This is a genomic window from Photobacterium angustum (assembly GCF_003026365.1).
In the GTDB taxonomy this organism is placed as follows: domain Bacteria; phylum Pseudomonadota; class Gammaproteobacteria; order Enterobacterales; family Vibrionaceae; genus Photobacterium; species Photobacterium angustum.
This window is the reverse complement of the sequence record NZ_PYOM01000011.1, coordinates 57,672-115,342: the sequence shown is the minus strand read 5'-3', so window position 1 is coordinate 115,342 and position 57,671 is coordinate 57,672. Positions and strand designations below refer to the sequence as shown.

Genomic DNA, 57,671 nt, shown 5'->3' with positions numbered 1-57,671 from the left:
CAGCAACTTGCTAAAATAGGCTTAACCCCTTCATCGATTGAAGCGTCTCCGATTTCTGGATTAAATGAAATCATGACAGAGCGTGGCATTGTTTATGCTTCTGATGATGGTAAGTATTTTGTCGTTGGCCACTTATACGAAAATAATGGTGCGCAGCCTGTTAACTTAACAGAGCAAAAAATGGCAAAAATGAACAAGGATAAAATTGCAGCGATGGAAAAAGACATGATTGTCTATCCTGCAAAGAACGAAAAATATGTCGTTACCGTGTTCACCGATACAAGCTGTGGTTACTGTCGTAAGTTGCATAATGAGATCAAAGGATATAATGACGAAGGCATTACTGTTCGTTATTTAGCTTTCCCTCGTGGTGGTGAGCGTTCTAGCAACTTTAATCAAATGAGTGCGATCTGGGGTGCTAAAGATCGTGCAAAAGCGATGGATGATGCGAAGAGTGGCAACTTTGATACAAGTAAGATCACACCTCGTCCTGATTTAGTGCGTGCACAATACGAGCTTGGTGTCGCAATGGGTGTGAACGGTACGCCTGCTATTGTTCTCGCTGATGGTACGATGATCCCTGGTTATCAGCCGCCTGCGGCATTACGTCAGCTACTTGATAGCCAACCAAAAAGCTAATTTATCGTAGCCGATGATGGAATAATAGAAAGCCTGAGCATTATGTTCAGGCTTTTTTGTTATAGGCTATTTCGTTACTATGAAAAGATAATAATACTGATAAGAAGCCTGATTATGATTGAAATTAAACGTCGCCCTTTAGCAGATACTGAGGGGTTCTCAGATCAAATCCCTCCGATCTTACAACGTATTTATGCTAGCCGTGGGATCAAAAATGATGCTGAGTTAGAGCGTAGTGCCAAGGGGCTACTTAATTACAATCAGCTTCATGGTATGGCTAGTGCAGTTCAGTTGTTAGTGGATGCACTTTCGCAAAACACACGAATTATCATTGTTGGTGATTTTGATGCTGATGGTGCAACAAGTTCAGCATTATCTGTGTTAGCGCTTCGTATGCTCGGCTGTAAAAATGTTGATTATTTAGTGCCTAACCGTTTCGACGATGGATATGGCCTGAGTCCTGAAGTGGTTGAACAAGCCATTGAACGTGGCGCAGAGCTAATTATGACCGTGGATAACGGGGTATCTTCGATTGCTGGCGTTGCGGTAGCGAAAGAAAAAGGCTTGACCGTATTAGTTACCGATCACCATTTGCCAGGTGATTGTTTACCGATCGCTGATGCGATTGTTAATCCAAATTTGAATGAGTGTGGGTTTCCATCTAAAGCGCTATGTGGTGTCGGGGTTGCTTTCTACCTCATGTTGGCACTACGCGCTGAATTGCGTCAGAGAGGCTGGTTTGAACAGCAAGGCATCGCCATGCCTAATTTGGCTGAATTACTCGATTTAGTCGCACTGGGAACTGTAGCTGATGTCGTTGCACTTGATGGCAATAACCGTATTTTAGTACATCAAGGCTTACAACGTATTCGTGCGGGTAAGTGTCGTCCTGGTATTCAAGCGCTAATTGAGGTTGCCAATCGCGATCCAGCACGTTTAGTGACTAGTGACTTAGGGTTTGCTTTAGGGCCTCGTATTAATGCCGCAGGACGATTAGATGATATGTCGTTTGGGGTTGAACTCCTGTTGTGTGACAACATTCAATCAGCGCGTCGTATGGCATCAGAGCTAGATGGCTTAAATCAGACTCGAAAAGAAATAGAGCAGGGCATGAAAGATGAGGCCTTAGCGATTTGTGAGCGTTTGAAGTTTAATCAGCAAGATATGCCTTATGGTTTAGTGCTATTCCAGCGCGATTGGCACCAAGGTGTGATTGGTATTTTAGCCTCACGTATTAAAGATAAATATCATCGCCCAGTGATCGCATTTGCCGATGCGGGTAACGGTGAGATTAAAGGCTCATGTCGCTCAATTCCAGGATTACATATGCGTGATGCGCTAGATCTTGTCGATACTCAAAATCCTGGGATGATTTTGAAATTTGGTGGTCACGCGATGGCAGCTGGGCTTACTATCCCTGAAGATAAACTAGATGCTTTTAGTAAAGCTTTTGATGCGGTGGTACGCAATGTACTTGATGAAGAAGCGCTAAAAGGGGTATTGATGACAGATGGTGAGTTAGGCTGTCATGAATTAAACCTAGATGTCGCTGAAATTCTTCGTGCTGGTGGTCCTTGGGGGCAACAATTCCCTGAGCCAACCTTTGATGGCACTTTTCGATTATTACACCAAAAGTTAGTGGGCGGTAAACACCTTAAAATGATGGTAGAGCCTCTAGGTGGCGGTACTGTGATTGATGCGATTGCCTTTAATGTGGATGTGAAACGTTGGCCTGATGCATCGGTTCAACAAGTTGAATTGGTTTACCGTTTAGATGTTAATGAATACCGAGGTAATCGCAGTGTGCAACTGATGGTTGAAGATTTAATCGCGAAATAAGTATTATTTTCAACTTTTGACGGTCAATACCATAATGGCGAGATGTTCAAGGCAGATAAAGTCTAGAATCTCGCCATTTTATTATTAATTTTCTTATAACCTTTCTCTCCCTCTGTATATTCTATCTACAATTCGATAGAATCTTTCGGTTATGTCCATTTCGACAATGAAGAGTGGCAATGTTCGAGATTAATCCTATTAAAAACCGACTTGAGGATGTGTCAGCACGTACTGATACCCTTAGGGGGTACCTTTGACTACGATGCTAAGAAAGAGCGTCTAGAAGAGGTAAACGCAGAATTAGAGCAACCAGATGTATGGAATGAACCTGATCGAGCGCAAGCGTTAGGTAAAGAGCGTGCATCACTGGAAGCTGTAGTTGAAACCATTGACCTACTAGATCAAGGCGTTGAAGACGTTGAAGGTTTATTAGAGCTGGCGGTGGAAGAAAACGATCAAGAAACATTTGATGAGATTGAACCTGAGTTAGCTGAGCTTGAAGCTAAGTTAGCTAAGTTAGAGTTTCGTCGTATGTTTGCAGGCGATCACGATGCTTCTGATTGTTACCTTGACCTTCAGGCAGGATCTGGTGGTACAGAAGCACAAGATTGGACTTCAATGATGCTACGCATGTATTTGCGTTGGGCTGATGCCAAAGGTTTTAAAACCGAAATCATTGAAATCTCTGATGGTGATGTTGCTGGTCTGAAATCGGTTACCGTTCGAATCAGCGGAGAGTATGCTTATGGCTGGTTACGTACTGAAACAGGCGTTCACCGTTTAGTGCGTAAGTCGCCATTTGATTCAGGTGGTCGTCGTCATACTTCTTTTGCTTCAGCATTCGTTTATCCTGAAATTGATGACAATATCGTGATTGATATTAACCCATCAGATTTACGTATTGACGTATACCGTGCATCAGGCGCGGGTGGTCAGCACGTTAACACCACGGAATCTGCGGTACGTATTACCCACCTTCCAACTAACATTGTGGTGCAGTGTCAGAACGATCGCTCTCAGCATAAAAACAAAGATCAGGCAATGAAGCAGTTAAAAGCGAAATTGTTTGAATATGAAATGCAGAAGCAAAATGCTGAAAAGCAAGCCAGTGAAGATACCAAATCCGACATTGGTTGGGGTAGTCAAATTCGTTCATACGTATTAGATGACTCCCGCATTAAAGATTTACGTACTGGGGTGGAAAATCGTAACACCCAAGCAGTACTGGACGGTGATTTAGACCGTTTTATAGAAGCAAGCCTGAAATCAGGTCTTTAACCGAATTCCGGTAAAAATTTAAGGGTTACCCCATGACTGATCAATTACAAGATGAGAATAAGCTGATTGCTGAGCGTCGCGCTAAATTAGATATGATCCGCGAGAACTGCAAAGCAAATGGCCACCCCAATGATTTCCGTCGCGATAGCTTAGCGGCAGATCTAAATGCAAAATACGGCGAAATGACCAAAGAAGAGCTTGAAGATGCGGGTCATGTATTTGCAATCGCGGGTCGTATTATGGCTAAGCGTGGTCCTTTCTTAGCTATTCAAGATGTATCTGGTCGTATTCAAGCTTACGCATCAAAAGATGTGCAGAAAGAGCTAAAAGAGAAGTATTCAGGCTTAGATATCGGTGACATTATCGGTATTAAAGGTGCCCTTCATAAGTCAGGTAAAGGTGATCTTTACGTGAATATGGATGAGTACGAGCTGCTTACAAAAGCACTGCGTCCTTTACCTGAAAAATTCCATGGCTTAACTGACCAAGAAATGCGTTACCGTCAGCGTTACGTTGATCTTATTGTTAACGACGATTCACGTCATGCATTTGTGGTTCGTTCAAAAGTGGTATCTGCGATTCGTAGCTTCATGGTAACGAAAGGCTTCATGGAAGTTGAAACACCAATGATGCATGTGATCCCTGGTGGTGCAACAGCACGTCCATTTATCACACACCATAACGCACTAGATATCGATATGTACCTACGCGTTGCCCCAGAGCTTTACCTTAAGCGTCTAGTGGTTGGTGGTTTTGAGCGTGTATTCGAAATCAACCGTAACTTCCGTAACGAAGGTCTATCTCCTCGTCATAACCCTGAATTCACTATGATGGAATTCTACATGGCGTACGCAGATTACAACGATCTGATGGATCTGACAGAAGAAATGCTAAGTAGCATCGCGATTGACGTTCTTGGTTCTTCTAAAATGCCATACGGTGAGTTTGAAGTTGAATTTGCAGGTCCATACACACGTATGAGCATGCTAGATGCTATCAAACAGTACAACCCTGAGCACGCAGAGATCCAAGCATTAACTTATGAAGGAGTTGCTGATCGTGAGCTAATGGTGAAGATTGCTAAATCTGTACACGTTGATGTTGAAGATTTCTGGACTTGTGGTCAGCTGCTAGAAGAGATCTTCGGTGAAACTGCTGAACCTCAACTAATGCAACCAACTTTCATTACTGAGTACCCAGCAGATATTTCTCCACTTGCTCGTCGTAATGATGAAAACCCATTCATTACTGACCGTTTTGAATTCTTCATCGGTGGTCGTGAAGTGGCGAATGGTTTCTCTGAGCTTAATGATGCACAAGATCAAGACCAACGCTTTAAAGCGCAGGTTGATGCTAAAGATGCGGGTGATGATGAAGCAATGTACTACGATGCAGATTACATTACTGCGCTAGAGCACGGCTTACCACCAACAGCAGGTCAAGGTATTGGTATCGATCGCCTAGTGATGTTATTTACCAATACACACACTATCCGTGACGTGATCCTATTCCCTGCAATGCGTCCTCAAAGCAACTAATTCTATGCTTTGATATAAAAAACCACCGTTTAGCGGTGGTTTTTTTTGCTAAAAACAAACTTGATTAACAGTTTACTTACATTTAATGGTGCTATTTTTTAATTTGTTGCATTAAAAGTGAATGTGATTTTTAGAATAATTCATTAAGATTGTGATGTATTTCGACAAAATGTAACTTTAAAGATAAAAAATAGATGCATACTTTGAATTTGATAGTAAACATGTTGCGCACTGGTGTGGCGTGCATATAGTATTGTTAAGTATTTGGTGCGGTTACTATTAATACACATTACAACAACAGTCGTGCTACGTAATAACGTTATCAAGGGCGATTAGGGATGGATAAACGAAATAAGATCGGGGCAGCGAATTCAATTGTTGTCTTTGGCGGAGTGAATCAAAAGTGGCTTCCATCAATGGAGGCGGCTGGATGGTCATGTCACCGTTGTTATGATTTACGCGCAGCAGAATCTTTATTGTTAGAAATGGGCCCCTGTGTAGGTGTTGTTGATCTAAGTAATGATGATTTCAGTTTGCATAGCTTAGCTGCACTTGTGAATCGTAATAAGCAAGTACGCTGGATAGCGATTGTGCGTGATGAACAATTAAATAATGAAGCAATAAGCCAATTTATTGTGAATTTTTGCTTAGATTATTTTTCTACTCCTGTTCCTTGTGAGCGACTAAAACAAACTATTGGTCACCAAAGTGGAATGCTAGCATTAGAGCGTCAAGTTTGGCCTCAGTTAGGCCAGTTTGGGCAACAAGGTTTGCAAGGTAATACGCCGGTGATGAAGAAACTTCGTGATCAAGTTAAGCGTGTTGCATTAAGTGACGTACCTGTTTTAATCAATGGTGAAATTGGGACTGGAAAATTAGTAGTAGCAGAAGCATTACATCAAGCTTCGGTTCGAGCCAAAAAGCCGCTAGTACGTGTTAATTGTGAAAATTTACAAGCCGGGTGGATAAATGAGGTTGGACAAAATTCTTATCTCGATTATGCCAATAACGGTGTGTTAGTACTTAATGAGTTTACTTTACTTGCAGATGATCGAAAAAAAGAAGTACTGAAAATACTCAGTGATGGTGTCTATTATCATCCTGATGGCAGTATTTTAACGTTAGATATCCGTTTTATAGCCACCAGTAGCCATAACTTTGAAGATCTATCAGAGTTAGATACATTAACTCGAGATTTGTATTTTAGATTAAATGTAGTGTCACTAACGGTGCCTGCTTTACGTGAAAGAGGCGGTGATATTGTATTACTAGCAGAGTTTTTACTCTTAAAATATGCAAGGCAATATAATAGTGTTGCTAAAACGTTTTCTGAACAAGCTAAAGCGATGTTGCTTCAATATCAATGGCCTGGCAATGTCCGTGAATTAATTAGTCAAATCAAGCGTTCAGTATTACTGGTTGAAACTAAGTGTATAGAAGCGGATCATTTAGATATTCCCCGGGTTACTGAAGATAAGCAAAGTTTAAAGAAAATTCGTGAAGAATCGGAACGAACGGCGCTATTAACCGTATTAGAAAATAATAAAGGTCAAATATCAGCAGCAGCGAGAGAGCTAGGTGTATCTCGCGCCACTATGTATCGATTACTGAATAAGCATGACTTGATCCCACCTCCTCGTTGTTTCCGCCAAGGTTAATATCATTTAGCTTTTATTGATTAATACAACAGCGACCGAAAGGTGGCTGTTTTTGTTTTAGAGCTAAATATCATTCTCTCTACCAATATTATATAAACGTTTATGCTGATATTTAATGAAAATGTTGGTTTTAAATTAGTCTATAGCGAATAAAAATAGAATCTTATAGCATAAAAACATGTAGTTACAGTGATGGCGTAAATTTACTTGTTATGTGTTAACGATTAGTTAATATTGGTTTTAAGCATATCTTACCGATTTGAAAATGTCGGACTCTTTAGCAAAGAAGAATGACATGGTTAGAGTGCGAATCTTAATTTAAAACCAAGGAGAATGTCATTATGCGCCAGTCTGTGTATATCCGATTTGCTATTTTTTAAATCCAACAAGATGTTAAACGAGAAGAGGCGTTATGGCGACATCAGCAACGTCGAGTTAGTGTCTATTTACCTGTTTTTTCTCCTCACTTACTGCGTGATGTGGGTGTTGAGAGTGATGGACGTATTGCATTGAGTCATCTTGTTCATGCCGAGCGTAAAGTTCGTCATCTTAGACGAACATTAAGATTTAGACACAACACGTAAGGAGTAAGGCCAGCAAGTATCTTTACTTGCTGGCCAACCTTTACGTGATATTCAAAACCTAAGGGCAAGGGTTTGAGTATTGAATACCAACTTGCTCTAAATCTGTCATGACTTCTTCAGAAAGCATGAGATCAATACTGTTTATATTGTTTTCTAGTTGCTCCAGTGTAGTGGCACCTATGATATTTGCCGCAACAAAAGGACGTTGGTTAACAAACGCGAGTGCCATTTGGGCGGGATCAAGTCCGTGCTTATTAGCGACATCAATATAAGCTTGTGTAGCTTGAATACCTTGCTGATTAAAATAGCGTGAAAAGCGAGGAAACTCAGTGCATCGCGCCCCTTTAGGCTTGGCATTATTTAAGTATTTACCGCTTAATGCGCCAAAAGCTAATGGGGAATAGGCGAGTAGCTCTACACCTTCATGATGGCTAATTTCAGAAAGTCCCACTTCAAAACTACGGTTAAGTAAATTGTAGGGATTTTGAATAGATACGATTCTTGGTAGATTGTGTTTTTCTGCGAGTTGCAGGTAAGACATAACTCCCCAAGGGGTTTCATTGGAAACGCCGATATATCTAATTTTTCCTGCTGTGACTAACTCACTTAATGCCTCTAGTGTTTCAATTAACGTAACACCAGAATGATCTTCTTCATAATGGTAGTTTAACTTACCAAAACAATTGGTTTGTCGTTGAGGCCAGTGCAGCTGGTAGAGATCGATATAATCGGTTTTTAACCGTATTAAACTATCATTCACTGCATCATGAATATGACGTCGATTAAGCGACATATTGTCACGAATATAGGGAACATTGCGTGGGCCTGCCACTTTGGTTGCAATAACAACTCTATCTCGTAATTGCGTTTTTTCTAGCCAATTACCAATATAACTTTCTGTTAAGCCTTGGGTACTAGCATTCGGTGGAACGGGATACATTTCAGCGGTATCAATAAAATTAATACCGTGCTCGAAAGCCAGATCTAATTGGCTATGGGCTTCATCCTCATTATTTTGTTCACCAAATGTCATGGTACCGAGGCAGATCTTACTGATCTCTAAATTAGAATGCGGGATCGTATGGTATTTCATTCGCTGTCCATGCCATTAATGTCTTTTATTTGACTATAGCTTGAAGCATTTGGACTGAGAAGTGCAATTAAATATAAAATGAATATTATATTACGAACTTGATAGAAGGAGAAAACTGACACATAGTTAATATTAGATCTTTTTTTAGTGTGGATAAACAATGAAGCTATCTCAATTAAAGCCATGGCTTAAAGCGTCGCCAGATAAAATCCCACATTGTGTACTAACCTGTTATGCGGGGTATTCTGATTATCTGATGGAAATTGAATATAAGCATCAGTTACACCCCCTTAAAGATGAGCAAGATAATTTACTGCATTTTAAGACGATTGAGCAGGCGCAAGTATTACTGAAATCTATTGGGATAAGTAATATGACGTTACGTTTAACTGATCCCTATGATGAATTCTTACCAGAAGGGATCACGGCTGCTTGTGAAGAAGATATGGTACTGTATTTTTAGTCCAGTGCTGTAACGCAGCACATAGCTTAAATAAAGTATCGAGCTAAAATTTCTGCGGTGAAGTGTGTTTTTAAATAAAAACCACGAGGTAATGTTTTGATAGGCTGTCCATTTTCGCCGTAAGCTTCTGTGAGTACTTTACTATTTGCCGCTTTTGGTCGTAATTGCAGTACCTCGCCATGGCGTGCTGTGATGTGCTCGACTTGGCCGAGTACGATCATATCCATCAATTCTTCCCAGTCTTGTTTTAACTGCGCATCTTCGTCTATCGATGGACTCCATATTAACGGTGATCCAACATGGCGTTCAGCTATGGGAATATCACGTTCACCTTCGACTGGGATCCATAATACCCGTGAGAGCTTATGACGAATATGGCTCGTTTCCCATCGTAATCCTTGTACCCCAATTAAAGGGGCGACACAGACAAATGTGGTTTCTAATGGTTTACCATTATAGCCAATAGGGATTGTTTTAAGCTCAATACCAAGATCGATAAAGTCAGGAACGGGTTTACTTCCCGCTGTTGCACCTAAATGCCATTCCAACAATTGCCCAACCCATCCTTTGTCTCTTTTTAGATCTGCTGGTGGAATAATGCCAGCAAGATCGGCTAATTCTCCAAGCGTTAATCCTGCTAGTTGTTGGGCACGATTGAGTAGTTCTTGTTCAGTGAGGGGGGCCGATGGTTGCTCAGGTTTTGGCATAGTGCTAGGTGATGATCATGATCTAAAATAAGAAGAGTAAAGATCATAACATAGCTTTTTCCTGTTTGAGTGGGTAAATATAGAGAAAAGGATCATTTAAAAAGATATCCACAGAATATTTTTATGAAATATTTTTTTTGATGTGAACTGTTTAAATAGACAGGCTTAAGTTGCTGTTTTATTCACCTTGGTTATCTTATGCTCGATCCTTTTTTTTGTATGGTGTGGATAAAACCAAAATTGATTGATCTTTAACCGATCGTTTTTTTGAGATGTGAATATTCTATTTATTTAAATTTATTATGAATCTTAAATTCTGTTAAAGTCTTGATTTTTAAGTTTTTTAAATTTTAATTTTTGGTGTTTTATTGCTATTCATTAAATGATAATTATATATAAAATCGAGGTTTTTTTATTTTCTGCACAAATCTATCCACAGAAAGAGTGAATAAATGTGGGGGATGTCTCATTTAGATGTTTATAACCTCTAGTGTGGAGAGGAGTTATCCCAAATTTGAGGTTTAGTTAGGAAAATATCACGATCTGATCGAATCTTTGTTTACCGATCACCTCTACTATGAAAAAATCACTATTAATAGATATTTATACTTGAGGTCGTCCAGTGATTGATGGCGATGGATACCGCCCTAATGTAGGGATCGTTATCTGCAATAGCCATGGCCAGGTATTTTGGGCTCGACGATATGGACAACATTCTTGGCAGTTTCCGCAAGGTGGTATTGATGATGGTGAAACACCAGAGCAAGCCATGTTCCGTGAATTGTACGAAGAAGTAGGATTAACCAAAAAAGATGTCAGGATAATTGCGTCAAGCCGTCATTGGCTTCGTTATAAATTACCTAAACGTTTAGTGCGGTGGGATTCGAAACCTGTTTGTATCGGGCAGAAACAGAAATGGTTTTTGTTGAGCTTGGAGTGCGATGAGTCCAAGGTCAATATGCAGCGAGGTGCTACTCCTGAATTTGATGGGTGGCGATGGGTAAGTTATTGGTATCCAGTTCGACAGGTCGTTTCGTTTAAGCGTGATGTTTACCGTCGCGCACTTAAAGAATTTGCACCTGTAGCCATGCCTTTTAAAGAATGGAAAGAGCGAAAATTCAAGCGTAATAATAAAAAGTAAATAAGGTAATACGGTAATATAGAGGTTATTGGCAATATAGAAGGATAATAAGGCTCGTTATGCTGACACAGCTTAGAGAGATAGTTGACAAGGTTGTCAGCGCCCAGACCTTGATAGAAGCGCTAGATCAATTAGTGATGAGCACTTGTCAGGCAATGAAAACAGATTGTTGTTCGGTCTATATTGCTAATCATGAGCGTCAGCTTTATACATTGATGGCAACGCAAGGGCTGCATAAATCACAGCGGCGTGTAAGTTTACGCTTTAACCAAGGTCTAGTTGGTCTTGTGGGGCGTAGTGCTGAGCTCGTTAATGTTGCTGATGCTCGTGTACACCCTCATTTTAAACATCTCCCAGGGATCGGAGAAGAATCCTTTCGATCGTTCTTTGGCACGCCTATCATTCATCAGCGCCAAGTACTTGGTGTCCTTGTTGTACAGCAACGAGAAAAGCGGGAATTTAATGAAAGTGAAGAATCTTTCTTAGTTACCCTTGCTGCTCAATTATCAGGTATTTTAGCTCACGCGAAAGCACAAGGAATGTGGTTTGATCAAGGTAATAAATTGCACCTTACTGGATCAGCTGCTTCTGCTGGTGTTGCTGTTGCTAAAGCATGGTGGGACGATACCCAACCACTATTAGAACACGTTGCTCCCACGTCTTGTCTTGATGTTAATTTTGAGCAAGAACGTTTAACTATCGCGATAGAAGCGGCCAGTACAGAGTTTCGACGTTTACGTAAACGTTTTGATAGTGAACTGCAAAAAGAAACCCTCGCCATTTTTGATTTATTCAGCCATTTACTCAATGATCCTATGCTGCGCAAAGATCTGAAAGCCCGTATTGCTTGTGGTGATCAGGCTGAATGGGCTGTGCGTCAAGTGGTTGAATCCTATTCCGCTCGTTTTGCGAATATGAAAGATCAATATCTCAAAGAGCGTGCACAAGATATTCGCGAGTTAGGCCAGCGCTTATTGTTCTTTTTACGTGATGAAGAAGTCGATGAGTTGCAGTGGGATGAACCTGTGGTGTTATTAACCCGAGAGTTAACAGCAGCGATGCTTGCAACAGTTCCTTTAGGAAAGTTAGCAGCGGTTGTTGCTCAAGAGGGGGCCGCCAACTCACACGCTGCTATTTTGTCTAGAGCACTCGGTATCCCTGCTATTATGGGGGTCGACTTTGTTCCTCATATGGTACATAACAATTTAGTTATTGTTGATGGTTACCGTGGTGATTTTCTTGTTAACCCTAATCGTCATGTATTAATTGAATATCGCCGTTTATTGCGGGAAGAGCAAGAGCTAGCCAAAACGGTTGAAGGTGATTTAGATAAAGAAGCCTATACCAAAGATAATCAACGGATCATGGTCCACTTAAATGCAGGTTTAAGTGCTGATACCAGTATTGCGGTTAATAAAGGGGTTGACGGGGTTGGCTTATATCGCACCGAAGTGCCTTTTTTACTGCAACGTAGTTTTCCTTCAGAAGATGAACAAATTAATCAATATCGTTCTATTTTACAGACCTATCCCGACCAAACCGTTGTGATGCGAACGCTCGATATTGGAGGCGATAAACCGTTACCGTATTTAACGATAGAGGAAGATAATCCTTTTTTAGGTTGGCGTGGGATCCGTTTTACCTTAGATCATCCCGAGATTTTTTTAATTCAAGTCAGAGCGATGTTACGTGCCAGTATCGGCCTGAATAATATGGATATATTGCTTCCGATGATCTCCGGGATAGCAGAACTTGATGAAGCCAAAATATTAATTGAGCGCGCCTATCAGGAAGTGGCTGCTCAATATGATGGTGAGTTAAGAAAACCACGTTTAGGTATCATGATTGAAGTACCGTCAATGCTTTATCAGCTCCATACGTTAGCCGATAAAGTTGATTTTATTTCAGTCGGTAGTAATGATTTAACTCAATATTTGCTTGCCGTTGATCGTAATAACTCTCGTGTCGCCAATGTTTATGATGCGCTTCATCCTGCTGTTTTAAATGCGTTAAAACATATTATCGATAGTGCAGAGCGTTACCAAATTCCAGTGTGTGTTTGTGGTGAGTTAGCTGGAGATCCGGTTGGTGCAATTTTATTAGTCGGAATGGGGTATCGATCATTGAGTATGAATACCCGTAATGTAGCCAAAATAAAATATATATTACGTCATGTCTCAGCACTTGATATGGCGCAATTGGCGGATGATGTTCTCGCGGTACATTTATCTTGTGAAGTAAGGGATAGAACAACGTTGTTTGTCGAGCAGCATGGTTTAGGTGGATTTATCCGCGCGGGTAAGTAGAACACTTTTTTATATTGGTTACGTATTATGTATGAAACAACACTTTGGCTATTTAGCATGTGTTTGCTATTGGGGTCTGTCGTCGGCCTATTGGCTGGTTTATTAGGCATCGGCGGAGGCTTATTGGTTGTACCTGCTCTAGTTTGGTTATTACCGAAAGCTGGAATTGCATCGCATCTTGTGATGCATATTGCGTTAGCGACCTCACTTGCCAGTATTGTTATGACGTCAATGGCCTCAGCTCGTAACCACTTTAAACTTGGAAATATTGATTTTTCAGTAGTAAAAACATTAGCCCCAGGGATCATTGCTGGTGGATTGGGGGGAAGTGTTGTTGCTGAGATCATCCCTTCACATTATTTACCTAAAATTTTTGCTGTCATCGTATTATGCCTAGCAATTCAGATGTTGCTCTCAATGAAAGTGATAAATAATAAGCCTTTGCCAAACTCACTAGCATGTGTATCAAGTGGTGGCATCATTGGTTTGATTTCAAGTCTCGCTGGCATTGGGGGAGGATCATTAACCGTACCGTATTTAAGTTATTATGGTATTGAGATGCGACGTGCTATCGGTACCGCTTCGCTCGTTGGTTTCTTAATTGCTGTTTCTGGAATGATTGGGTTTATTTACGCAGGTGTTGGCAGTGAATCGTTACCAGCGTTTAGTGCGGGTTATGTATATTTACCTGCTTTATTTGGTATTGCAGCAACATCAATGATCGCAACTCGTTACGGCGCGGCGTTGGTGAGTCGACTACCGACCCCGACACTGAAAAAGCTATTTGCGGTGTTATTGTTAGTGATCAGTATAAAAATGTTTTTAAGTTAACAGCAGGGCCAACAGGCTTCTGATAGAATAACAATTACTAATTTTCGCGCCTAGCTTTTGCTGGGCGTATTCAATTTACGAGTAGGACTATGAAACAATATTTAGCCTTATGCCAACGCATCGTTGATGACGGTGTATGGATTGAAAATGAACGTACAGGTAAGCGTTGTTTAACGGTTATCAATGCTGATCTGACTTATGATGTTGCTAATAATCAGTTTCCGTTGATCACTACTCGTAAAAGTTTCTGGAAAGCGGCAATAGCAGAGCTTCTCGGTTACTTACGTGGCTATGATAATGCAGCGCAATTTCGTGCGATTGGCTGTAACACATGGAATGCTAACGCCAATGATAACCAAGCATGGCTGAACAATCCTCATCGTAAAGGTGAAGATGACATGGGACGTGTTTATGGTGTTCAAGGTCGTCGTTGGCAAAAATCAGACGGTACGCCAATTGATCAATTAAAGAAGATTGTCGATGATTTAACCAAAGGTATTGATGATCGCGGTGAAATATTAACGTTTTATAACCCAGGTGAGTTTGATATGGGGTGTCTGCGTCCTTGCATGCATACACATACATTTTCACTACTGGGTGATACGTTATATTTAACGAGCTATCAACGCTCATGTGATGTACCGTTAGGGTTAAACTTCAACCAAGTACAAGTATTCACCTTACTAGCACTAATGGCGCAAATAACAGGTCATAAAGCGGGTCAGGCTTACCACAAAATTATCAACGCACATATCTATGAAGATCAGTTAGAGCTTATGCGTGATGTACAATTAAAGCGTACTCCATTTGCTTCACCACAACTTAAAATCAACCCGAAGATCAAGTCATTAGAAGATTTAGAAACATGGGTAACGTTAGATGATTTTGAAGTGGTGGGTTATGAGCATCATGATGCGATTCAATACCCATTTTCTGTTTAGATTCATCAATAACATATACTAAAAAGTAAATGTAATCAGAATGGTAAGAAATAAAAAAGCCCAGCATAAGCTGGGCTTTTTCGTAGCGCGGTATTAATTAAGCAGTTAATGCTAAAATTGCACCTGGGATAGCGATGAATACTAAGCCAAGGTAACCTGCGACTGCTACTTTGTTCTTAGTTGCTAAGTCACTTAAGAAGAATGCGCACTTCAACGGAATTTCACGTAAGAATGGAATACCGTAAATCAGTACTGTTGCCATTACATTGAAACATAAGTGTACCAGTGCAATCTGTAATGCAAATACTGCGTTATCACCTGATACTGCTGTTGCTGCTAATAGTGCAGTGATACATGTACCGATGTTTGCACCAAGCGTGAATGGGTATACATCACGTACTTTTAATACACCTGTACCTACTAGCGGTACCATCAAGCTTGTTGTTGTTGATGATGATTGTACTAAAATCGTTACTGCTGTACCTGACGCAATGCCATGCAGTGGACCACGACCAATTGCACTTTTTAGAATATCACGAGCACGACCAACCATTAGGCTACGCATTAGCTTACCCATAACCGTAATCGCGAAGAAGATTAATGCGATACCGATGAAGCTAAGCGCGACACCACCCATAGAACCAAATGCTTCTAGAGGACCTTTTACTAGCTCTACTGCAGGTTTAGTTAATGGCTTCATAAAGTCCATTCCCTTCATGCTCATATCACCCGCACTTAAGAATGGAGACACTAACCAACTAGACATTTTATCTAGCAGACCAAACATCATCTCTAGCGGCAAGAAAATTGCTACAGCTAGTAGGTTGAAGAAATCATGGACGGTTGCACTGGCAAAAGCACGACGGAATTCATCCTTACAACGCGCATGCCCTAAGCTCACTAACGTATTGGTTAGTGTAGTACCAATATTTGCACCCATTACCATTGGGATTGCTGTTTCAACAGGCAAGCCACCGGCAACAAGACCAACAATGATTGACGTTACCGTACTTGAAGACTGAATTAATGCTGTTGCGATTAAACCAATCATAAGCCCTGCTACAGGGTGAGAGGCAAATTCGAATAAGGTTTTAGCTTGTTCGCCAACAGACCATTTAAAACCGCTGCTGATCATAGATACAGCAACAAGTAAAAGATAAAGCATGAACGCTAGATTGGCCCAGCGGACCCAACGCATAGAGCTGAACTTAGATACAGCAGTAGTGGCTTGGGTAGTCATAATCATTTCTCCATGACAATAGTATGTCGTTTTGGTGTCATTTTGTTGAAATCTGTGTGGATAGTAGATTGCTTTTATTTCAGAAATATTACACTGATTGTCACAAACATGATTTGTCGCTTTTTTGTGATAGCAAGCGATTAACTGACACTATTTTATTTTTGTTTTTATATAATTAACTATCTGTTATATATGGATTATTAAGAGAATTTTGATGAAAAAGGAAATTTGATTTTTTTTTAATGTGGTATATAGAAAGGTTGTCTTTTTTTACGATAAGTCGTAAAAATCGGTCAATTATGACAGTTTGCCTATATTTAATAGGGAAGCACATGACAGGGAAATGCGCGCTAATGTCAAACGTTCGTTAGTACAGCACGGTTATTATATTGTTATAGCTCTAATTATTCGGTATTTCCGAGTTATTGCATCTAAACAAACGATTTCACAAGTGCTGAGAATGACGTTTACACTGCATTTAATTGATTAATTCATATTGTTTTATAGGAGTGACGGTCGATGACCGATGCTATTCGTAAGTTTCTTAAATTAGAATCAGCTGGTGGAATTGTGCTGATTATTGCTGCGCTTATTGCGATGATCATTGCTAATTCACCGCTAGCATCAGTGTATACCGATACATTGCACAGTTATGTTGCTGGCTTATCTGTTTCTCATTGGATCAATGATGGTCTAATGGCTGTTTTCTTTTTGCTTATTGGCTTAGAAGTAAAGCGTGAGCTAATTGAAGGAGCGCTAAATACTAAAGAGAAAGCGATTTTCCCTGCTATTGCGGCAGTGGGCGGTATGGTTGCACCAGCATTAATTTATGTTGCGTTTAACTATAACGATCCAATGGCTATTAAAGGCTGGGCAATTCCTGCTGCGACAGATATCGCATTTGCATTAGGTGTGATGGCACTACTGGGTAATCGTGTACCGGTAAGCTTGAAAGTGTTCTTGCTTGCACTTGCGATTATTGATGATTTAGGTGTGATTATCATTATCGCGCTGTTCTATAGCTCTGATCTATCAACGATTGCTCTTGCGGTTGCTTTTGTTGCTACAGCGACCTTGTTCATCATGAATGCGAAGAATGTTACTAAGCTTTCTTGGTACTTAATTGTCGGTGCTATTTTGTGGTTTAGTGTATTGCAATCAGGCGTTCACGCTACATTAGCTGGTGTTATCCTTGGTTTTACTATTCCACTAACGGGCAAAGATGGTCGTTCAGATAAACACTCACCATTGAAGCATTTAGAGCATGTACTACACCCGTATGTTGCTTTCTTGATTCTACCTATCTTTGCTTTCGCTAATGCAGGGATCTCATTAGATGGCGTGTCTTTAGAAAGTTTGTCATCAATGTTACCTGCAGGTATCGCAGCAGGTCTGTTTATTGGTAAACCATTAGGTATCTTTACGGCATGTATTATCGCTGTGAAATGTGGTTTTGCGAAATTACCTGATGATATTAACTTTAAGCATATTTTTGCGGTATCGGTACTGTGTGGTATCGGCTTTACGATGTCGATTTTCATCTCATCATTAGCATTTGTTGGGGCAGGTGAAAGCTTTGCAACATACTCACGATTAGGAATATTGTTAGGCTCAACAGTAGCGGCAGTTGTGGGTTACGTGTTACTGAGTCGTTCTCTTCCAAAGGAAGCACAAAAAGTAGAGGCGTAATATGTATAAATACCTATTAGCTATACTGTTTTCAACTTTCGCAACCTCAAGTGTTGCAGCAATGAACTACCAACATTGTACAACGACTAACAGAACTGAGGTTTGTCAGGCTTATCTGCAAGGTTTAAATGATGGGAAAGAAGAGGTAAAAAAAGTAATCACCTCTAAACCATCTTTCCAAGATCGAGCACTTGAGCAGCGAAGCGGTGAGCTATATCGCAATCTTGAACGATTTAATCGTCAACCTGCGAGTTAATAGGTTTCTATTACGCGCTTATTAGAAATAATAAGATAAAGATTGAAGACCCCAGTGGCACTGCGTAAGCTTTGTCGTTGGGGTTTTTTTATGGGTTCGTAATGGTATGTCTCACTTAAACTATAATCACTTATATTATTTTTGGATGGTGTGTAAACAAGGCTCTGTGACCAAAGCAGCGGATGCTTTATTTCTGGCACCACAGACAGTTACTGGGCAGATCCGTGCTTTAGAAGATCGTTTAAAAGGGCGATTAACTAAACGCGTAGGGCGACAGATTGAGCCAACTGAATTAGGACAAATGGTGTTTAAGTATGCCGATAAAATGTTTGATTTAAGTTATCAAATGCTAGACCGGATCAATTATACCCAGCGAGATAATCAGCTTTTTGAAGTAGGGGTTGCTGATGCGTTGTCTAAACGGTTAGTTAGCCAAGTGTTATTAGAAGGCATGCCTGATGATCAGCGAATTCATTTTAGCTGTTTTGAATCAACCCATGAGATGCTGTTAGAACAATTATCCCAGCATAAGCTTGATATGATCCTTTCTGATTGCCCCGTTGATTCCACTCAAAGCCCTGGTTTATACAGTAAGAAATTAGGGGAATCTGGAATGAGCTTTTTCTGCTCAGATAAACTACCAGAATCGACGTTTCCTGCATGTATTGAAGATTATAAATTATTAGTACCAAGCCGCCGCTCTGCGATGGGGAGAAAACTGCACCAATGGTTTGATCAACAAGGGATCACGCCTAATATTTTAGGTGAATTTGATGATTCAGCTCTAATGAAAGCCTTTTCGTCTTATCAACAATCTATGTTTATTGCTCCCTCTAACTATGCTGATGAGTTAAAGGAATCGTGCCAAGTGCATGAGGTAAAACGAGTGAATGATATTTCAGAAGAGTACTATGTTATTTTTGCGGAGCGGATGATTATGCACCCATCGGTCACACGTATCTGTGAGGCGGATTTTAGTCGGTTATTTGTTTAAGTAGCCTCATACCCATTTATGAGGCTACTAAAGTTGCAGGCTGATGGATAGCGCGCTTATGAGGGGCTTATTTATCAGCTATCAGAAAGTATGTCTGTTTCTTCTTTTGTGTTTTTATCACTCTTTCCCTTGGGTGTAGAGATCCCTGCTGTTAGGTTGTAGCGCATCGCTTCTTCGAAAGACCAATCAACAAGTGTTAAGTCTTCACGCTTAACTAAGGTTGTCACTCCAGCAATTTGATAGCTCAGTGGGAACAATACGGGAACCCAATCTCCCTCTGGGAGTGCATTAGCGAGCGGTTCTGGCATGTCATCAGACATAATAAAACCTATTACATAACTATCATTGGCTTGATGCACTAAAACCGTTTGTTGGCCTTTGTTTTTATTATCGCTACTCATGAGTGATGCAATGTCATTGATGCTGCTGTATACCGTTTTAAAGAACGGAAAACGCATTAATTGGCGAATAATGAAATCATACAGCCAAGCAATAGGGCTAACAGAGAAAAGAAGGCCAGCAATAAACAATAAAGTCAGGATCAATAAAAATCCTGCGCCTTTGAATAACTCGGTGATATGGAATAAACCAAATAAAAAGTTACCGACTTTGTCTAATGACTCAAATAATGACCAAAATAGCCATATGCTCAAGACTAAAGGTAGGACGTTGAGCAAACCTCGTAACAACGTTTTTTTCATGTTTTGCTCTTAATGAAGATAAGAATGAGAAGACAGTGTGCCACAAAGATGGCAGCAGAGAGTCAGAGGAATATAAATTTCAGATATAAAAAAACCGACTCGAGGTCGGTTTTTTTAAATCTAAACTCAATAATTAAAAATTAAAGAGCTTTGATTTTAGCAGCTAGACGAGCTTTATGACGTGCAGCTTTGTTTTTGTGGATCAGGCCTTTAGTAGCCATGCGATCCATAACAGGTTGCATTTCAACGAAAGCTTGTGTTGCAGCTTCTTTATTACCAGCTTCAATAGCGATAATTACTTTCTTGAAGAAAGTGCGCATCATAGAACGACGGCTAGCGTTGTGCTGGCGACGTTTTTCTGAAGTTAGTGCACGTTTCTTAGCAGATTTGATATTTGCCAAGGGTGTAACTCCCAAATCTTGGTACGGTGACAATTTAAGGCCGAGGACTATGCCTTGGTTCTTTGTAATTGTCAAATGATTTGTGCGAATAACCGCCAGACCAATCAAGTTGGCACTTGCGGATTAACACGGTTAATATGGCGGCAGATTTTACCAGCATTTGGAATCAGAAGTCACCTTTCTGAGCCATCTTTTATGAGGTTTTTTTGTGAGTAAGCGTCTTTTACGCTCTGGAATGATAGTTAGCGCCATGACTTTGGTCTCTCGCGTACTCGGTTTAGTCCGAGATGTGGTGGTTGCTAACCTTATGGGAGCAGGGGCTGCGGCCGATGTTTTTTTCTTTGCAAATAAAATTCCCAACTTTCTGCGTCGTCTTTTTGCCGAAGGGGCTTTTTCGCAAGCATTTGTACCTGTATTGACTGAATACCATGCAGCAGGTGATGTTGATCGAACACGAGAGTTGATTGCAAAAGCGGCAGGTACGCTAGGCGGCATTGTGACGCTCGTTACATTGTTTGGGGTGTTAGGCTCCGGCGCTGTGACGGCGTTATTCGGTTTTGGTTGGTTCTGGGATTGGCTTCACGGTGGGGCTGATGCAGAAAAATTTGAACTTGCAAGCTTGTTACTAAAAATCACTTTCCCATATTTGTGGTTTATCACCTTTGTTGCTTTATCTGGCGCGATATTAAATACGTTAGGTAAATTTGCGATATCGTCGTTTACCCCGGTTTTTTTAAACATATCTATTATTGGTTGTGCGTGGTTTGTTTCTCCACATCTTGCTCAACCTGAGATTGGTTTAGCTATCGGTGTTTTCGTTGGTGGCTTAGTGCAGTTTGGCTTTCAATTGCCATTTTTGTATCGTGAAGGATATTTAGTTCGCCCTAAATGGGGCTGGAATGATCCGGGTGTGACAAAAATTCGCAAACTGATGTTACCTGCGCTATTTGGTGTGTCTGTTACCCAAATTAACTTATTGCTTGATACCTTCATTGCTAGTTTCTTAATGACGGGTTCTATCAGTTGGCTGTATTACTCTGATCGTTTATTAGAGTTTCCTCTTGGTTTATTTGGTATTGCTATTGCAACGGTGATATTACCTGCGCTTTCACGTAAACACGTTGATAAATCGCCAGAACAATTCGCCCAAACGATGGACTGGGGAGTTAGAATGGTGCTACTGCTTGGCATTCCCGCCATGCTTGGCATGATCACATTGGCGAAACCTATGTTGATGGTAATGTTTATGCGCGGCGAATTTAGCGTTTACGATGTGAATCAAACTGCAGCATCATTATGGGTTGTATCAGCTGGTCTATTAAATTACATGCTGATTAAAGTCTTTGCGCCCGGCTATTACGCACGTCAAGATACTAAAACACCTGTAAAAATTGGTATTATTGCGATGGTGAGTAATATGGTGTTTAACGGTATGTTTGCACCATTTTACGGTTATGTGGGTTTATCTATTGCCAGTGTTTTATCGGCATTGTTAAACGCTACGCTATTGTACCGAGGCTTGCATGTAGGCAATATTTATCGCATTAGCCGTCAAACATTATTTTTTGTTCTGCGACTTGCTGTGGCTGGCGTTTTAATGGTGGCAAGCTTGTTATGGTTAAGCCCAACAATGGAACAGTGGTTAGGTTTTCATTTGCTTGAACGTGTCGGCTGGTTGTTTGGTTTAATTGCAATAGGCAGTGGTGTTTATCTAATAATTGCGATGATTTTAGGCATTCGCCCACGACATCTGCGTACAGATAGCTGATTGCAAGCGTTGAGTAGTATATAATCCGCCAGCTTTACTGTAGAAAGGCAACATTTTCCGCAATAATAGCGGCGGAGTTTTTAGCTTTAAAGACGGATTTTGATTGTTTGCATCTTTTAGCGTGTGAATATTGATGAGTGGTAAGTAACAGAGCGCATGGAATTAATTCGAGGTATACATAATATTCAACCCCAGCATCATGGCTGTGTGTTGACTATCGGCAACTTTGATGGTGTTCATTTAGGGCATCAAGCATTGCTACGTCAAGTGGTAGCTAAAGCCCATGCGATGCAACTTACCGCAACGGTAATGACATTTGAGCCTCAGCCGTTAGAATTGTTCGCAGGTGATAAAGCGCCAGCACGCTTAACCCGTTTTAGAGATAAATATTTACAGCTAAAAAAGGTCGGTATTGATCGTTTATTATGTGTGAATTTTAATCATCATTTTGCCACCATGAGTGCTGAAGATTTCGTCGAGTGCTTGTTGGTTAAGCAATTGGGTGTTAAGTTTCTTGTTATTGGCGATGATTTTCGCTTTGGACAAGGCCGTAATGGTGATTTTTCCATGCTAGTGGAAGCGGGACGAAAACATGGCTTTGAGGTAGTAAGCACCCAAAGTTTTTGTGTTTCAGAGCAGCGAGTAAGCAGCACTGCCATTCGTCAAGCACTAGCAAATAACGAACTTGAACAAGCTGAAATGATGCTCGGTCGACCTTACAGTATTCGCGGACGTGTCTCTCATGGACGAAAGCTAGGTCGAACGATTGGTTTTCCTACTGCCAATATACCTTTAAAACGACGTGTAACGCCGGTAGCTGGTGTTTATGCTGTTGAAGTGTATGGTGCAGATAGTCGCCCTGTGATGGGGGTGGCTAATGTTGGTCATCGACCAACCGTAAAAGGTGTACGTCAACAACTGGAAGTACACTTATTTGATTTTCACGCTGATCTCTACGGACATCAGCTAGAAGTCGTGTTGCGCCATAAATTGCGTGACGAAAAGAAATTTGAATCCTTCGATGCGCTTAAACGCCAAATCGAGCGAGATGCTCAAACAGCACGGGTGTGGCTGTCTGAGCGTAATAATGTCCAACTTCGCCCAAGTAACGGAATCTAGAATCAATGAGCGACTATAAAGATACCCTGAACCTGCCTGAAACAGGGTTTCCGATGCGAGGCAACCTAGCTCAGCGTGAGCCTGCAATGCTTAAGCGTTGGTATGATGAAGATCTTTACGGTGAAATCCGTAAAGCAAAGAAAGGTAAAAAATCTTTCGTATTACACGATGGCCCTCCATACGCTAACGGTGATATTCACATTGGTCACGCACTAAACAAGATTCTTAAAGACATTATTATTAAGTCAAAGACTCTGTCTGGTTTTGACTCACCGTATATCCCTGGTTGGGACTGCCATGGTCTACCTATCGAATTGATGGTAGAGAAAAAAGTTGGTAAGCCAGGTCAAAAAGTGACAGCAGCTGAATTCCGTGAAAAGTGTCGTGAATATGCTGCGGGTCAAGTTAACGGTCAAAAAGAAAGTTTCATTCGTCTAGGTGTACTAGGTGAATGGGACAAGCCTTACCGCACAATGGACTTCGATACCGAAGCCAACATTATTCGTGCGTTAGGTAAAATCGCTGATAACGATCACTTGTTGAAGGGTTTTAAACCTGTTCACTGGTGTACTGACTGTGGTTCAGCACTGGCTGAAGCTGAAGTTGAATACCAAGATAAAGTATCTCTATCTATCGATGTGAAATTTAAAGCGGTAGATGAAGCGGCGGTATTAGCTAAATTTGGTTGTGTGGCTGATCAAGGTCAAGGCGATGTGTCTATTGTTATTTGGACAACAACGCCTTGGACAATGCCTGCTAACCGCGCAGTAGCTGTAAGTGCTGATCTTGAGTACGCATTAGTACAAACACCAGTTACAGAAGCACATCCTCAGCCTCAACGTTTAATCGTAGCGGCAGAGCTTGTAAAAGATGTAATGGGTCGTGTTGGTTTTGAAGAATCAGAAATCCTTGGTTTCTGTAAAGGTGAAGAGCTTGAGCTACTTCGCTTTAACCACCCATTCTACAGCTTTGATGTGCCTGTTATCTTAGGTGAGCACGTAACGACTGAATCAGGTACCGGTTGTGTACATACCGCTCCTGGTCACGGTCAAGAAGACTTCGTGGTAGGCCAAAAATACAATCTTGAAATTGCAAACCCTGTGGGCAGCAATGGTGTTTACCTACCAGATACTGAGATCTTTGCAGGTCAACACGTATTTAAAGCAAATGAAGCGGTTGTTGAAGTACTACGTGAGCACGGCTCACTGCTGAATTTCTCAAAAATCACGCACAGCTACCCACACTGCTGGCGTCATAAAACGCCAATTATCTTCCGTGCTACGCCGCAATGGTTCATCTCTATGGACAAAGCAGGTCTACGTACGAAAGCATTGGGTGAAATCAAAAATGTTCAATGGATGCCTGAGTGGGGTCAAAGCCGTATTGAAGGTATGATCGAAGGTCGTCCTGAGTGGTGTATCTCGCGTCAGCGTACGTGGGGCGTGCCAATTGCACTATTCATCCATAAAGAAACGCAAGAGCTTCACCCTCAAACGTCTGAGCTAATTGAAAAAGTAGCACAGCTTGTTGAGCAAAAAGGCATTCAAGCTTGGTGGGATCTAGAACTAGCAGATGTGATGAGCGCAGAAGATGCTGCAAATTACGAAAAAGTACTAGATACACTAGACGTATGGTTTGACTCTGGTGTTACGCACTTCTCAGTGGTTGATAGCCGTCCAGAATTTAACGGTCACTCAGCGGATCTTTACCTTGAAGGTTCAGACCAACACCGCGGTTGGTTCCAGTCTTCATTGATTTCATCGGTAGCGATGAAAGATAAAGCACCGTACAAGCAAGTGTTAACACACGGCTTCGTTGTTGATGGTCAAGGCCGTAAGATGTCTAAATCTATCGGTAACGTCGTTGCACCAAAAGATGTAACGAATAAGCTTGGTGCTGATATTTTACGTCTATGGGTTGCTTCGACTGATTACACTGGCGAAGTTGCTGTATCTGATGAGATCTTAAAGCGTTCAGCCGATGCTTACCGTCGTATTCGTAACACGGCACGTTTCTTCTTAGCTAACTTAAGCGGTTTCAACCCTGAAACTGACTGTGTTCCAGCTGAAGAAATGGTCGCACTTGATCGTTGGGCTGTTGGTCGTGCAATGGCAGCTCAAGAAGAAATCATCAAAGATTACGAAGATTACAACCTACACGCAGTAACACAGCGCTTAATGCAGTTCTGTTCTATTGAAATGGGTTCATTCTACTTAGATGTAATCAAAGATCGTCAATACACAGCAAAACGTGGAAGCCATGCTCAACGTAGCTGTCAGACTGCGCTTTACTACATTGTAGAGGCATTAGTTCGTTGGATGGCACCTATCATGTCATTCACAGCTGATGAAATTTGGAACGAAATGCCAGGTCAACGTGACAAGTTCGTGTTTACTGGTGAGTGGTTCGATGGTCTATTTGGTCTTGCTGATAACGAAGAGCTAAGCAATGAGTTTTGGGCTGAAATCCAACAAGTTCGTGGCGCGGTGAACAAGTTACTTGAAACGGCGCGTAGCGAAAAAGTGATCGGTGGCTCACTACAGGCTGAGGTTATTCTTTCTGCTAATGCCGAATTGGCTGAGAAGCTGAATAAGTTAGAAGACGAACTACGTTTTGTTCTATTAACATCTAAAGCTCAAGTTGTTGTTGCTGATAGCAAACCTGAAAATGCGCAAGAAACCGATATTGAAGGTTTATTCGTAACGGTTAAAGCATCTGAAGCAGCGAAGTGTGAGCGTTGTTGGCACCATGTTGCGGATGTTGGCACAATTGCAGGTCATGAAGAAATTTGTGGTCGCTGTGCAACTAACATCGATGGCGAAGGCGAAAAGAGAAAGTTTGCATAATGACAAGTACAGCACTGAAGCAATCGCTAACAGTTAAACAATCTGGCATCCGCTGGCTATGGTTAGCGGTTCTGGTATTTATCATCGATAACGGTACCAAACTGTTAGTGATGGACATGATGGGCTATGGCTGGCCAAACCGGATCGAAGTACTGCCGTTTTTTAATTTACTTTATGTGCACAATACTGGTGCAGCGTTTAGTTTTTTAAGTGACGCAAGTGGTTGGCAGCGTTGGTTATTTGCAGCTATTGCCTTTGGTGTTTGTGGCTTATTAATGTATTGGATGCGTCGTACACCAGCGACAAATAAAATCGCTAATATTGCTTATGCATTAATTATTGGTGGCGCATTAGGTAACTTATTTGATCGTATGTATCATGGTTTTGTGGTTGATTTTCTAGACCTTTACTATGGTAGCTACCATTGGCCTGCATTTAATATTGCTGATAGTGCAATATGTGTTGGTGCGGTTTTGCTGATACTTGATGGTTTTAAGTCAGATAAGCAAGCGAAATCGTAATTAGTTACTTTTATCGGAATTAATAACACGTCAATATTAAACGCAGCTCATTTTATGAGCTGCGTTTTTTTATCTGTGCGTGTTAACGTCTTATTCTTAATTTAACAAATCGAGTGGTACAAATGTAAAACCTTAGTGCCTGTCCGTTGATACGCACGATGGTTTATTGTTAAATGGGAACATTAAAATAAAGTGATCGACTTGTTGTTAGAACAATAAGACGATCATACAAAAGGATGTGCTATGTCGGTGATTAAAGATAACAGCGAAGTGCTGATGCATTTTGCCATTAAACTTGATGATGGATCGGTTGCGGAATCTACTTATGCCGCAGGTAAGCCTGCAATGTTTCGCATGGGAGATGGCAGTTTAACTGACAATTTTGAAAAGTGTTTATTAGGGTTAACTATTGGTGAAAAAGGTACATTTGAACTATCACCAGAAGATGCATTTGGTTTACCTAACCCCGATAATATCCACCATCTTGATTTAGCTAAATTTGGTGCTGATGCTCCTGCTGAAGTGGGTAACATTATCGCCTTTGCTGGTCCCGATGGGCACGATATTCCCGGAATAATTACAGCCGTTGTGGGTGATTCTGTTACTGTTGATTTCAATCATCCACTTGCAGGGCAAGCTGTCACCTTTGAGGTGGAGGTTGTCTCCATTGAAAGTTAAGAGCAATTGTTGATGAAAATCTTACTCGCAAACCCACGTGGTTTTTGTGCTGGTGTTGATCGTGCGATCAGCATTGTAGAGCGTGCGTTGGAAATGTACCAACCGCCTATTTATGTTCGTCACGAAGTCGTACATAACCGTTTTGTTGTTGAAGGGCTAAAGCAGCGAGGTGCGATTTTTGTTGAGGAACTCAGTGAAGTACCTGACGACAATATCGTTATTTTTTCCGCTCATGGTGTTTCACAAGCGGTGCGTAATGAATCTAAACAACGTCAATTAACCGTGTTTGATGCAACGTGTCCATTGGTGACAAAAGTACATATGGAAGTGGCTCGTGCTAGTCGAAAAGCGATGGAAGTAGTACTGATTGGGCACGCAGGGCATCCCGAAGTTGAAGGCACAATGGGGCAATATGCTAATCAAGATGGTGGTATGTACCTTGTTGAAACACCGGATGATGTTGATAAGTTAAAAACAATTGTTAAAGATCCAAGCAATTTACACTATGTCAGTCAAACAACCCTGTCAGTTGATGAAACAGCAGATGTGATTGATCGCTTGCGTATCGTGTTCCCTGAGATCCAAGGGCCGCGTAAAGATGATATTTGTTACGCAACTCAGAACCGCCAAGATGCTGTGCGTGAAATGGCTGAAACGGTTGATGTAATGATTGTTGTTGGCTCAAAAAATTCCTCCAACTCTAACCGTTTGCGAGAGTTGTCGGAAAAGTTAGGAACACCTGGCTATCTGACCGATTGTGTTGAAGATATAGAAGCAAGCTGGTTTGAAAATAAAACCAAGGTTGGAGTCACCGCTGGTGCATCTGCGCCTGAAGAGCTTGTGAATCAAATTATTCAACAAATTCAGACAATCACAGGTTCTGATGTTGAAGAGTTATCAGGTCGTGAAGAAAACATGTTCTTTGAAGTACCAAAAGAGTTACAAGTTAAGAATATCTAATAGCATATTGATTTGTGCAGAATAAGCCTCAGTGAAAGCTGGGGCTTTTTTATCGTCTGTAAAACCGCTACAGTATTGAGATAATTATATATTCATCAAGGGAGAAGCACGCAATGGTAAGAATTGCGATAGCCGGAGCTGCTGGCCGAATGGGGCGTCAGCTATTAAAAGCAACACAATTATCAGAGAAAGCAGAATTAGGTGCCGCGACTGAGCGTGCAGGCTCTACATTAGTAGGTGCTGATGCTGGTGAGTTAGCAGGAACGGGTATTGCCAATGTGATCATTGTTGATGATCTTAACAAGGCTCTTGATGATTTTGATGTGTTAATTGACTTTACTGCACCTGTAGCAACATTGGCAAATATTGAGTTTTGTCAGCAACATAATAAAAAAATTGTAATTGGTACAACCGGGTTTACAGAGCAAGAGCGAGAGTTAATTGATCTTGCTGCACGTGATATTTCTATTGTGATGGCACCAAATTACAGTGTGGGTGTAAACCTAGTATTTAAGTTGCTAGAAAAAGCAGCCAAAGTGATGGGCGATTACTCTGATATTGAAATTATCGAAGCGCACCATCGTCATAAAGTGGATGCCCCATCAGGCACTGCAATTGGTATGGGCGAAGCGATTGCGGGCGCAATGGGCAATAAACTCAGTGATGTTGCAGTCTATGCTCGAGAGGGAATCACGGGTGAGCGTACTCGTGATGAGATTGGTTTTGCGACAATTCGTGCTGGTGACATAGTAGGTGAACACACAGCCATGTTTGCTGATATCGGTGAGCGTGTAGAGATCACGCATAAAGCAACAGACAGAATGACATTTGCTAATGGTGCGGTGAGAGCGGCGGTATGGCTTAACGATAAATCGCCAGGTTTCTACACCATGGAAGATGTCTTAGGGCTTGATTCATTATAAGCGAGAGAAAAACCTGCTGATTAGCAGGTTTTTTTATACCTGAATAAAGTGCGAATAAATATTGTAAATACAAATAGAGATAAATTTATCTGTGTTTTATGGGAATATTTTAACGCTGGTTAAATAACGCTCTGAGTTTGAGGTTTTTGTTGTGTAAAACGTGGCTTTGGGTGTTTTTTTTTAATGAGTTGATTGTTTTTGTTTGCTTTGTTGGTTTTTTGCGCCTTTTTTTTGATTGTTTAGGTTTGTTAATGGTTTGGTTTTAATTGCAAACGGTTGCGCTTTGGATCGATTTGATGTTGATACTGAAAAATACAACTAAACATGTTATTTTCGCATTTTGGATGCTTAATTGCATTGAAATAGTTATTTTTTGATTTTATTTTTGGTCTTATGTTGACAGGTTGCTAACAGATCAATAGAATTTGCGCAATTTGTCAAAAATCAGTAAGACGTGGTTTTTGATATGAAAAAGAATGGGTAATTGCAAGTTTATCTGTTTTAATTGCATTTTTATTTTATTGGAGGTTGTCTTGAGCAAATCTGCGCTATTAGTCCTTGAAGATGGGACTGTGTTCCGCGGCGTGTCCATTGGAGCAGATGGTTCGGCCGTTGGTGAAGTCGTTTTTAATACTTCGATGACGGGGTATCAGGAAATTCTCACTGACCCTTCCTACTCACAACAGATCGTTACCCTAACTTATCCCCACATTGGCAATACCGGTACTAATACCGAAGACGAAGAATCCACGGCAATTCATGCACAAGGTTTGGTTATTCGTGATCTCCCTCTTATCGCTTCAAACTTCCGCTCTGAACAATCTCTTTCTGACTATCTAAAATCACAAAACATCGTTGGTATCGCTGATATCGATACTCGTAAGCTAACCCGTATTCTGCGAGAAAAGGGCGCGCAAAACGGTTGTATCATCGCAGGCAACAACATCGATGAAGGTTTTGCTCTTGAGCAAGCGAAAGCGTTTCCAGGTCTGAAAGGCATGGATTTAGCGAAAGAAGTAACGACGAGCGAAACTTACAGCTGGAAGCAAGGTTCTTGGACACTAGAAAATGGTTTACCAGAAGCAAAAGAAGATAAAGAGCTGCCTTACCATGTCGTGGCTTATGACTTTGGTGCAAAACGTAACATCTTACGTATGCTGGTTGACCGTGGTTGCCGTTTAACAGTTGTTCCTGCACAAACGTCATCAGAAGACGTGCTTGCGTTAAATCCCGATGGCGTATTTTTATCAAATGGCCCTGGCGACCCAGAGCCATGTACTTACGCTATTGAAGCAACCAAAACATTCCTCGATAAAAATATTCCAATCTTTGGTATTTGTTTAGGTCACCAAATTCTTGCCTTAGCAAGTGGTGCAAAAACAGTAAAAATGAAGTTTGGTCACCACGGTGCTAACCACCCAGTTAAAGATTTAGATCGTGAAGTTGTAATGATCACCAGCCAGAACCACGGTTTTGCTGCAGACGAAACAACGTTACCTGAAAATTTACGTGCGACACACAAATCCCTGTTTGATGGCTCGCTACAAGGTATCCATCGTACCGACAAGCCTGCATTCAGTTTCCAAGGCCACCCAGAAGCGAGCCCTGGTCCACATGATGCAGCACCATTATTTGATCACTTTATCGAATTAATTAAGAAACACAGCGCCTAAGCCGGGAGTAGTAAGAAATGCCAAAACGTACTGACATAAAAAGTGTACTAATTCTAGGTGCTGGACCGATCGTTATCGGTCAGGCCTGTGAGTTCGATTACTCTGGTGCACAAGCTTGTAAAGCACTTCGTGAAGAGGGTTACCGCGTTATTCTGGTAAACTCTAACCCTGCCACTATCATGACTGATCCAGACATGGCTGATGCAACATACATCGAGCCAATTCACTGGGAAGTGGTACGTAATATCATTGCTAAAGAGCGCCCTGATGCGGTACTACCAACCATGGGTGGTCAAACAGCACTAAACTGTGCACTTGATCTTGAGCGTCATGGTGTACTAGAAGAGTTCGGTGTTGAGATGATCGGTGCAACAGCCGATGCAATCGATAAAGCAGAAGACCGCTCTCGCTTTGATAAAGCAATGAAATCTATTGGCTTAGAGTGTCCTCGCGCCGATACTGCTAAAACTATGGAAGAAGCTTACAAAGTTCTCGATATGGTTGGCTTCCCATGTATCATTCGCCCATCCTTTACTATGGGTGGTACGGGTGGCGGTATTGCTTACAATAAAGAAGAATTCGAAGAGATCTGTTCTCGCGGTCTTGATCTTTCACCAACTAATGAACTCCTTATTGATGAGTCATTAATTGGTTGGAAAGAATATGAGATGGAAGTGGTTCGTGATAAGAACGACAACTGTATCATTGTGTGTGCGATTGAAAACTTTGACCCAATGGGTATCCATACCGGTGACTCAATTACAGTTGCACCTGCGCAAACGCTAACAGATAAAGAATATCAATTAATGCGTAATGCATCGCTTGCAGTACTACGTGAAATTGGTGTTGAAACAGGTGGTTCAAACGTCCAGTTTGGTATTAATCCGAAAGATGGCCGTATGGTTATCATCGAGATGAACCCGCGTGTATCTCGCTCATCAGCACTTGCATCAAAAGCAACAGGCTTCCCGATTGCAAAAATCGCGGCAAAACTAGCGATTGGTTTCACCCTTGATGAACTAATGAATGACATCACGGGTGGTGCAACACCAGCATCATTCGAACCAACTATCGATTACGTAGTCACGAAAATCCCTCGCTTTAACTTCGAGAAATTTGCTGGCGCTAACGATCGTCTAACGACACAGATGAAGTCGGTAGGTGAGGTTATGGCGATTGGCCGTAACCAACAAGAATCATTACATAAAGCACTACGTGGCCTAGAAGTTGGCGCAAACGGCTTTGATGAAATGGTTGATCTTGATGATCCAAATGCGATGAGCAAGATCCGACATGAACTGAAAGAAGCCGGTGCTGAGCGTATTTGGTACATCGGTGATGCTTTCCGTGCTGGTATGTCGGTTGACGGTATCTTCAACCTAACTAACATTGACCGTTGGTTCTTGGTTCAAATCGAAGAAATCATCAAACTTGAAGAGCAAGTTAAAGCGGCAGGTTTTGCAGGTCTAAATGCTGAAGTATTACGCAAGCTTAAGCGTAAAGGTTTTGCTGATGCGCGTCTTGCTAAGTTATTGGGTGTTAGCGAAAGTGAAATTCGTAAACTACGTGATCAGTTTGACATTCATCCTGTCTACAAGCGTGTAGATACGTGTGCGGCTGAATTCTCATCAGATACGGCTTACATGTACTCATCGTACGATGAAGAGTGTGAAGCAAACCCAACAGACAAAGACAAAATCATGGTACTGGGCGGTGGTCCAAACCGTATTGGTCAAGGTATTGAATTCGACTACTGTTGTGTTCATGCATCACTGGCGCTGCGTGAAGATGGTTATGAAACTATCATGGTTAACTGTAACCCAGAGACAGTATCAACTGACTATGACACATCAGATCGTCTGTACTTCGAGCCTGTAACACTTGAAGATGTACTGGCTATCGCACGTGTTGAAAAGCCAAAAGGTGTGATTGTTCAGTACGGTGGTCAAACACCACTGAAACTCGCTCGTGCACTTGAAGCGGCAGGTGTGCCAATTATCGGTACAAGCCCAGATGCGATTGACCGCGCAGAAGATCGTGAGCGTTTCCAACAAGCGGTTGACCGTTTAGGTTTACTGCAACCAGAAAATGCAACAGTAACCACCATGGAGCAAGCGATTGAGAAGTCGCGTGACATTGGTTATCCATTAGTGGTGCGTCCATCTTACGTTCTTGGCGGTCGAGCAATGGAAATTGTTTACGACGAGCAAGATCTACGTCGCTACTTCAATGAAGCGGTAAGCGTTTCAAATGAATCACCAGTACTACTCGATCGTTTCTTAGATGATGCGGTGGAAGTAGACGTTGATGCAATTTGCGACGGTGAGCTAGTTGTGATTGGCGGTATCATGGAGCATATCGAGCAAGCGGGTGTTCACTCAGGTGACTCTGCATGTTCACTGCCTGCTTATACTCTAAGCAAAGAAATCCAAGATGTGATGCGTGAGCAGGTGAAAAACCTAGCGTTTGAATTAGGTGTTCGCGGATTGATGAATACCCAGTTCGCCGTAAAAGATAACGAAGTGTACCTTATCGAGGTTAACCCTCGTGCAGCACGTACCGTACCGTTCGTATCTAAAGCAACAGGTGCACCGCTGGCGAAAATTGCTGCGCGTGTAATGGCTGGTCAATCACTTGAGTCACAAGGTTTTACCAAGGAAATTATTCCACCGTATTACTCAGTGAAAGAAGTAGTACTACCGTTTAACAAGTTCCCTGGCGTTGATCCATTGTTAGGCCCTGAAATGCGCTCAACAGGTGAAGTTATGGGTATCGGTAATACGTTTGCCGAAGCATTCGCTAAAGCTGAATTAGGTTGTGGTAAAGAATACCCTGAAGGTGGTCGTGCGCTATTATCTGTTCGTGAAGGTGATAAGCAACGCGTGGTTGATTTAGCGTCTAAGCTAATTAAGCTTGGCTACCAATTAGATGCAACACACGGTACAGCAGTTATTCTTGGTGAAGCTGGCATTAACCCACGTCTAGTGAACAAAGTACATGAAGGTCGTCCTCATATTCTTGACCGTATCAAGAATAATGAATACACCTACATTGTAAATACTGCATCGGGTCGTCAAGCGATTGAAGATTCAAAAGTACTTCGTCGTGGTGCGCTAGCTGAAAAAGTTAACTACACTACAACCCTAAATGCGGGATTTGCAACTTGTATGGGACATACTGCGGATGACCGTAATACAGTGTCTTCAGTTCAAGAGCTTCACGCACGTATTAAATAAGTAATACTAGCGACTAAATGAAAAGCCGAACATTAACGTTCGGCTTTTTTTATTGTTAAAAACATAATCACATATAACTCATGGGAATTTTATATCATAAGTCTAATCAGTTGCTGTTCAGATTTATTAACGTAAGATACTGGCGTCGCAGTAAGCGATGCATTCTTCTTGGATATTTTAATGAACAATACCGACCATCCCCCCAGTATGAAGCTGGAAAATTAGCCTAGGTAACGGTATTAAATAGTATATTCCGTGCTGCCAGGCTCGGAGTCATGTCTCGTAACCCTCTTTTTGAAATTATTCATCTTTGACACATCTCCTGTAATTTTCCTCCTATTACTTATCCATAATATATGCTGTAAATCCACGTTGCGCATGATGGCGCGGTTGTATCGTTATGTGGTGCGCTAGGATTTATTGTAAATGTTAATGTGGTGGTCGTTACCTTTTCTCTATAGAGAAACAGCTAGTCGGGAGATTCGCCATGGCGGTAATGAACTATGCAGCTTATGCTGCAACAATCCATATTGCTCAAAAAGAGGCGTTAGCAGTACGTAATGCTTTTTTGAAATATGATCTAGATGAACAAGCGCAATTATTGGCAAAAATGCCAGTCGCAGATGCTTTAGCTATGTTGCATGAATGTCCATTGCGGCATGTGCAAATTTTATTAGATCGTTTAGATGAATTAAAAGAAGACATACGAGCACGTCAGTTAGCCAGTGGTTTAGGGTTGATTTGCTCAGAGGTTGAACCGACTGGGCATTATTTAGAAAATAGTGTCTTAAACCATGTCAAAGAACGTATTGGTTGGGTTGTAGGGCTGGCTTTAATGGGCATTGTCTCAGGCTTAATTATCTCTCACTATGAAGATACCTTGAGTCAATTAGTCCTACTTGCGATTTATATGCCGGTGATTGCAGCAGCAGGAGGGAATACTGGCTCGCAGGCTGCAACACTGGTTGTGCGAGCATTGGCAATGGAAGAAATACGCTCAAAAGATTGGCTATTAGTTCTTTGGAAAGAATTTAGAGTTGCGATTATTATCGCGCTGAGTCTTGCAGCAGTGATCATTGGCCGGGTGATTTTCTTTAGCGGGGATGTGGTGTTACCTGCAGGAATGACACTAGACTCGATCGCATTTGCTATTGGGATCGCCATTGCTATTCAGGTGGTTATTTCTACTAGCGTTGGTGGGATTTTACCTATGCTAGCGCGATCATTAAATCTCGATCCTGCGGTATTAGTCAGCCCTGTATTAGCTTCCATGGTCGATATCACAGGGATGGTGATTTACTTCAAGACAGTCAATTGGATGCTAGGTTTCGGTTAGTAAGACTGCTTGGATTAAAAAAGCCGCTATTTCTCGAATCTTTCAAGTTGAAAGTATTTAATAGCGGCTTTTATCTATCTAGTCTCTTATTTAGTAGTTTTTATAGAGTGAGTTATAAAGCTGCTTTTCAAATTGGTAAATCGGCGGTAGTGCTGCTTTTTTGCCATCATGCATATGTGGATAGTAATTTGTCACTAACTGCACAAATAATAGCGGTTTGCCGTTGTGGGTCTTAATCACACCTGCAAGGTTATAGGTTCCGAATAAAGAGCCACTTTTAGCAATAATCTTTCCTTTTAACGGAACATCATGAAGACTGCGACGGTACTGTAACGTGCCACTTTTACCTGATACTGGTAGATCGTTCATCAACCCAAGCTGTGGATGACGGTAAATGTAAGTCACCACTTTCATTAAATCATTTGCCGTTAAACGGTTATTACGCGATAAGCCTGAACCATCCACCATCACAGTATCAGAAAGATCGATACCGGCTTTATCTTTTAGTATCGCTTTAATCGCTTCAATGCCATTGGTGTAACTACCTGCTTGGTTGTAGTACTTTGCACCAATGGTTTTGGCAATGTTATCGGCAAATAAGTTATCAGAGCGCTTCAGCATAATATCAAGAAGCGTTGATAGTGGAGCTGAGCGATGCGTTGCGATGATTTTACCGCTGATTTTATCGTTACGAAGTACCTTACCGTTTAATTTTATCCCTGCACGCTTAAGCTCTTGTTGAATAACTGCGGTTGAATACAAAGTGGTGTTCTGTACTGCAAATTTAAGTGGTAGAGGATCTCTACGAGGTTGGATACAGCCACTAATTTGATACATATTACGATCATTAGATGTCATTGAAAGCTGACAGTGCTGCTCTTTCTGCTGTGCTTTCGAGACCACAATCGCAGATGTTTTGGCTTGAATTGGCTGGTGGCTAGGCACATTTACACGTGTAACATCGCCAAAAGATTTATTGCTGTATAGCGCACCTTGAACACAGTTGTGCTCTAAGCTGATACTACTTGATGGTGCACTATAGCAAGAGCCTAAAATATCCCAAGGCCAACCAATAGCACGCTCGTAACCAGTAAAGTGACTCCCGTTTAGATATAGGTTGCCTTTAATTATGCTACCCCCTCGCTGTTTTAGTTGGCGAAGTAAATTGGCAATATCACTGCGTTTCAGTGTTGGATCGCCATTAAATTTCAAAATGATATCATTACCTTTCGTTTCAAGGTAAGTATCAAAGCGGAAGTTATTACCAAGATATAGTTTTGCAGCAAGGGCGGTGATCGTTTTTTGGGTACTTGCTGGGGCTTGCAATTCATCTGCGCGTTTATCGTATATAACTTTGTTAGTGGCTGGGTTAACAATAAGAAGTGCGACATCACTCCCTTTTGGGAGGTGTTCGATAGCTTGCTGAGGTGAGAACGCAGCGAAAGAATAGAAGCTGGTAGTAATTAATGCGGAGCAAAGCAGTTTTTTAAACATATCAAGGCATAATCTTGGTTAAAAGGTAGGCCTTAATCATAACGTTTATATGGGGTAGGGTAAAAAGAGAGAGGAAATAAATACTAAAAATGACACAAAACTAATAAAAAAAGCGCCGACCTAAGTCGACGCTTCATCTGTTCTACTTTAATCACAAGGATTAGAAGTCGTAACGAGCACCTAGAACGAATTGGTCAGATGCTGCAACTTTACCTACTTTGTCCTTATCAAGCATGTTGAATGTGTAAGAAGCGTAAGTGCGGAAGTTGCTGTTGAAGTAGTAAGTAGCATCAACTGCAGCTGCATTTTGTAGCTCATCGTATACGTTGTGAGCGTTTTCATCTTTCATGAAGCCGTAAGTAGTCGTGAATACAGTTTTACCCATAGTGTAAGCTGCTGCTACTTCGTAACCTTGAGTATCAGTTAGTTTATTATCGTTGCTAAGAGCATCACGACGACCTGACTTGTAAAGACCACCGAAGTATAGGTCGCCCATTGTGTAAGATGCTACAGCGAAAGTTTGTTCTGAACGAGCGCTGTGTGAATCAGAAATAACTACACCTTTGGCATCTTTGATTTGACCACGTTGTTCGCCGTAACCAGCACCTAGAGCAAGACCAGTATCACCTACGTTATATACCGCACCTGTTGAGAAACCGTGAGCATCATTAACGTCTTGGCCGCCTTGGTCAATCGCGCCGCCAAATACGTAGTTTGCTTTGAATGTTAGATCACCAAAGTTACCTGTGTATGCTAAGTTGTTAGATGTACGGTCAGCTACTGCTAGCTTAGTACCACCAACTACAGAACCTGCGTATGCCATGATATCAGTGAAATCAGTTAGCATACCTAGAGAGCCGTCAGCCTTACCGTAAACGATTTGGCCGTATTGGTCGCTGTTTACACCAGCGTAAACGTAGCGAGTTTCGTTCTGTTGAGCGTCACCCTTAGTGCTTTTAATTTCTTCTTCTAGAAAACCAATACCTTGTACGCCATCTGCAATTTGTGTTTTCGCATCGATGTTTACACGTGCACGTGATTGATCAGTAACTTCGTCAGATACTTTACCGTTTGAGTCTGCTTGATCAGAAAGAAGAGCACGCGCTTCTACACGGCCGCCGATAGCAAGAGAAGATGTGTCGTCTGAGTAAACTTGTGCTGCTGATGCTGCGCCAGATAGAGTTGCTGCTGTTACTGCTAGAGCAATAAGATGCTTGTTCATTACCGAATCCTTTTAAATTTTTTATGTGTTGCATTTCTATGCCAAATGCATGCTGTTCTTTTTACTTGTGTCTACTGATTTATGTTAGTAAAAAAAACTGAAAAATACCTCACGAGCATTCATTTTTTGTTTTTTTTAGCTTTTATCTTTAATTTAATCAGTGTGTTATACCAATCAATAAAAGTTCTAAATTAATTTTGTTTTTTAGTTGTATTTAGGTAATCAGCGAAAAATATCTGAGTGAATATTTGTATAAATATTGTTGAAGTGTGAGGTTATAACTTTTCTCAATGAAAAAAAGGTGGTACATGAAATGGTTATTCTTGTGGTAAATATTTTAACTATTGATTTGTTACTATGAATTATTGATATAGTATTTTTAGCATATTCATTGTTTTTGACTGTTATTAAAACGAAAAACAGATTAATGACGCAACGAGGATGATCTCTTGTTCATCTTTGTTTAAAATGATAAACATCGTGACATATACCCTGTTAGCCTAATCACTATTGGGCTAGCTTTTTTATTACCTGAAATTGGCGTGCGCTATCAGGTTATTGAGGTAATTTATTTATGGAAAAAGTGCCAATGACTGTACGTGGCGAACAAAAGCTACGTAGTGAACTTGAAGTATTGTTGAAGCGTCGCCCTCTTATTTCTCAGGCGATCGCAGAAGCACGTGAGCTTGGCGACTTAAAAGAAAATGCGGAATATCATGCGGCTCGTGAAGAGCAAGGTATTTGTGAAGCGCAAATTCGTGATATTGAGTACAAGTTATCTGTAGCTCAAATTATCGATGTAAAAACAATGCCAAATACAGGCAAAGTGATTTTTGGTACAACAATCACGTTATTAGATTTAGATACTGATAATGAAGTGACTTACTGTATTGTTGGTGATGATGAAGCGAACATTAAGGAAAACTTAATTTCAGTGAACTCGCCTATTGCGCGTGGTTTGATTGGTAAGATGGAAGGTGATGAAGTTGCGATTACCACACCAGGTGGCCAAAAAGAGTTTGAAATTGTAGAAGTGAAATATATCTAGTAATTTCAACGATAATTATCTTCATCAGAAAATATAATTATTTAAATAGGCAATATCGATTAGCGGTTAATGCGCGATTGTGTATTAATAGTTGATATAAAAAAGGCCGCTAGGCGGCCTTTTTTATTTGCGAGGAAGCTCGATTTTACGATCTTCACTCTGGCGGTAAAGAACCAATGTTTTACCGATAACCTGCACTTTTTCAGCTTTAGTTTCGCGAACAATAGCGTCGACGATTAAAACTTTAGTTTCACGATCTTCAGTAGCAACTTTAACTTTGATCAATTCATGATGGTTAAGTGCAATTTCAATTTCAGCTAATACTGCTTCTGTTAGGCCGTTTGCACCCATAAGTACAACTGGTTTTAGATTGTGAGCAAGACCTTTTAGGAATTGCTTTTGTTTGGTGCTTAGATTCATGATGACTCTATTTTTTTAGTTATTAGGGTTGAAAACGTGACATTCTACCGCCATCTAGACTAGAAGACTAATTTGTTTGCGTTATGGCAGCATGAAAATTTGTAGTGTTTGAGTTGTACTGCACATTTTGATCGTACATTTTAATGAATTAGATGCGATAAAGCCTTTGGCAGACGTATACTTAACAAGTATCTCAACTCATTAGGTTAGACATGAGTAGAAAAAAACAATCCGGCAGTTCTGGCCGTTGGCTAAAAGAGCATTTCGACGATAAATACGTTCAGGAAGCACAGAAGCGTGGTTATCGTTCACGTGCTTTCTTTAAAATTGAAGAAATTCAGAACAAAGATAAGTTATTAAAACCGGGCATGACAGTGGTTGACCTTGGTGCTGCACCAGGTGGTTGGTCACAATATGCGGCAGAAATTGTAGGCAGTGAAGGGCAAGTCATTGCTTGTGATATTTTGCCAATGGATTCCCTTCCAGGCGTTAGTTTCCTGCAAGGTGATTTCCGAGAAGAGGCAGTGTTAGATGCACTATTGGACCGCATTCAACCAGATATGGTTGACGTGGTGATGTCTGATATGGCACCTAATATGAGTGGTAATCTTGCATCCGACCAACCGAGAGCGATGTATCTTGTTGAGCTTGCACTAGATATGTGTCGACAAGTACTTGCACCGAATGGCAGTTTTACGGTAAAAGTTTTCCAAGGCGAAGGTTTTGACCAATATCTAGCTGAGATTCGTAGTATGTTCAAAGTGGTTAAAATTCGTAAACCAGATTCCTCGCGAGATCGCTCGCGTGAAGTCTATATTGTGGCTACAGGTTACAAACTGTAGTAATCTACATTCATCTTTTAGTTATCGCGAGGTTAACACCTTGAGTGACATGGCAAAAAACTTGATTTTATGGTTAGTCATTGCTGTTGTTCTTATGTCTGTATTCCAAAGTTTTGGAACTAACAGTAGTAAAGCAAGTGGTCAAGTAGACTATACAACATTTGTCCGTCAAATCGGTCAGGATCAGATAAAGGAAGTGCGATTCAATGATCGTGAAATCACTGTAACCAAACGTGATAATGCGAGCTATGTAACATACTTACCTGTCGCGAATGATCCTAAGCTGTTAGACGATTTAATTAACGCTAACGTAGCTGTTGCAGGTACACCACCTGAAGAGCCTAGCCTATTGGCTTCAATCTTCATTTCGTGGTTCCCAATGCTTCTATTAATTGGTGTTTGGATATTCTTTATGCGTCAGATGCAGGGCGGCGGTGGCAAAGGTGCCATGTCGTTCGGTAAATCTAAAGCGCGTATGATGAGCGAAGACCAAATCAAAACAACGTTCGCCGATGTGGCTGGTTGTGATGAAGCGAAAGAAGACGTTAAAGAACTGGTTGATTACTTACGTGATCCAAGCCGTTTCCAAAAGCTAGGTGGTAAAATCCCAACAGGTGTGTTGATGGTTGGTCCTCCTGGTACTGGTAAAACCTTACTTGCAAAAGCGATTGCAGGTGAAGCGAAAGTACCGTTCTTTACTATTTCTGGTTCTGACTTTGTTGAAATGTTTGTTGGTGTTGGTGCATCTCGTGTGCGTGACATGTTCGAACAAGCAAAAAAGGCTGCGCCTTGTATCATCTTTATCGATGAAATCGATGCGGTAGGTCGTCAACGTGGTGCTGGTGTAGGTGGTGGTCATGATGAGCGTGAGCAAACACTTAACCAGATGCTAGTTGAGATGGATGGCTTTGAAGGCAATGAGGGTATTATCGTTATTGCTGCAACAAACCGTCCTGACGTACTAGACCCTGCGTTACTTCGTCCCGGTCGTTTTGACCGTCAAGTAGTAGTAGGTCTTCCTGATGTACGCGGTCGTGAGCAGATCCTTAAAGTTCATATGCGTAAAGTACCACTAGATGGTGATGTAAATCCGTCATTGATTGCTCGTGGTACACCAGGTTTCTCTGGTGCTGATTTAGCAAACCTTGTTAACGAAGCGGCATTATTTGCAGCTCGTGGTAACAAGCGTACTGTTTCGATGGTTGAGTTCGAATTAGCGAAAGATAAGATCATGATGGGCGCAGAGCGTAAATCAATGGTTATGTCTGAAGAGCAAAAAGAATCAACTGCGTATCACGAAGCAGGTCACGCAATTATTGGTCGTTTAGTGCCGGATCATGATCCTGTATATAAAGTATCGATTATTCCACGTGGTCGTGCGCTAGGTGTAACTATGTACTTACCTGAGCAAGATCGTGTAAGTCACTCTCGTGAGTTCTTGGAGTCAATGATTTCAAGTCTTTACGGTGGTCGTTTAGCTGAAGAATTGATTTACGGCGTAGATAAAGTATCAACAGGTGCATCAAATGACATCGAACGCGCAACTGATATTGCACGTAAGATGGTGACTCAGTGGGGCTTCTCTGAGAAGTTAGGTCCATTACTTTATGCTGAAGATGAAGGTGAAGTATTCCTTGGTCGTTCAGTTACACAAAGTAAGCATATGTCTGATGACACTGCAAAACTGATTGATACTGAAGTTCGTACCTTAATTGATCGTAACTATCAACGTGCTCGTCAAATTCTAGTTGATAATATGGATATCATGCATGCAATGAAAGATGCATTGATGAAATATGAAACTATTGACGCAGGTCAGATTGATGACTTGATGGAACGTAAAGCAGAAATCCGTGCACCGAAAGGTTGGGTGGATGATGAAGATACGATGAAACCATCAGGTAAAGAAGCACCTGAAACTGAATTAGCACCTGATGAGCCAATTGGCGATGGTATTGATGCGTTGACGAAAGAAGACGATACCGATACAAAACCTCAGGCTTAATTTAGCGTTGAATAAAAACCCTGGCCTTGGTCAGGGTTTTTTTTATCTTAATTAAATGGAATAGTAGATGCAGTTAACCAGTCGTAATAAAAATTTAGATCTATCTACCCCACAGGTCATGGGTATTTTAAATGTTACGCCAGATTCATTTTCAGATGGTGGGAAGTTTAATCGTCTTGATTATGCGCTAAATCATGTGGAAAGCATGCTGCAAGCTGGCACATCCATTATTGATATCGGTGGTGAGTCAACCCGACCAGGTGCTAAAGAGGTGGCACTTAATGAAGAGTTAGATCGCGTGGTACCGATTATTGAAGCTATCCGTCAACGTTTTGATTGTTGGATTTCAATTGATACCAGTAAAGCTCAGGTCATGAAAGAGGCGGTAAATGCAGGGGCTGATTTGATTAATGATGTACGTGCGTTGCAAGAGCCTAATGCATTAGAGGTTGCCGCAAAAGCCAATGTACCGATTTGCTTGATGCATATGCAAGGCCAACCTCGTACAATGCAGCACCAACCGAATTATAATCATCTTATTCAAGATGTTTCCGATTTTCTGAGTGAGCGAATTTCAGCGTGTGAAAATGTTGGTATTTCACGTCAGCAGTTAATCCTAGATCCTGGTTTTGGGTTTGGTAAAACGCTTGAACATAATTATCAAATGTTGGCCAAATTTGAACAATTTCATCAATTTGGTTTACCTGTATTAGCCGGGATGTCGCGTAAATCAATGATATTCAATTTATTAGGTAAGCCAGCGGCTGAATGTCTCGCAGGAAGTTTAGCTTGTGCTACCATTGCAGCAATGAAAGGTGCGCATATTATTCGTGTTCATGATGCTAGAGAAACAGCAGAAGTCGTGAAAATTTATAATATGGTACTGCAACAATCGAAATAAAAGTGAATTGTGATGTGTCATTAATTTGTGCGTCACTGAAGTATTCAATATAGCTAGGAGCAAAACATGTCTGAACGTAAGTTCTTTGGTACTGATGGTATTCGTGGTTTAGTCGGTGAAGCACCAATTACACCTGACTTTGTAATGAAGTTAGGTTGGGCTGCTGGCCGCGTATTATCACAAACGGGGACAAAAAAAGTCTTAATTGGTAAAGATACCCGTATTTCTGGCTATATGTTGGAGTCGGCTTTAGAAGCTGGCTTAGCTGCTGCAGGTTTAAAAGCCGCATTCACTGGACCAATGCCAACACCAGCAGTTGCTTACCTCACTCGTACGTTCCGAGCAGAAGCTGGTATTGTTATTTCCGCTTCTCACAATCCTTATTATGATAATGGTATTAAATTCTTTTCAGCTCAAGGTACTAAATTACCTGATGATATTGAACTTGCAATTGAAGCTGAAATGGAAAAACCATTAACCTGTGTTGAATCAGCATTGCTTGGTAAAGCTTATCGTATCGATGATGCAGCTGGACGTTACATTGAATTTTGTAAAGGTACTTTTCCAACACATTTAAGCCTTGAAGGTTTTAAGATTGTTGTTGATTGTGCTCATGGCGCAACTTATCACATTGCGCCCAAAGTATTTTCAGAGTTAGGGGCCGAAGTGATTGCTATCGGTTGTGAGCCTAATGGCGTGAACATTAACGACAAAGTAGGAGCAACTGATGTTGCTGCGCTTCAGGCTAAGGTATTAGAAGAAAAAGCTGACTTTGGTATTGCACTGGATGGTGATGGCGATCGTGTGATCATGGTTGATGAGCTAGGTAATAAAGTTGATGGTGACCAAATTGCCTACATTATTGCTCGTGATGCATTACGTCGTGGCGAGCTAAAAGGTGGTGTTGTTGGTACATTAATGACAAATATGGGCATGGAAGTTGCTCTTAAGAACTTAGGTATTCCATTTGTTCGCGCCAAAGTAGGCGATCGTTATGTAATGGAAGAGCTGCAGAAGCATGATTGGTTGATTGGTGCAGAGAACTCTGGTCATGTCATTTTGCTTGATAAAGTGACAACCGGCGATGGTATTGTAGCTGGTCTTCAAGTAATGGCATCAATCGTTGCAAGTAAGATGAGCTTAAAAGAACTTTGTGATGGTATGGTTATGTTCCCTCAAGTACTTGAAAATGTACGTTTCAAAGGGACATCTGATCCACTAAAGTCTGATGCAGTTATTATTGCAACTAAATTAGTTGAAGAAAAGTTAGGTGATAATGGTCGCGTATTGCTACGTAAGTCGGGCACTGAGCCATTAATTCGTGTTATGGTTGAAGGCCAAGATGCGGCTGATGTTCAGCAATATGCTCTTGATATTGCAAAAGCAGTAAAAGAAAACTGTTAATTTGCATTCAGCGATAAATTTCAACTAAGAATTTTATCGAATAAAGAAGAAGGCAGGGTAGCGGATACTCTGCCTATATTTTTATGTCGACTTCGTTTTGGCTAAATGTTGTGCAAGTGGTGTGGTGTAAAGCATTTTTCATCAAATATTACTTGTCACTACGATAGGGTTTCGCTAGTATTCAGTCGCTCCTTGGAAGATGGAGTGCGCTGGCCCTGCCTAGAGCAAAGCTGGCATAGCAATTTAACCATAGGTGGAAGCCATGTACGAAATTCTACTTGTGATTTATCTTGTCGCCGCGCTTGGTGTAATTGGCCTGGTTTTGGTACAGCAAGGTAAAGGCGCAGATATGGGAGCCTCATTTGGGGCTGGGGCATCAGGCACATTGTTTGGCTCTAGCGGTTCCGGTAACTTTTTAACCCGAATGACAACAGTTTTGGCTGCAATTTTCTTTGTTATCAGCCTTGTTCTTGGCAACATGAGCGCAAAACAAGCAACAGAGGGAAGTGGTTGGGATAACCTAACTGCACCAGCAACAACACAACCTGTTGTTGAAAAAACAAAAACTGAGAAGGCTCCATCAACAGATGAGATCCCTCAGTAATTAAAGATTTAGCCGAGATGGTGAAATTGGTAGACACGCTAGCATGAGGTGCTAGTGCCGCAAGGTGTAGGGGTTCAAGTCCCCTTCTCGGCACCATTATACTGGTTACTTGAAAAAGTAACGCCCGAACGATATAATCGTTGAATTCGGACGCGGGGTGGAGCAGCTTGGTAGCTCGTCGGGCTCATAACCCGAAGGTCGTTGGTTCAAATCCAGCCCCCGCAACCACTTTCCTGAAAATAGACTATTCTTAAATGCGAATGTTTGTTTTCTTACTGAGGCAAATTTATAGAGCCTCGGTAATCAGGGTCCAGTAATAAAAAACCCCGTAATTCGGGGTTTTTTATTATCTGAAACATGACCATTCAGGTATCTACTGGGCTTTATGCCCTTTTTTTGTTTCCAGGGGGGTTGTTTTGACAGCTTTAGAGACACAATTAACCGAAATGCTTGAGCCATCAGTATTAGCTTTAGGCTATGAACTGGTAGGTTTAGAGTTCATTCGTGCTGGTGAGCACTCCACACTTCGCGTATTTATTGACCATGAAAATGGTATCAATGTTGATGATTGCGCTGAAGTTAGTCGCCAAATTAGTGCAGTAATGGACGTTGAAGATCCAATTACTGTTGCTTATAACTTGGAAGTATCTTCCCCTGGATTGGAAAGACCACTATTCAAAGCAGCACATTATCAACAGTTTGTTGGCCACGAAGCTAACATAGTGTTAAAAATGGCGATGGGTAACCGTCGTAAGTGGAAAGGTGACATTGTCGCAGTTGAAGGCGAATTGATCACACTTAAAGTAGATGGCAATGAAGAGTCCTTTGCACTGAGCAATATCTCTAAGGCCAACCTGGTTCCAAAATTCTAACCGCTAAATTGGGGCATTAGAAATGAACAAAGAAATTTTGGCTGTCGTAGAAGCGGTATCCAACGAAAAAGCTGTTCCTCGTGAGCGTATTTTTGAAGCATTAGAAATCGCACTTGCAACAGCAACTAAAAAGAAACATGAAGCAGAAATTGATGTACGTGTTGCAATTGATCGTAAAACGGGTGAGTTTGAAACTTTCCGTCGCTGGAAAGCGGTAGAAGAAGTAACTCAACCAACGCTTGAGATCACTCTTGAAGCGGCACAGTTTGAAGATTCGACAATTGTTGCTGGCGATTACGTTGAAGATGATATTGAATCTGTAACGTTTGACCGTATTACGACACAAACTGCAAAACAAGTTATCGTACAAAAAGTACGTGAAGCTGAACGTGCTCAAATTGTTGAGCAATTTATCGATAATGAAGGTGAGTTAATCACTGGTATCGTTAAAAAAGTAAACCGTGATGCGGTTATTATCGATCTAGGTAATAATGCTGAAGCTGTTATCCAACGTGATGATCAGCTTCCACGTGAAAACTTCCGTCCGGGTGACCGTGTACGTGGTCTGCTATACAAAGTTGCGCCAGAAGCGCGCGGCTTCCAGTTATTCATGACACGTTCTAAGCCAGAAATGCTTTCTGAGCTATTCCGTATTGAAGTGCCAGAAATGGGCGAAGAGCTTATTGAACTAATGGGCGCTGCACGCGATCCTGGTTCTCGTGCAAAAATCGCAGTAAAAACTAACGATAAGCGTATTGACCCTGTGGGTGCGTGTGTTGGTATGCGTGGTGCACGTGTTCAAGCGGTTTCTGGTGAGCTTGGCGGCGAGCGTATTGATATCGTGCTTTGGGATGAGAATCCAGCGCAATACGTGATCAATGCTATGGCTCCTGCTGAAGTTGATTCAATTATTGTTGATGAAGATAACCATACGATGGATATCGCAGTGCAGAAAGATAATCTAGCACAAGCGATTGGTCGCAGTGGTCAGAACGTACGTCTAGCCTCTCAACTTACTGGTTGGGAACTAAACGTAATGACGGTTGAAGATCTTCAGAAGAAACACCAAGAAGAAGCGAAAGAGTCAATTGAAGTGTTTACTAAGCACCTAGATATTGATGAAGAGTTCGCAACGGTATTGGTTGAAGAAGGTTTCACTACATTAGAAGAAATTGCTTACGTTCCAGTAAGTGAGCTAATGGATGTTGATGGTCTTGATGAAGAGACTATCGATCAACTACGTAGTCGTGCAAAAGCTGCATTAACTACGCTTGCGCTTGCTAAAGAAGAAACGCTTGACGGTGCTGAGCCAGCTGAAGACTTACTAGGTCTTGAAGGTTTAGAGCGTGAATTGGCGTTCAAATTTGCAGCGAAAGGTATTTGTACGCTTGAAGATCTTGCTGATCAGGGAACTGATGACTTGACCGACATTGAAGGCGTGGACGATGCAAAAGCGGGTGAGCTAATTATGGCTGCGCGTAATATTTGCTGGTTCAGTGACGAAGCGTAATAAAAAATAAAGCAAGGGAGGAGCATTATGTCAGAGGTTACCGTTAAAACATTGGCGGAAGAAATTGGTACGCCAATTGACCGTTTACTTCAACAGCTCTCAGAGGCAGGTATTGCTAAGAAAGCTGATGAAAATGTAAGCCAAACCGAAAAGCAGGCGTTACTTAACCATCTCCAAAAAGAGCATGGAGGTAACAGCAATACTGACGGCGCTCCAAATCGTCTTACTTTGCAACGCAAGACACGCAGTACGCTTAGTGTGTCTGGTAGCGGCGGCAAGAACAAAAATGTTCAAGTAGAAGTGCGTAAAAAACGTACTTACGTAAAACGTTCAGCTTTGGAAGAGGAACAACGCGCAGCGGAAGAAGCTGTGAAGCGTGAAGCCGAAGAAGCCGCAAAACGTGAAGCGGATGCTATTGCCAAAAAAGCAGCTGAAGAAGCTGCAAAACGTGAAGCTGAAGAAGCAGCTAAGCGTGCCAAAGAAGAGCAGAGTAAAGCAGAAGAATCTGCAAAACGAGAAGCGGAAGAAAAAGCAAAGCGAGACGCAGAGGAAAAGGCGAATCGTACCAAACAGGATAAGCGTAAAGCTGAAGAGAAAGCTTTACGCGCTGTTGCTGACAAACAGGCTAAACTAGATGCTGAGGCACTACAGCGTCGTCTGGAAGAGGAAGCCAAGCGAAAAGCCGAAGAAGAAAGTCAGCGCCAGCTAGAAGAGGCTCGCAAGATGGCAGAACAGAATGAAAAGAACGGGGTAAAACCTGATCAAAACGTAAGTATGGAAAAATCTGATTACCATACAACGACATCAACTTACGCACGTGCTGCGGAAGATGAACAAGACCGCAAAGAAGAAACTTCTCGCCGTCGTAAGAAGAAAAAGCCAGCTGCTAAGCAAGATGAGCGCGGTGGCCGTGGTGGCCGTAACCAACGTGGTCGCGGTAAACCTCAAATGAACAAGCCAAGCTCAATGCAACATGGCTTCGACAAAACAGCGCAAGTTGCTAAGCAAGACGTTGTTATTGGCGAAACAATTGTTGTTTCTGAACTTGCTAACAAGATGTCTGTAAAAGGCGTTGAAGTTATCAAGGTGATGATGAAGATGGGCGCTATGGCGACTATCAACCAAGTTATCGACCAAGAAACAGCAGCACTTGTTGCTGAAGAAATGGGTCACAAAGTTGTTCTGCGTAAAGAAAACGAGCTAGAAGAGTCAGTGCTTTCTGATCGTAACGCGGATGACCTAGCAAAAGTTTCTCGTGCTCCTGTTGTAACTATCATGGGTCACGTTGACCACGGTAAAACATCAACACTTGACTACATCCGTAAAGCGCACGTAGCTTCTGGCGAAGCGGGTGGTATTACTCAGCACATCGGTGCATACCACGTTGAAACTGACAACGGCATGATTACTTTCCTTGATACTCCCGGACACGCAGCGTTTACTGCTATGCGTGCTCGTGGTGCTCAAGCGACAGATATCGTTGTACTTGTGGTAGCAGCTGACGATGGTGTGATGCCTCAAACAATCGAAGCAATCCAGCACGCGAAAGCAGCAGGTGTGCCTTTGATCGTCGCGGTAAACAAGATCGATAAAGAAGATGCTAACCCAGATAACGTTAAAAACGAGCTTGCTCAATATGACGTTATTCCTGAGGAGTGGGGCGGTGAGAACATGTTTGTTCACATCTCTGCGAAACAGGGTACTAATATCGATGGCTTACTAGAAGCTATTCTACTTCAGTCAGAAGTACTTGAACTAACAGCAGCTTCTGAAGGTATGGCTAAAGGTGTGGTTGTAGAATCACGTCTAGATAAAGGTCGTGGTCCTGTAGCGACTATCCTTGTTCAAGAAGGTACGCTTCGTAAGGGCGATATTGTTCTTTGTGGTCTAGAGTACGGTCGTGTTCGTGCGATGCGTAACGAACTGGGTCAAGAAATCGAAGAAGCGGGTCCATCTATCCCTGTAGAGATCTTAGGTCTTTCAGGCGTACCAGCATCTGGTGATGAAGCGACAGTTGTACGTGACGAGCGTAAAGCACGTGAAGTTGCACTTTACCGTCAAGGTAAATTCCGTGATGTTAAACTAGCTCGCCAGCAGAAAGCGAAACTTGAGAACATGTTCTCTAACATGGCTGCAGGTGAAGTTGCAGAGCTTAACGTTGTACTTAAGGCTGACGTTCAAGGTTCTGTAGAAGCTATCGCAGATTCTCTACGTAAACTTTCAACTGATGAAGTTAAAGTGAACATCGTCGGTTCTGGTGTTGGTGGTATTACTGAAACTGATGCAGTACTTGCAGCAGCTTCTAACGCTATCATGCTTGGCTTCAATGTTCGTGCTGATGCGTCTGCGCGCCGTACTATCGAAAATGAAAACCTAGACTTACGTTACTACTCAATCATTTATCAGTTAATTGACGAAGTTAAAGCGGCAATGGGCGGTATGCTTGCTCCAGAATTTAAGCAAGAGATCATTGGTCTTGCTGAAGTTCGTGACGTATTTAAGTCACCTAAGATCGGCGCAATCGCTGGTTGTTTGGTAACTGAAGGTACTATCAAGCGTAATAATCCTATCCGTGTTCTACGTGATAACGTAGTAATCTACGAAGGTGAGCTTGAGTCGCTACGTCGCTTTAAAGATGACGTTAATGAAGTTAAGAACGGCTACGAATGTGGTATCGGCGTTAAGAACTACAATGATGTTCGCGTTGGTGACCAGATCGAAGTTTACGAAATTGTTGAAATTCAGCGTACTCTTGATTAATTATCAACGTCGCTAACTGATTCAATAATATGATTATGGGGAGCTTCGGCTCCCCATTCTTTCAAGAGCCCTATTCTTAGAGAGAGCAACAAAATGGCAAAAGAATTTAGCCGTACCCAACGTGTAGCACAGCAGCTACAAAAAGAATTAGCATTAATCCTACAGCGCGAATTAAAAGAGCCTCGTCTAGCAATGACTACTATCTCTAGCGTAGACGTATCTCGTGACATGGGTTACGCAAAGGTATACATCACGTTCCTAACGATTGGTGATCAAACGGAAGAAGAAAGCCTAGCTATTCTTCGTGAAAAAGCACCATACATTCGTTCCCTATTGGGTAAGCAAATTCGCCTGCGTGTAACCCCTGAGCTGAACTTTATTTTTGATCAGTCTCTAACAGAAGGTATGCGTATTTCAAACCTAGTATCGAAAGCGGTACGTGACGATGAAGATCGTCGTGGTGATGAAGACGAAGAGAAAGGCGAGGAGTAAGCATGGCACGTCGTCGTAAAGGTCGCCCAATTAATGGTGTCATTTTAGTTGATAAGCCTACGGGAATTAGTTCAAACGATACCTTACAGAAAGTAAAACGTATCTTTTTTGCTCAAAAAGCGGGCCATACTGGTGCGCTTGATCCTTTGGCGACGGGTATGCTGCCCATCTGTTTTGGTGAAGCAACAAAGTTCTCTCAGTTCTTGTTAGATTCTGATAAACGCTATCGTGTGATCGCAAAGCTGGGCGAACGTACAGATACTTCTGATTCTGATGGTGAAGTGGTAGAAACACGTGATGTAAACGTTAATCGTGAGCAACTTGAAGCGTGTATTGATAAGTTCCGCGGTACAACTGATCAGATCCCATCGATGTATTCTGCGCTGAAGTACAAAGGGCGTAAATTATACGAATATGCACGTGAAGGCGTCGAGGTTCCTCGTGAATCGCGAAAAATCACTGTTTATTCTGTTGATTTACTGCGTTTTGATAATAATGAAGTTGAAATGGAGCTTCATGTATCAAAAGGCACTTATATTCGTACTATTGTTGATGATCTTGGCGAAATGCTAGGTTGTGGTGCTCACGTTATCATGTTACGTCGTACAGGGGTTTCTAACTTCCCGTATGAGCGAATGGTTACTATTGAGCAGTTACAAGCGATGCTTGATGATGCAAAAGCCAATGAGATAGAGACAGGCTCTGTGCTGGATGCGTTATTGTTACCAACCGACACCGCAGTGCAAGATTTGCCTGAAGTGAATATCAGTGCTGAGGTTGCGGTGCATGTGCTTAATGGTAATCCAGTACATGCTGACAATGTTCCTGCAAAAGGGACATTAGTACGTATTTCTGTCGGCTCTGAGCGTGAGTTTATTGGTGTGGGCACTATCGATCTTAAAGGTATGCTAGCGCCAAAACGCGTTATGGCGAATGAACATCAGCAAGATTAATCGACAATTGTAGAATTATTCACTGCTTTGTTTTTAATGAATGCAATGAAGATTTCTATTTATTGTTTATTATTGTCGTGGTTACTAATTATTCGCTTGTAGTTATCTATATCGATCAGTATAATCCGCGGCTTGGGTGCCGGCTGAATCAGAGATTGGCGGCACAAATTAAAACATCTTTGTATTAGGAATGAGTTATGTCTCTGAATGCAGAAACTAAAGCAGCAATCGTTGCAGAATACGCACAATGTGAAAATGATACTGGTTCTCCTGAAGTTCAGGTTGCACTTTTAACAGCGCAAATCAACCACCTTCAAGGTCACTTTGCTAACCACAAACACGACCACCACAGCCGTCGCGGTCTGCTACGTATGGTTTCTCGTCGTCGTAAACTTCTAGATTACCTAAAAGGTAAGAACCTAGATCGTTACCAAGACCTAATCAAGCGTCTAGGCCTACGTCGCTAAGATTGCTTTTAGAAAGGAGCCTCATGGCTCCTTTCTTTTTGTTTTAAAAAAGATAATACATACCGCAGTTTATATTTTTCCTTCTGTTATTTTCCTCAATTTCGTCTACTATCTGTACCGAAGTTAATCTTATGTTTGTTGTATGCATGCTAAGGCAGGAATATGATGGATAAAAAGAGATGCTGTAGTTAATCCCATTTTTATGTATCACGAGTCGTTTTCGTCGACCTTTAGGTCGCGGCTAATAAAATACCTCATCATGATGAGATATTTCCTTAGTCGCGATACGTGAAATTACATGAAAGTGAATATCATCACATGACGCTGTTGTTTGTCTTAGTTATAATTAGCAGGCAAATAGAAAGCGGAATATATTTAAGGAAATTCACGTGAATCCTATCGTAAAGACTTTCCAGTACGGTAACCACACGGTTACTCTAGAAACTGGTGTTATGGCACGTCAAGCGACTGCTGCAGTAATGATTAGCATGGACGACACTTCTGTGTTCGTTTCTGTTGTTGGTAAAAAAACAGCAGTAGAAGGTCAAGACTTCTTCCCACTAACAGTGAACTACCAAGAGCGTACTTACGCTGCAGGTAAAATCCCTGGTGGTTTCTTCAAGCGCGAAGGTCGCCCTTCTGAAGGAGAAACTCTAACTGCACGTCTAATTGACCGTCCAATCCGCCCACTATTCCCTGACGATTTCAAAAACGAAGTTCAAGTTATCGCTACTGTGGTTTCTGTTAACCCTGCAGTAAGCCCTGACATTGTAACTATGATCGGTACATCTGCAGCACTGGCTATTTCTGGTATTCCATTTAATGGTCCTATCGGTGCAGCACGTGTTGGTTACATCAACGATCAATTCGTACTTAACCCAAGCAATGTTGAGCTAGAAGAAAGCCGTCTAGATCTTGTTGTTGCTGGTACGAAAGATGCTGTACTAATGGTTGAGTCAGAAGCTGACCGTCTATCTGAAGAGCAAATGCTACAAGCGGTTGTATTTGGCCATGACCAACAACAAGTTGCTATCAATGCAATCAACGAGTTTGCTGCTGAAGTAGCAACGCCAGCTTGGGATTGGGTTGCTCCTCAAGAGAATACTGCACTTAAAAATAAGATCGCAGAACTTGCCGAAGCTAAGCTTGTTGATGCTTACCAAATCACTGAGAAAATGGCTCGTTACGACCGCATTCATGAGATTGCTGGTGAAGTTAACGACGCAATTCTTGCTGAAGATGCAGAAGCAAATACAAAAGAAATCCACACTATCTTCCACGATCTAGAGAAGACAGTTGTACGTGGTCGCATCATTGCGGGGAACCCACGTATCGATGGTCGTGAAAAAGACATGGTTCGTGCGTTAGACGTACGTACTGGTGTGCTTCCACGTACTCACGGTTCTTCACTATTTACTCGTGGTGAAACTCAGGCACTTGTTACTGCAACACTGGGTACACAACGTGACGCACAGATCATTGATGGTCTAACAGGTGAGACGAAAGATCACTTCCTTCTACACTACAACTTCCCTCCATACTGTGTTGGTGAGACGGGTTTTGTAGGTTCGCCTAAGCGTCGTGAAATTGGTCACGGTAAACTGGCTAAGCGTGGTATTGCTGCTGTAATGCCATCTGTAGATGAATTCCCATACACAGTACGTGTAGTATCAGAAATCACTGAATCTAACGGTTCATCTTCAATGGCTTCTGTATGTGGTACGTCTCTTGCTCTTATGGACGCTGGTGTGCCAATTAAAGCGTCTGTTGCGGGTATCGCAATGGGTCTTGTTAAAGAAGGCGACGATTTCGTTGTTCTTTCTGACATCCTTGGTGATGAAGATCACCTAGGTGATATGGACTTTAAAGTAGCAGGTACTGATGACGGTATTACTGCACTTCAAATGGATATCAAGATCGAAGGTATCACTAAAGAGATCATGCAGATTGCTCTTAACCAAGCTAAAGGCGCGCGTAAGCACATCCTTAGCGTAATGGATAACGCAATCAATACTCCACGTGAAGATATCTCTGAGTTCGCTCCTCGTATCCACACAATGAAGATCAACCCAGAGAAGATCAAAGATGTTATCGGTAAAGGTGGTGCTGTTATTCGTGCACTTACTGAAGAAACTGGTACTACAATCGAGATCGAAGACGATGGTACAGTGAAGATTGCTGCGACTGAAGGTACTGCCGCGAAAGAAGCAATCCGTCGTATCGAAGAAATCACAGCTGACGTTGAAGTAGGTCGTATCTACACAGGTAAAGTAATGCGTATCGTTGATTTCGGTGCGTTTGTATCTGTGATTGGTACTAAAGAAGGTCTAGTACACATTTCTCAAATCTCACAAGATCGTGTAGAGAAAGTGTCTGATTACCTACAAATGGGTCAAGAAGTTCAAGTTAAAGTGCTAGAAATCGACCGTCAAGGCCGTATCCGTCTAAGCATGAAAGAAGCTGTTGAAACACCAGCAGCTGAAGCGCCAGCTCAAAACGAACAGCCTCAAGGCTAAGTTTTTTGCTAAAAGCATGATATAAAGGGGCTATCTAGCCCCTTTTTGTTATCTAAAAAACATCATGCAGTGTTCTATGATGTAGAGTAATACAATAGGACCGTGATTATTAAGCCTTAGGGAGAAGTGCTTTGATAGCAACTCGCTTTACATTTGCCGTTATGACTGTAGCGATGATGCTAACAGGCTGTTCGGCTATGCCAACCAAGTGGACCCATCCACCGATGGCTATTCCATTCCAACCAACGTTACAGCAGCAAATTCAATTAGCTCGCATTGATCAAATTTTGCAGCGAGACGATATTCCACAGGCAACATTAGCGAAAATATATTACGAGCGTGGGCTAGTTAATGACAGCTTAGGACTGCGTGATTTAGCGCGATTAGATTTTAATAAATCCCTCACTTTAGAACCAAATCAACCCGATTTATATAATGTTTTAGGGGTCTATTTTACCCAAATGGCACATTTTGATGCGGCTTATGAAGCGTTTGATTCTACCTTAGAGTTAGCACCTAACCATCTTTATGCTCAACGTAATCGCGGTATTGCCTTGTATTACGGTGAGCGCTATGAATTAGCGAATCAAGATCTATTACCTCATTACGAACAAGATCATAATGATCCGTATCGCGTGATCTGGCTATACCTAAATGATGTTGAATTAACCCCAGATAAGGCTCAAGCTCAATTAAAACAGCGTTATGATGCCAGTGATAAAAAAGCGTGGGGATGGCAGTTGGTACGTTTGTTTTTAGGACAAATTACAGAGCGGCAGTTACTCAGTGATATTGCAGAGCAGAGCGAAAATAACGATCAACTTGCAGAGCATTTAACAGAAGCGTATTTTTATCTAGGTAAGCTACATCAAAACAATCAGGATTATTCTACCGCGGTAATGCTCTATAAATTGGCGTTAGCAGGTAATGTGTATGAGTTTATTGAACACCGATTGTCGCTCCTTGAGCTCAGTCGATTATACTCTGCGTATCAAGATCAATCCCCTGATACACAAAATGAAGAAACCGTCCCAGTAGTCCCTGGGGGATAAAAGAAAAGCCGCATTAGCGGCTTTTTTTGTATTTAAGCAATTATTCGCTGATGTTCAATCCAGCCAAGCTATGCCAATAACCATTACATTGATGACTATTCTCTAGGTGATGACGAGTTGCACTTTGTTCATTAGCACGGAAATCATCAACCAAAGATAATGTATCAAGGCCAAGTGGGCTCAAACGCACGACATCAACAATATCTGCCATACCTTTAAGATCGTTTATCAGGTTATAGCAGTAGCCTGATTGGGTCTGAATACCATTTAGAGTAAAGACTTTTTGATTTTCTTGGCTATTTACCGTGATCCCTTGTGGGTACTTAATACAGCAGGTTTCACAGTCATCTTTGGCGCGATTCTCTGCGCGAGCAGTAAAGCAACGGGCAGAATACGCTAACGGTAGATAGCCATAGCTAAACACTTCCGTTTCAAATTTATTCCGAATGCCAAGTTTTTCACACTCGATTAAGGTGTTATTTAACCATTCACGCGATAACTCAACTGGCATACACCAACGGGTCATACCTTGTTTTAAAAACAGGTTTAATGTTTGGGCGTTATAACAGTTAACTGCAGGGCCAACGACAAAAGGGATTTTTGCTTCAGAGGCTAATTGAATCGCAGAAACGTCGTTAGCTTCAATGATAAAATCACCGTTATCGATGTATTTTTTCATGATGTTCACTTCGCTTGGCGCTTCGAGTAGAGCCATGGTCGATAACACCACTTGTTTTCCACTATCGGCAATATCTTTTGCGATATCTAACCATTGTGCAGGCTTTAGCTCACGACGCTTTGAACACACACTTTCGCCTAAATAAATGATATCAACATTACTGCTTTTTGCTTGTTGGTAAAACGCTTCAACATCATTTTTAGGCCAGAAGTAAAGTAATGGGCCAAGAGAATATTTCATGGTTTGGCTCCTATTGCCATTTACGGTGATAAGCACCGAGAGTCGTTTGTTTACCTTCTGATACATTACCAAGACATGCATTCCAAGCCGGATTTACTTGATAGCCTTCTGGATTAGCTAAATAGTGATCAATCGCTGCACGCCATGTGCGGGTGACCTGTTCAACATAAGCAGGGCTACGCTGACGACCTTCAATTTTTACTGAGGCGATATTGGCCTTAAATAGCTCAGGAAGAATCTCAAGGGTGTTTAGGCTCGTTGGCTCTTCAAGGGCATGATAGCGTTTGTTTTCACCATCGATGTTGATATCAAAGCGACCTTTACACAATGTAGGGTAGCCAGCGTTTTCACCATGGCCATAGCGATCAATGAGTACTTCGTTTAGGCGAGACTCCAAGCCTTGTGGCGTTTCTTGCCAACGGACAAATTTGGCCGGTGAACAAGCGCCTACAGTATTAGGGGATTCACCTGTCATATAAGACGATAAGTAGCAACGTCCTTCTGACATAATACATAGGCTACCAAAAGCAAAGACTTCTAGCTCCATATCCGTATTACGTGCCAGTTGTTTTACTTGGTGGATAGATAAAACGCGTGGTAATACAACGCGTTTTATATTGAAATTTTGTTTATAAAAATCAATCGCCGCAGTGTTAGTTGCTGAAGCTTGTACTGATAGGTGAAGTTCTAAGTCAGGGTACGTTGTTGCGGCATATTCTAGTACTGCAATATCAGCGACAATCAGCGCATCAACCCCCATAGCGGCTGCATTATCTACCGCTTTTGTCCAGCGGTTGAAACCATCGGGATGGGCAAAGGTGTTGAGTGCAA

47 protein-coding genes and 2 tRNA genes (2 of these 49 cut by a window edge) are annotated in these 57,671 nt (G+C 41.7%); 39 read left to right on the top strand and 10 right to left on the bottom strand.

The window, feature by feature from the left end:
- The 5 genes from dsbC to CTN01_RS12925 all read left to right on the top strand — a co-directional run.
- Positions 1 to 639, top strand: partial view of a bifunctional protein-disulfide isomerase/oxidoreductase DsbC gene (dsbC, locus tag CTN01_RS12945; RefSeq protein WP_045083731.1) — the 3' portion only. 90 nt of this gene lie to the left of the window's left edge; 639 of the gene's 729 nt are visible here — the last part of the coding sequence; the start codon falls outside the window, past its left edge; it ends in the stop codon at positions 637 to 639.
- Positions 640 to 753: 114 nt separating this feature from the next.
- Positions 754 to 2,478, top strand: coding sequence for a single-stranded-DNA-specific exonuclease RecJ (gene recJ, locus CTN01_RS12940; RefSeq protein ID WP_045149135.1), 1,725 nt, complete (start codon positions 754 to 756; stop codon positions 2,476 to 2,478).
- Positions 2,479 to 2,657: 179 nt separating this feature from the next.
- A protein-coding gene (gene prfB / locus CTN01_RS12935; RefSeq protein ID WP_105059510.1) for a peptide chain release factor 2 occupies positions 2,658 to 3,756 on the top strand; the annotation gives its coding sequence in 2 pieces (ribosomal slippage) (positions 2,658 to 2,732 and positions 2,734 to 3,756; 1,098 coding nt in all).
- A gap of 32 nt (positions 3,757 to 3,788) precedes the next feature.
- Positions 3,789 to 5,294 carry a lysine--tRNA ligase gene (lysS, locus tag CTN01_RS12930; protein ID WP_045128360.1) on the top strand — a complete coding sequence of 502 codons (1,506 nt, stop codon included), beginning with the start codon at positions 3,789 to 3,791 and terminating at the stop codon, positions 5,292 to 5,294.
- A gap of 338 nt (positions 5,295 to 5,632) precedes the next feature.
- Positions 5,633 to 6,952 carry a sigma-54-dependent transcriptional regulator gene (locus tag CTN01_RS12925; RefSeq protein WP_045149136.1) on the top strand — a complete coding sequence of 440 codons (1,320 nt, stop codon included), beginning with the start codon at positions 5,633 to 5,635 and terminating at the stop codon, positions 6,950 to 6,952.
- A 642-nt stretch (positions 6,953 to 7,594) separates the two neighbouring features.
- Here CTN01_RS12925 and CTN01_RS12915 read toward each other — a convergent pair.
- Positions 7,595 to 8,629 carry an NADP(H)-dependent aldo-keto reductase gene (locus tag CTN01_RS12915; protein WP_045149137.1) on the bottom strand — a complete coding sequence of 345 codons (1,035 nt, stop codon included), beginning with the start codon at positions 8,627 to 8,629 and terminating at the stop codon, positions 7,595 to 7,597.
- A gap of 160 nt (positions 8,630 to 8,789) precedes the next feature.
- On the opposite strand from CTN01_RS12915, the gene CTN01_RS12910 reads away from it, so the two are divergent.
- Positions 8,790 to 9,092 carry a DUF6482 family protein gene (locus CTN01_RS12910; protein ID WP_005369652.1) on the top strand — a complete coding sequence of 101 codons (303 nt, stop codon included), beginning with the start codon at positions 8,790 to 8,792 and terminating at the stop codon, positions 9,090 to 9,092.
- Positions 9,093 to 9,118: 26 nt separating this feature from the next.
- On the opposite strand, the gene mutH is transcribed toward CTN01_RS12910, so the two are convergent.
- Positions 9,119 to 9,799, bottom strand: a complete 681-nt coding sequence (gene mutH / locus CTN01_RS12905) for a DNA mismatch repair endonuclease MutH (protein ID WP_045149138.1) — start codon at positions 9,797 to 9,799, stop codon at positions 9,119 to 9,121.
- Positions 9,800 to 10,421: 622 nt separating this feature from the next.
- Here mutH and rppH point away from each other — a divergent pair.
- The 4 genes from rppH (at position 10,422) to CTN01_RS12885 (ending at position 15,018) form a co-directional block, all read left to right on the top strand.
- Entirely contained in the window at positions 10,422 to 10,940 is a 519-nt protein-coding gene (rppH, locus tag CTN01_RS12900; RefSeq protein ID WP_005369648.1) for an RNA pyrophosphohydrolase, read from the top strand.
- 59 nt (positions 10,941 to 10,999) lie between these two features.
- Positions 11,000 to 13,246 carry a phosphoenolpyruvate--protein phosphotransferase gene (ptsP, locus tag CTN01_RS12895; RefSeq protein WP_107188456.1) on the top strand — a complete coding sequence of 749 codons (2,247 nt, stop codon included), beginning with the start codon at positions 11,000 to 11,002 and terminating at the stop codon, positions 13,244 to 13,246.
- A gap of 27 nt (positions 13,247 to 13,273) precedes the next feature.
- A complete protein-coding gene (locus CTN01_RS12890) occupies positions 13,274 to 14,077 on the top strand; it encodes a sulfite exporter TauE/SafE family protein (RefSeq protein WP_045083737.1) in 804 nt (267 codons plus the stop codon).
- Positions 14,078 to 14,166: 89 nt separating this feature from the next.
- Positions 14,167 to 15,018 carry a thymidylate synthase gene (locus tag CTN01_RS12885; RefSeq protein ID WP_045130285.1) on the top strand — a complete coding sequence of 284 codons (852 nt, stop codon included), beginning with the start codon at positions 14,167 to 14,169 and terminating at the stop codon, positions 15,016 to 15,018.
- Between the two features lie 97 nt (positions 15,019 to 15,115).
- On the opposite strand, the gene CTN01_RS12880 is transcribed toward CTN01_RS12885, so the two are convergent.
- Entirely contained in the window at positions 15,116 to 16,258 is a 1,143-nt protein-coding gene (locus CTN01_RS12880) for a Na/Pi symporter (RefSeq protein ID WP_005369590.1), read from the bottom strand.
- A gap of 519 nt (positions 16,259 to 16,777) precedes the next feature.
- Between CTN01_RS12880 and nhaA the strand changes: the two genes are divergently transcribed.
- The 3 genes from nhaA (at position 16,778) to nhaR (ending at position 19,197) form a co-directional block, all read left to right on the top strand.
- Complete coding sequence (gene nhaA, locus CTN01_RS12875) at positions 16,778 to 17,947, top strand: Na+/H+ antiporter NhaA (protein WP_045149139.1); 1,170 nt, start codon at positions 16,778 to 16,780, stop codon at positions 17,945 to 17,947.
- A 1-nt stretch (position 17,948) separates the two neighbouring features.
- Positions 17,949 to 18,203 carry a hypothetical protein gene (locus tag CTN01_RS12870; RefSeq protein ID WP_045149141.1) on the top strand — a complete coding sequence of 85 codons (255 nt, stop codon included), beginning with the start codon at positions 17,949 to 17,951 and terminating at the stop codon, positions 18,201 to 18,203.
- Between the two features lie 106 nt (positions 18,204 to 18,309).
- Complete coding sequence (gene nhaR, locus CTN01_RS12865; RefSeq protein ID WP_005369585.1) at positions 18,310 to 19,197, top strand: transcriptional activator NhaR; 888 nt, start codon at positions 18,310 to 18,312, stop codon at positions 19,195 to 19,197.
- Positions 19,198 to 19,271: 74 nt separating this feature from the next.
- On the opposite strand, the gene CTN01_RS12860 is transcribed toward nhaR, so the two are convergent.
- Both CTN01_RS12860 and rpsT read right to left on the bottom strand, forming a co-directional pair.
- Positions 19,272 to 19,898 (bottom strand): DUF502 domain-containing protein, encoded by a 627-nt coding sequence (locus CTN01_RS12860; protein ID WP_045128366.1) that lies wholly within the window; start codon positions 19,896 to 19,898, stop codon positions 19,272 to 19,274.
- Between the two features lie 140 nt (positions 19,899 to 20,038).
- On the bottom strand, positions 20,039 to 20,299 hold the full coding sequence (gene rpsT, locus CTN01_RS12855) for a 30S ribosomal protein S20 (RefSeq protein ID WP_005369583.1): 261 nt from the start codon (positions 20,297 to 20,299) through the stop codon (positions 20,039 to 20,041).
- A 208-nt stretch (positions 20,300 to 20,507) separates the two neighbouring features.
- Between rpsT and murJ the strand changes: the two genes are divergently transcribed.
- From murJ to CTN01_RS12805, 10 genes are all read left to right on the top strand, one after another.
- Positions 20,508 to 22,067 (top strand): murein biosynthesis integral membrane protein MurJ, encoded by a 1,560-nt coding sequence (murJ, locus tag CTN01_RS12850; protein WP_045149142.1) that lies wholly within the window; start codon positions 20,508 to 20,510, stop codon positions 22,065 to 22,067.
- A gap of 156 nt (positions 22,068 to 22,223) precedes the next feature.
- Positions 22,224 to 23,186 carry a bifunctional riboflavin kinase/FAD synthetase gene (gene ribF, locus CTN01_RS12845; protein WP_045130287.1) on the top strand — a complete coding sequence of 321 codons (963 nt, stop codon included), beginning with the start codon at positions 22,224 to 22,226 and terminating at the stop codon, positions 23,184 to 23,186.
- A 5-nt stretch (positions 23,187 to 23,191) separates the two neighbouring features.
- Positions 23,192 to 26,032, top strand: coding sequence for an isoleucine--tRNA ligase (gene ileS, locus CTN01_RS12840; RefSeq protein ID WP_045149143.1), 2,841 nt, complete (start codon positions 23,192 to 23,194; stop codon positions 26,030 to 26,032).
- Positions 26,032 to 26,553 carry a signal peptidase II gene (gene lspA, locus CTN01_RS12835; RefSeq protein ID WP_045149144.1) on the top strand — a complete coding sequence of 174 codons (522 nt, stop codon included), beginning with the start codon at positions 26,032 to 26,034 and terminating at the stop codon, positions 26,551 to 26,553. The genes ileS and lspA overlap by 1 nt, the downstream gene beginning before the upstream one ends.
- Before the next feature lie 243 nt (positions 26,554 to 26,796).
- On the top strand, positions 26,797 to 27,231 hold the full coding sequence (gene fkpB, locus CTN01_RS12830) for an FKBP-type peptidyl-prolyl cis-trans isomerase (protein ID WP_045083744.1): 435 nt from the start codon (positions 26,797 to 26,799) through the stop codon (positions 27,229 to 27,231).
- Between the two features lie 12 nt (positions 27,232 to 27,243).
- On the top strand, positions 27,244 to 28,191 hold the full coding sequence (ispH, locus tag CTN01_RS12825; RefSeq protein ID WP_045128370.1) for a 4-hydroxy-3-methylbut-2-enyl diphosphate reductase: 948 nt from the start codon (positions 27,244 to 27,246) through the stop codon (positions 28,189 to 28,191).
- Positions 28,192 to 28,304: 113 nt separating this feature from the next.
- Complete coding sequence (dapB, locus tag CTN01_RS12820) at positions 28,305 to 29,114, top strand: 4-hydroxy-tetrahydrodipicolinate reductase (RefSeq protein WP_045149145.1); 810 nt, start codon at positions 28,305 to 28,307, stop codon at positions 29,112 to 29,114.
- A 533-nt stretch (positions 29,115 to 29,647) separates the two neighbouring features.
- Entirely contained in the window at positions 29,648 to 30,787 is a 1,140-nt protein-coding gene (carA, locus tag CTN01_RS12815; protein WP_107188457.1) for a glutamine-hydrolyzing carbamoyl-phosphate synthase small subunit, read from the top strand.
- 17 nt (positions 30,788 to 30,804) lie between these two features.
- Positions 30,805 to 34,023, top strand: a complete 3,219-nt coding sequence (gene carB / locus CTN01_RS12810) for a carbamoyl-phosphate synthase large subunit (protein WP_045149147.1) — start codon at positions 30,805 to 30,807, stop codon at positions 34,021 to 34,023.
- Between the two features lie 487 nt (positions 34,024 to 34,510).
- Positions 34,511 to 35,359, top strand: coding sequence for a magnesium transporter (locus CTN01_RS12805; protein WP_107188458.1), 849 nt, complete (start codon positions 34,511 to 34,513; stop codon positions 35,357 to 35,359).
- Positions 35,360 to 35,449: 90 nt separating this feature from the next.
- On the opposite strand, the gene dacB is transcribed toward CTN01_RS12805, so the two are convergent.
- Entirely contained in the window at positions 35,450 to 36,853 is a 1,404-nt protein-coding gene (gene dacB, locus CTN01_RS12800; RefSeq protein ID WP_045149148.1) for a serine-type D-Ala-D-Ala carboxypeptidase, read from the bottom strand.
- Positions 36,854 to 37,013: 160 nt separating this feature from the next.
- Entirely contained in the window at positions 37,014 to 38,075 is a 1,062-nt protein-coding gene (locus CTN01_RS12795; protein WP_045149149.1) for a porin, read from the bottom strand.
- 574 nt (positions 38,076 to 38,649) lie between these two features.
- On the opposite strand from CTN01_RS12795, the gene greA reads away from it, so the two are divergent.
- Positions 38,650 to 39,123 carry a transcription elongation factor GreA gene (greA, locus tag CTN01_RS12790; RefSeq protein WP_005369564.1) on the top strand — a complete coding sequence of 158 codons (474 nt, stop codon included), beginning with the start codon at positions 38,650 to 38,652 and terminating at the stop codon, positions 39,121 to 39,123.
- Between the two features lie 123 nt (positions 39,124 to 39,246).
- Here greA and yhbY read toward each other — a convergent pair whose 3' ends face one another.
- Positions 39,247 to 39,543: a ribosome assembly RNA-binding protein YhbY gene (gene yhbY / locus CTN01_RS12785; protein ID WP_045128373.1), complete on the bottom strand. Its 297-nt coding sequence runs from the start codon at positions 39,541 to 39,543 to the stop codon at positions 39,247 to 39,249.
- 212 nt (positions 39,544 to 39,755) lie between these two features.
- Between yhbY and rlmE the strand changes: the two genes are divergently transcribed.
- From rlmE to nlpI, 15 genes are all read left to right on the top strand, one after another.
- On the top strand, positions 39,756 to 40,385 hold the full coding sequence (rlmE, locus tag CTN01_RS12780) for a 23S rRNA (uridine(2552)-2'-O)-methyltransferase RlmE (protein WP_005369560.1): 630 nt from the start codon (positions 39,756 to 39,758) through the stop codon (positions 40,383 to 40,385).
- A 49-nt stretch (positions 40,386 to 40,434) separates the two neighbouring features.
- On the top strand, positions 40,435 to 42,390 hold the full coding sequence (gene ftsH / locus CTN01_RS12775) for an ATP-dependent zinc metalloprotease FtsH (protein ID WP_045149150.1): 1,956 nt from the start codon (positions 40,435 to 40,437) through the stop codon (positions 42,388 to 42,390).
- Between the two features lie 67 nt (positions 42,391 to 42,457).
- Positions 42,458 to 43,291: a dihydropteroate synthase gene (gene folP, locus CTN01_RS12770; protein ID WP_045149151.1), complete on the top strand. Its 834-nt coding sequence runs from the start codon at positions 42,458 to 42,460 to the stop codon at positions 43,289 to 43,291.
- A 66-nt stretch (positions 43,292 to 43,357) separates the two neighbouring features.
- Entirely contained in the window at positions 43,358 to 44,695 is a 1,338-nt protein-coding gene (gene glmM / locus CTN01_RS12765; protein WP_045149152.1) for a phosphoglucosamine mutase, read from the top strand.
- A gap of 262 nt (positions 44,696 to 44,957) precedes the next feature.
- Complete coding sequence (gene secG, locus CTN01_RS12760) at positions 44,958 to 45,299, top strand: preprotein translocase subunit SecG (RefSeq protein ID WP_005369550.1); 342 nt, start codon at positions 44,958 to 44,960, stop codon at positions 45,297 to 45,299.
- Positions 45,300 to 45,310: 11 nt separating this feature from the next.
- Positions 45,311 to 45,395: transfer RNA gene (locus tag CTN01_RS12755), tRNA-Leu, on the top strand.
- Between the two features lie 55 nt (positions 45,396 to 45,450).
- A tRNA-Met gene (locus tag CTN01_RS12750) sits at positions 45,451 to 45,527 on the top strand.
- A 188-nt stretch (positions 45,528 to 45,715) separates the two neighbouring features.
- Positions 45,716 to 46,171 (top strand): ribosome maturation factor RimP, encoded by a 456-nt coding sequence (gene rimP, locus CTN01_RS12745; RefSeq protein ID WP_005369547.1) that lies wholly within the window; start codon positions 45,716 to 45,718, stop codon positions 46,169 to 46,171.
- A gap of 22 nt (positions 46,172 to 46,193) precedes the next feature.
- A complete protein-coding gene (gene nusA, locus CTN01_RS12740) occupies positions 46,194 to 47,681 on the top strand; it encodes a transcription termination factor NusA (RefSeq protein WP_045149153.1) in 1,488 nt (495 codons plus the stop codon).
- Between the two features lie 27 nt (positions 47,682 to 47,708).
- Positions 47,709 to 50,441, top strand: coding sequence for a translation initiation factor IF-2 (gene infB / locus CTN01_RS12735; RefSeq protein WP_045149154.1), 2,733 nt, complete (start codon positions 47,709 to 47,711; stop codon positions 50,439 to 50,441).
- 93 nt (positions 50,442 to 50,534) lie between these two features.
- Positions 50,535 to 50,933: a 30S ribosome-binding factor RbfA gene (gene rbfA, locus CTN01_RS12730; protein ID WP_005369541.1), complete on the top strand. Its 399-nt coding sequence runs from the start codon at positions 50,535 to 50,537 to the stop codon at positions 50,931 to 50,933.
- Positions 50,934 to 50,935: 2 nt separating this feature from the next.
- On the top strand, positions 50,936 to 51,886 hold the full coding sequence (gene truB, locus CTN01_RS12725) for a tRNA pseudouridine(55) synthase TruB (RefSeq protein ID WP_045128378.1): 951 nt from the start codon (positions 50,936 to 50,938) through the stop codon (positions 51,884 to 51,886).
- Between the two features lie 197 nt (positions 51,887 to 52,083).
- Positions 52,084 to 52,353, top strand: coding sequence for a 30S ribosomal protein S15 (rpsO, locus tag CTN01_RS12720; protein ID WP_005369538.1), 270 nt, complete (start codon positions 52,084 to 52,086; stop codon positions 52,351 to 52,353).
- 389 nt (positions 52,354 to 52,742) lie between these two features.
- The gene (pnp, locus tag CTN01_RS12715; protein WP_045149155.1) at positions 52,743 to 54,869 is read left to right on the top strand and encodes a polyribonucleotide nucleotidyltransferase; all 2,127 of its coding nucleotides are present in this window, start codon (positions 52,743 to 52,745) and stop codon (positions 54,867 to 54,869) included.
- Between the two features lie 131 nt (positions 54,870 to 55,000).
- Positions 55,001 to 55,921, top strand: coding sequence for a lipoprotein NlpI (gene nlpI, locus CTN01_RS12710; RefSeq protein WP_045083757.1), 921 nt, complete (start codon positions 55,001 to 55,003; stop codon positions 55,919 to 55,921).
- Between the two features lie 40 nt (positions 55,922 to 55,961).
- Here the strand turns inward: nlpI and CTN01_RS12705 are convergent, their stop codons facing one another.
- Together CTN01_RS12705 and ubiU are read right to left on the bottom strand one after the other, a co-directional pair.
- Entirely contained in the window at positions 55,962 to 56,840 is an 879-nt protein-coding gene (locus CTN01_RS12705) for a U32 family peptidase (protein ID WP_045128379.1), read from the bottom strand.
- 10 nt (positions 56,841 to 56,850) lie between these two features.
- Positions 56,851 to 57,671 carry the 3' portion of a ubiquinone anaerobic biosynthesis protein UbiU gene (gene ubiU / locus CTN01_RS12700; protein WP_045130299.1) on the bottom strand. It continues 187 nt past the right edge of the window, so 821 of the gene's 1,008 nt are visible here — the last part of the coding sequence; the start codon falls outside the window, past its right edge; its stop codon occupies positions 56,851 to 56,853.

Bases quoted from the DNA above. Each gene is read 5' to 3' on its own strand.
- greA (WP_005369564.1), top strand. From the start codon at position 38,650: ATGGAAAAAGTGCCAATGACTGTACGTGGCGAACAAAAGCTACGTAGT.
- CTN01_RS12860 (WP_045128366.1), bottom strand. From the start codon at position 19,898: ATGAAAAAAACGTTGTTACGAGGTTTGCTCAACGTCCTACCTTTAGTC.
- rbfA (WP_005369541.1), top strand. From the start codon at position 50,535: ATGGCAAAAGAATTTAGCCGTACCCAACGTGTAGCACAGCAGCTACAA.
- CTN01_RS12885 (WP_045130285.1), top strand. From the start codon at position 14,167: ATGAAACAATATTTAGCCTTATGCCAACGCATCGTTGATGACGGTGTA.
- nusA (WP_045149153.1), top strand. From the start codon at position 46,194: ATGAACAAAGAAATTTTGGCTGTCGTAGAAGCGGTATCCAACGAAAAA.
- dacB (WP_045149148.1), bottom strand. From the start codon at position 36,853: ATGTTTAAAAAACTGCTTTGCTCCGCATTAATTACTACCAGCTTCTAT.
- ispH (WP_045128370.1), top strand. From the start codon at position 27,244: ATGAAAATCTTACTCGCAAACCCACGTGGTTTTTGTGCTGGTGTTGAT.
- carB (WP_045149147.1), top strand. From the start codon at position 30,805: ATGCCAAAACGTACTGACATAAAAAGTGTACTAATTCTAGGTGCTGGA.
- CTN01_RS12795 (WP_045149149.1), bottom strand. From the start codon at position 38,075: ATGAACAAGCATCTTATTGCTCTAGCAGTAACAGCAGCAACTCTATCT.
- CTN01_RS12880 (WP_005369590.1), bottom strand. From the start codon at position 16,258: ATGACTACCCAAGCCACTACTGCTGTATCTAAGTTCAGCTCTATGCGT.
- mutH (WP_045149138.1), bottom strand. From the start codon at position 9,799: ATGCCAAAACCTGAGCAACCATCGGCCCCCCTCACTGAACAAGAACTA.
- yhbY (WP_045128373.1), bottom strand. From the start codon at position 39,543: ATGAATCTAAGCACCAAACAAAAGCAATTCCTAAAAGGTCTTGCTCAC.
- infB (WP_045149154.1), top strand. From the start codon at position 47,709: ATGTCAGAGGTTACCGTTAAAACATTGGCGGAAGAAATTGGTACGCCA.
- ftsH (WP_045149150.1), top strand. From the start codon at position 40,435: ATGGCAAAAAACTTGATTTTATGGTTAGTCATTGCTGTTGTTCTTATG.
- nhaA (WP_045149139.1), top strand. From the start codon at position 16,778: ATGACCGATGCTATTCGTAAGTTTCTTAAATTAGAATCAGCTGGTGGA.
- truB (WP_045128378.1), top strand. From the start codon at position 50,936: ATGGCACGTCGTCGTAAAGGTCGCCCAATTAATGGTGTCATTTTAGTT.
- rlmE (WP_005369560.1), top strand. From the start codon at position 39,756: ATGAGTAGAAAAAAACAATCCGGCAGTTCTGGCCGTTGGCTAAAAGAG.
- nhaR (WP_005369585.1), top strand. From the start codon at position 18,310: ATGTCTCACTTAAACTATAATCACTTATATTATTTTTGGATGGTGTGT.
- dapB (WP_045149145.1), top strand. From the start codon at position 28,305: ATGGTAAGAATTGCGATAGCCGGAGCTGCTGGCCGAATGGGGCGTCAG.
- recJ (WP_045149135.1), top strand. From the start codon at position 754: ATGATTGAAATTAAACGTCGCCCTTTAGCAGATACTGAGGGGTTCTCA.
- folP (WP_045149151.1), top strand. From the start codon at position 42,458: ATGCAGTTAACCAGTCGTAATAAAAATTTAGATCTATCTACCCCACAG.
- fkpB (WP_045083744.1), top strand. From the start codon at position 26,797: ATGTCGGTGATTAAAGATAACAGCGAAGTGCTGATGCATTTTGCCATT.
- CTN01_RS12910 (WP_005369652.1), top strand. From the start codon at position 8,790: ATGAAGCTATCTCAATTAAAGCCATGGCTTAAAGCGTCGCCAGATAAA.
- ptsP (WP_107188456.1), top strand. From the start codon at position 11,000: ATGCTGACACAGCTTAGAGAGATAGTTGACAAGGTTGTCAGCGCCCAG.
- CTN01_RS12805 (WP_107188458.1), top strand. From the start codon at position 34,511: ATGGCGGTAATGAACTATGCAGCTTATGCTGCAACAATCCATATTGCT.
- ileS (WP_045149143.1), top strand. From the start codon at position 23,192: ATGAGCGACTATAAAGATACCCTGAACCTGCCTGAAACAGGGTTTCCG.
- ribF (WP_045130287.1), top strand. From the start codon at position 22,224: ATGGAATTAATTCGAGGTATACATAATATTCAACCCCAGCATCATGGC.
- secG (WP_005369550.1), top strand. From the start codon at position 44,958: ATGTACGAAATTCTACTTGTGATTTATCTTGTCGCCGCGCTTGGTGTA.
- lysS (WP_045128360.1), top strand. From the start codon at position 3,789: ATGACTGATCAATTACAAGATGAGAATAAGCTGATTGCTGAGCGTCGC.
- CTN01_RS12925 (WP_045149136.1), top strand. From the start codon at position 5,633: ATGGATAAACGAAATAAGATCGGGGCAGCGAATTCAATTGTTGTCTTT.
- CTN01_RS12915 (WP_045149137.1), bottom strand. From the start codon at position 8,629: ATGAAATACCATACGATCCCGCATTCTAATTTAGAGATCAGTAAGATC.
- CTN01_RS12705 (WP_045128379.1), bottom strand. From the start codon at position 56,840: ATGAAATATTCTCTTGGCCCATTACTTTACTTCTGGCCTAAAAATGAT.
- rpsO (WP_005369538.1), top strand. From the start codon at position 52,084: ATGTCTCTGAATGCAGAAACTAAAGCAGCAATCGTTGCAGAATACGCA.
- glmM (WP_045149152.1), top strand. From the start codon at position 43,358: ATGTCTGAACGTAAGTTCTTTGGTACTGATGGTATTCGTGGTTTAGTC.
- lspA (WP_045149144.1), top strand. From the start codon at position 26,032: ATGACAAGTACAGCACTGAAGCAATCGCTAACAGTTAAACAATCTGGC.
- CTN01_RS12870 (WP_045149141.1), top strand. From the start codon at position 17,949: ATGTATAAATACCTATTAGCTATACTGTTTTCAACTTTCGCAACCTCA.
- CTN01_RS12890 (WP_045083737.1), top strand. From the start codon at position 13,274: ATGTATGAAACAACACTTTGGCTATTTAGCATGTGTTTGCTATTGGGG.